This is a genomic window from Algoriphagus aquaeductus (assembly GCF_003253485.1).
Taxonomy (GTDB): Bacteria; Bacteroidota; Bacteroidia; order Cytophagales; family Cyclobacteriaceae; genus Algoriphagus; species Algoriphagus aquaeductus.
The window spans coordinates 173015-229991 of record NZ_QKTX01000007.1; the positions used below are offsets into that span (position 1 = coordinate 173015).

Consider the following 56977-nt stretch of genomic DNA (forward strand, 5'->3'; position numbering starts at 1 on the left):
TCGTAAGTCCGAGGATTCCATTACCGTGTGGTTGTCCATCAAGCCCAATCAAAATAAAACCCAAAACGATAAGCCCCAGGCCGATAAGCATGAGTCGATAGTTTTTCTTGGTAAAAGGAAAAGAGGTGTTGCTCATGGTTTAGTAAAGTTCGTCCAAGGACATGTTCAAATATTTGTTTACCGCACGCAAAGTACTCAATACGGAAAGAATTCCTCCGATTAAAACCAGTCCTCCAAACAGAATTAACATTAATTCAAAGTTTTGTAGCATGGCAAAACCTTCAATATTGGCTTGGGTATATTGGATCAATCCAAATAAAATCCCTGAAGCAACCAATCCCGCTAGCATGCCAAAAAAGAAGGCTCTGAACAAAAACGGCTTTCGGATAAATCCACGGGTTGCACCGACTAATTGCATCGAACGGATCAAGAATCGCTGGGAAAATAAGGCCAGGCGAATCGTATTATTGATCAGCATTACGACTGTAATAATCAAAATCAATATAAAGCCACCCATAACCAAACTCACTTTCAGTAAATTTTTATTGATTGAGTCAACTAAGTCAGTCATGTAGGAAACCTCAAAAACTCCGGGAAGTGCCTCCAGTTCTGTCGCGATCTCGTTGATTTGTTCGGAACTTTGAAATTCCTCCGCCACTGAAAACACAAAGCTGTCTCTGAGCGGATTGTCTTCCAAAAACTTGGTGAAATCTTCGCCTGTACTTTGGATAAATGTAGCTGCTGCCTCCTCATCGGAGATAAATCTAAGGCTGGAGGTATCGGCTTTGATCAGGATAAACGGTCGGGTAGAGATATTTTTCTGAAGATCTTTCAATTGATCCTCGGAAAGATTTTTGTCCAAAAACACCTGGATTTCCACATTTTCGCGAATCATTTTCGTGAGCGATTTGGCCTGTATCAATATGATCCCAAATAATCCCACGATGAAAAGAGAAAGAGTAGTGCTAAAGAGCACACTTCCGAATTTGAAATAGCCTAGTGTTTTTTTTGTTCGGGAAGGACCTGCCATGGATTAGAAAATTCAGTTCAAAAATAGAAAAGCCTTTGGGATTTAACCAATCGATGTGCCAGAAAGGATCGGAATGACTTTTTCTCCTGAAATTCCCCAAACTTTGTCTTTCTCTTTTGGACTGATCAAAGCCAAGCCCGTGAAATTCCCAAAACTTGGTAATATCAACGTATGACTCGACCAATAAAAACAAGGAATACGAACCGATTGCCTGGCTTTGCCCCTTAAAAAAATGCCCGGATGGATATGTCCACACACATTTAGATGTCCGCCTTCACTATTTTCAATAGGCTCATGAGACAGCGCAAAGGACTCGATAATCAAAGGCTCCTGATGGACTTTCATCACAGATTGGCCATATAAAAAGGTGGGGAGGATGTCATGATTTCCTTTGACCAAATGAAATCGGGTTTGATCAAAAACCTTCAGAAAAGTATTCAACTGTTCCCATTGTTCATTCCAGTCACTGTGAAAAAGATCACCAAGAAAATAGGTATCGGAAGGCTTGAGCTCGTTGTGCAGTTTTTCGAGTTTTTGAAAATCAGCTCGATGAATAGGTTCGGGGATCGGAATTCCGGACTTTCTAAAATGTGCGGCTTTTCCGAAGTGCAAATCTGCAATCAACAGGATATTCAACTCTTTGATCCAAAGGGCTTTTTCCGGTAAAAGAAGAAGAGAAAACCCTTTAAAATCAATCCAGCATCCCTTCGCCTTGGTTTTATTTTTTTGCAACTCACTCATAACAATTCCAAAAGTATCCGTATTTAGAGATATCAAAACATCGTATTTATGAAAATCCGACAATTTATTTCAGCCTTTGTTTTGCTCTCACTTTTCTCCTTTGGAAAAACGATTGCGCAAACTGAAAGCTCTATTCTAGGAGTCTGGTATAACACCGAGAAAACTGCCCAGGTAGAAATTTTGAAGAAAGGAAATGAGTTTCTGGGGAAAATTATCTGGCTAAAGGATCCAAACCCGGATGGGAAGCCTGCTACTGATAAAGAAAATTCCGATCCCAAACTCAAAACCAGGCCCTTGATGGGGCTCCCTATTTTAGAGGGATTAAAATACTCCAGTGGCGTATGGAAAGGAGGCCAAATCTACGACCCTAAATCAGGCAAAACCTATTCCTGTGAAATCAAATTAAAATCGCCCGAAGTCTTGGAAGTCAAGGGGTACATTGGTTTTTCATTTGTGGGTCGAACAGTGGAATGGACTAAAGCGAAGAAATAAAGAAGGCCTGCATGGATATCCCTGCAGGCCTCTTTTTACATGGAAATTTGATTAATTCTCCAGATAAAATGATTTGAGTATATAAGTCAATTGCTCAAACTCGATCAAAAAGGCATCGTGACCTGCGGTGGACTGGATTTCTTTGTAGGTACCTCTTCGCACTTTTTGACTGATGAATTGGGATTCTTCGGGTAAAAACAACAAATCCGAATTGACCCCAACCGTCAACACTCTGGCTTCGATCTGTGCCAGACTTGCCTCGACTCCACCTCGATTTCTACCCAAATCATGACTGTCCATAGCCTTGCTGAGTGCCCAATAGGAGAGCGCATTGAACCGCTTGGCCAGTTTTTGACCTTGGTAGCGTAAATACGAAGAGGCCTTAAATCCATCTAATTTTTCATCGTTTTCGCTTTGCTTGATGCGAAGATCAGCTGGATGTCGATAGCTCAGCATGGCAATCGCTCGGGCAGTTTCAAGTCCCTTGAGTCCGGCATCCTCCCGTTTTTCTCCCCAAGTACAATCTGACTCGATCGCCATTCGCTGGGTTTCGTTGAAGCCGATGACCCAAGGGGAAGATTTGGCAGTAGAGGCCAGAATTACCGCATTTTTCAATCGTTGACCCAGGGTCACAGACCACTCCAAGGCTACTTGACCTCCCAAAGAACCTCCGATCAAGGTGTGAATTTGATCCAATTGCAGGTAATTCCGCAACCTCTCCAAGCTAAGCGCCAAGTCTCTTGGGGTCAGTTGTGGAAAATCATAGTAGTAAGGTTTACCGCTTTCAGGATTAATACTAAGAGGGTTGGTAGATCCATAATTGCTTCCCAGCAAGTTGGCGCAGATGATGAAGTGATTGGCCGGATCGAAAAATTTGTCTTCTCCAATCAGGCCATTCCACCATTCAGCAGCCTTAGAATCTCCCGTGAGGGCATGAACTACCCAGATGACATTGGAGCGATCCGAATTGAGTTGACCATAGGTGGTGTAGGCGATTTGAAACTGTTTAATAACTTCGCCTGATTCCAAGTGTAAAGGGTCAACTGATTCGAAAATCTCCGTAGTCATAGTCAAATCTGCAAATGCGCTAATCAAATTCATTGAGGTAATTAAAGTTTATCGAATGCCTGCTGAAGATCAGCCTTAATATCATCGATGTGCTCGATACCAAGGGATAGTCGCAGAAGGGTAGGAGTCACACCTGCGGCTTTTTGTTCTTCATCAGAAAGTTGCTGATGGGTGGTGGCCGAAGGTTGGATAATCAGAGTTTTGGCATCACCCACATTGGCTAAGTGAGACACCAATTCCAGATTATTGATAAACTGCGAAGTGGATGACTTGTCACCTTTTAGTTCAAAGCTCAGAACTCCACCAAATCCATGTTTAAGATATTTTTTGGCCACAGCATGATAAGGAGAGGAGGCCAGACCGGGGTAATTTACCTTAGAGACTTTAGGATGAGCTTCCAACCATTTTGCTATCTCCAGTGCATTGTCAACAGTTCGTTGCACGCGAAGCGAGAGTGTCTCGATTCCCTGAAGCAACAAGAACGAATTGAAAGGGCTGATAGCTGGTCCCAGATCGCGTAGACCTTCCACACGGGTTCGGATGGCAAAAGCGATGTTAGGAAGCCCCAGCGGATTATTATCACCGAATACTTCCCAGAAATTCAATCCGTGGTATCCTTCTGAAGGCTCAGAAAACTGCGGGAATTTTCCATTGCCCCAGTTGAAATTTCCGCCATCCACGATGATCCCACCGATGGAAGTACCATGTCCGCCAATCCACTTGGTGGCTGATGCTGTCACGATATTTGCTCCATGGGCGATAGGCTGGCAGAGGAACCCTCCTGCTCCGAAAGTATTATCCACAACCAGCGGAATTCCATGCTTCTTGGCCAATGCAGCTACTGATTCAAAATCTGGGATATTAAACTCCGGATTCCCGATCGTTTCCAAATAAATCGCTTTGGTTTTGTCATCAATCAGCTTTTCCAGATCCTCGGCTTTGTCGCTTTTTGCAAATCGCGCATCTATTCCAAGCCGCTTGAATGCAACTTTAAACTGGTTGTAAGTACCCCCATAGAGGAAAGGAGAGGAAACGAAGTTTTCACCTGCTTGTAGAATATTGTGCAAAGCCAAAAGCTGAGCCGCCTGACCGGATGCAGTAGCTACTGCTGCCACACCGCCTTCAAGAGCGGCCAGACGCTTTTCAAATACATCCGTGGTCGGATTCATGATCCGGGTGTAAATATTACCGAATTCCTTCAGGCCAAAGAGATTGGCTCCATGCTCTGCACTGTTGAAAGTGTAAGATGTGGTCTGGTAGATCGGCACAGCACGGGAGTTAGTAGCAGAATCTGGTGTTTGTCCAGCATGGAGCTGGAGGGTTTCGAAACGATAGTTTGCTGACATAAAATTGAGGTTAAAGGGTTAAGAGAATAATAAAAAGGGATTGCTCCCAGAGAAATTCTAGAGAATATTCGGATCAAAATAAATGGCACATGCAAGAAATTGCACAGCCAAAATTGAAGATGTTGGAGAAAATTTGCTCGAAGCCGAGGGAAAGGGAGAAGGTAAATTGCCTGTTCATCATACGAGGAATTTATAGTTCCAAATGAGACCTTCTCATTTGGCAGGAATTGGCACCTTTCCGCCGCGGCGGAAGGTTGCCAGAGGGTCATCGAGCCTGTCTCTCGCCTCTTCTTTATAAATCCTCACACGGAAAAAGTGAAAGGACAGTGCAAAGAAAAGCCCCTATTTTTGAAAATCAAACACTAGGGGCTTAAATTCCTTTAAGATTTTACAAAATCTGATCGTCAGAGTACCTGAAGACAGGATGAATATTGTCAAAATCAGGGAGAATAGTGGTCAATTCCTTGACCAATCCATTATCCAGCCCATAAACCCATCCATGGATCTCTGGGGATTTACGCTCCTTCCAAGCTTTTTGAATGATGGAAGTTTTGAGCAAATCCTGGCACTGTTCCAATACATTGAGCTCAACTAGGCGGTTTACCCGGTCTTTATGTTCGGAGATCGAATCAATCTCCGATTCGTAGTTTTTATACACCTCCTTGATATTTCTCAGCCACTTATTGATCAATCCGAAGCTTTGATGCCCAAGTGCTGCTTCTACACCTCCACACCCATAGTGTCCACAAACTATGACATGTTCTACTTTCAGGACTTCTACGGCATATTGGAGTACCGAGAGCATATTGAGATCTGTGTGCACCACCATATTCGCAATGTTTCGATGAACAAATACTTCTCCCGGATCTGTGCCTGTGATTTCATTGGCAGGCACACGACTGTCTGAGCACCCGATCCATAGAAATTTAGGTTTTTGTTGCTTTGCCAAGCGTTGAAAAAAGTCCTTGTCTCCCTGAAGTTTTTCTTCAGACCAGGCCTTGTTTTGTAATAGTAGTTTTTCGTAAGGGTTCATAGTGCTTCTCTTAAATGATAGGAATAACCTTCAATAGTGATTGAAATATCTTTGGTATGGGCTGAAGAAATAAAATCATTGAGTACCTCCTGAATATCATGGTCTATAAATCTTGCCTTGGAACCATTCAGAATCACATTACTGCCAGGAGGAATTTGGGCGAGTTCTCTCATCAAAGGGGCTTTGTTCAAGAAAGAAACATCTTTTTGAAGCTTGACTAGGTAGTTACCATTCAACTCAGTGACCAAAATAGCTTTTTGGAAATTAGTCTTGATCACGAAAAATAAACCTACTATCATACCGATCCCAATACCGACCAGTAAATCGGTAAACAAAATGGCAATCACGGTGAATATGAATGGTAAAAACTGGTTTATCCCTTTTTCATATTCATGAACAAATATGGATGGCTTGGCCAACTTGTATCCTACCAGAAAAAGAACTGCTGCCAGGCAGCTCAATGGAATTTGATTCAGGAGCTCCGGAATGCTCAGCACCAAAACCATTAATAAAATTCCATGAAAAATAGCTGAAAGTTTGGTTCGGGCACCCGAGGCAATGTTGGCGGAGGTTCTGACGATGACTGCTGTGATGGGTAATCCTCCGATCAATCCCGATAAGGTATTTCCCACCCCTTGGGCAACGAGCTCCTTACTTGCGGGAGTAATTCGTTTATAGGGATCCATTTTGTCTCCGGCTTCTATAGACAGAAGGGTCTCAATACTCCCAATTACAGCCAAGGTCACGGCTACGATCCAAAAAGCAGGATCAGCTATCAATCCAAAATCCGGAAACGTCAATAAAGAAGGCAGTTCACTAAAGCTGTCGAGATCCGGTATGGTTACCAAATGCTCATCTACAAGCTCCCACTCTGGTTTGATCTTACTATACAAGGCATTAATTACTATCCCGGAAACTACCGCCCACAATGCACCGGGTACGACACCCAAAATCCTATGGCTTTTGATCCGTGGGCGCTCAAAAAAAATCAGGATTCCCAAGGCCACCAATACCACAGGAATTGCACCTGGATTATTATAAAGAAAGGCGTTGTAAATTTCTGTAAACGTGTTTTGATCATCCATTTGCTTGAAGGCCAAATCACCCAAATAGTCTTTATCATAGCCTAGAGCATGGGGTATTTGCTTTAGAATCAAAATCAACCCGATAGCAGTAAGCATCCCTTTAATCACAGAATGGGGAAAATAATAGCCTAAAATTCCTGCTTTGGCTAATCCTAAGGAGAACTGAATCAATCCTGCCACTACCAGTGCACCTAAAAACAATTCAAAAGTTCCAAGACTTGAGATCGAATCTAGAACAATCACTGTCAAGCCAGCCGCTGGACCGCTTACCGATACATGGGATTTTGAAAATGAACCGATTACAATCCCTCCAACAATTCCTGCAATCAATCCGGAAATTGGTGGGGCACCACTTGCAATTGCAATCCCCAAACACAGCGGGAGTGCGACCAAAAAAACCACTAAACTGGCCTTAAGATCGTATCGGAGGTTTTCACCAAATAGGCTTTTCATAGTTGATTTACTTCAAAAGTGCAGTTGGGTAATAAAACTGACTTAAGATAAAAGTAAAATTTTCAAATGAAAATCTTGCCTGCTTAGGATTTGATGAAAGGTAGTTTTACCCTAATAAATGCTGAATGGCCTGATCCATCTTTTCAAATCGGAAATCACCAATTTGAAGGGTCATTTTGGATTTAATTTCATCCAAACAAAGATTCCCAATGCTTCCTTCATGCGTGTGGTTGACTTTGCTTTGATCCGGAGCAAATTGATTTGCCTCGATGTCCAAGCCTACCTTTTTGTAAGCATCGCGGAAAGGCATTCCCTGTAATACCAGATCATTGACTACTTCAACTGAAAAAAGATGCTTGTAAAACGAATCTTGAAGGATGTTTTGCTTCACCTTGATCTCCTTGAACATAAACGTACTCATGCTGAGACAGGACTTAAGGCTCTCGAAAGCCGGGAAAATCTCTTCTTTCAGTAACTGCATATCCCGATGGTAGCCTGTACTCATATTCGTCAGAAGAAAGCTTACTGAAGTCGGGACCGCTTGGATCTGATTCGTTTTGGCTCGGATCAATTCAAATACGTCTGGATTTTTCTTATGCGGCATGATGCTGCTTCCCGTAGTCAAATTGTCCGGGAAGGTGAGGAATGCAAAATGCTGATTCATAAACAGGCAGACATCCGTAGCCAGTTTGTTGAGCGTTCCCGCTATCCCTGCCAAAGCAAAAGCCAAGGTTCGTTCGGTTTTTCCACGGCTGTTTTGGGCATTGATCACGTTGTGATGCAGATCGGCAAAGCCTAAAAGCTCGGTAGTCATGGTCCGATCCAATGGAAAACTTGATCCATAGCCAGCAGCAGAACCCAATGGATTTTTATTGCTCAGGTCAAAGGCAGACTTCAGCATTCCCAAATCTTCGGTCAAACCTTCCGCAAATGATCCAAACCAAAGTCCAAAGGAGGAAGGCATGGCCAATTGGGTATGGGTGTAACCCGGCATCAAGTCGTTTTTGTGCTTTTCTGCCAGGGAAATCAGTAAATCAAAAAGGGTCTGAGTTTCTTCAATGATCTCCCGAATGGCTGCCCGGTAATACAGCTTCAGATCCACTAAAACCTGGTCATTTCGACTTCTGCCGCTGTGCAGCTTTTTCCCTACTTCACCATAGCGCTCCGTAAGCAAAAACTCCACCTGAGAGTGCACATCTTCCACGCCCGGTGCAATCTGAAACTGGCCTTTTTCGATTTCAAAATAGATTTCTTTCAATCCTTTCTGGAGAATCTGATTGTCCTCTTGAGTCAACAGACCGATTTTGGCCAGCATGTGGGCATGTGCCATCGAGCCCAGCACATCAAAAGGTGCGAGAAGAATATCAAATTCCGGATCACGACCGATGGTAAACTGTTCGACTTCCTTTTTGCTATCGGTAGCTTTTTGCCAGATTTTCATGATTCAAGAGTTAGCTGAGTGCTGCGTAGTGATTGATAATGGAGATGTAGCCTTGGATACCGGCTTTGATCTCTTCCAGGTAAATGTATTCGTCTGCGGTATGCGAACGGGCGGAGTCTCCGGGGCCGATTTTAACCGAAGGGTAGGGAATCAGTGCCTGATCGGAAAGGGTGGGACTCCCAAAAGTCTCCAAATCCAATTCATCTGCCACTCGATACATCAGGTGATCGTTGGGCAAATGAGAAGACTGAAGACGAAGCGATCGAGGTGTCAGTTCTGCTTTAAGGATATCCTGAAGCTCTTCCAATGCTCCTTCCAGCGTGTATGCGTCTGTCACTCTCACGTCCAACACATATTCGCAAAGGTCAGGAACTACATTGTGCTGCTGCCCGGCTTTGATGACAGTACAAGTGACTTTGGTACGACCTAGAAAAGGTGAGGTTTTGCTGAATTGGAAGTTTCGGATTTCTTCCAAATCCTCCATGGCCAGATAGATGGCGTTGATTCCTTCTTCCCGAGCGGCATGCCCTGCTTTTCCGTGGATTTTGGCATCAATCACCAAGAGGCCTTTTTCTGCCACTGCCATTCGCATTTGAGTGGGTTCGCCAACAATAGCCAATTCTGCCTCTGGAAGTTGAGATAGAAGAGAAGAAATGCCGTTCTGACCTGAGATTTCTTCCTCAGCCGAAGCAATCATCAACAAGTTGAAGGGCAACTCTTTGCCGATAAAATGGCAAAAGGTGGCCAAAAGTGCGACCAAAGGTCCTCCTGCATCATTTGACCCGAGGCCAAAAAGCTTTCCATCAGCTACAATCGGGGTAAATGGATCTCTGGTATAGCCTGAGTTGGGTTTGACCGTGTCGTGGTGGGAGTTAAGCCAAACGGTGGGTAAAACGGGATTGTACTCTGTGGCAAAAGCCCAAATATTGTTTCCGGCGCGATGGGTCTCTACTCCCTTTTCCTTTAAAAATTGCTCGATCAGGTCTCCGGTGTTTTTTTCTTCTTTGGAAAAGGAAGGAGTGGAAATCAGCTTTTCCAGCAAATCAACCGCATCGTCAAACAATTTTTTGAAATCCTCCATCAGTACAGATCGTATCGTTGACGCTCAATGGTGGTGCCGGAGGTTTTTCCTTTGGCAGCCAAAAGGAGGTTTTCCGCTTTCCCGATCCAGACATGCTGTACACCTTTTTTCAAAGCATCAAAGGCGTTGTCCAGTTTTGGAATCATGCCGGAGTGGATCACATTTTCTTTACGCAATTCCGCGTAAATATCCTCATTGATCAGAGGGATGATGGAATTTTCATTTTTCTCATCAATCAAAACACCCGCCTTATTGAAGCAAAAGTAAAGATTCACATGATGGTCCTTTGCCAGGCCGGTAGCCAAAGCAGATGAAATAGAATCCGCATTGGTATTGAGCAATTGGCCTTTTTTGTCGTGGGTGATGGCGTTGATCACTGGTTGCAGTCCAGCACTAAGTAAAGTGTCCAATAATTCGGTGTTGATCTCTTGAATATCTCCCACAAACCCATAATCAATCCCTTTCACCGGACGCTTGATCGATCGGATCAGATTGCCGTCTGCACCCGTCATCCCGATGGCATTTACTTTTAAAGCCTGAAGTTTGGCGACGATGTTTTTGTTGATCAGTCCGGCATAGACCATGGTCACGATGTCGAGGGTATCTTTGTCTGTGATTCGACGGCCATCGACCATTTCCGGCATCACGCCCATGCTTTCTCCAAATCGGGAAGCCAGGACTCCACCTCCGTGAACGAGTATTTTATGTCCGGGAAACTTGGCGAAAAGGGTCAAAAACTCATCCAACTTCTCCGGGAAGTCGATGACGTTTCCGCCGATTTTGATAATTGAAATCTTCATAGGTTTGAGAGCTAAAAAAAGAGTTAACCGAGTATTTTGCTGAGTACTGCCTGGGCAGCGTAAATTCTGTTTTCAGCTTGCTTTTGTACCAAAGAGCGTGAACCGTCCAAGATTTCATCGGAGAGCTCAAGGTTTCTTCTTACCGGCAAGCAATGCATTACTTTTCCCTGAGGTGCATTGTTGAAATGATCCTCGGTGAGCATCCAACGGGAGTCGGTGCATAGTATTTTTCCATAATCATTAAAGGCTGACCAATTTTTAACATACACAAAATCAGCATCTTCAAGGGCTTTACTTTGATCATATTCGATGGTAGCACCTTTGGTAAATGACTGATGTAGTTCGTAGCCTTCGGGATGAGTAATTGTGAGGTCATGTCCCATTCCGAGTGACCATTCGGCAAAGCTGTTAGCTACCGCGTGCGGGATCGCCTTGATATGAGGTCCCCAAGTCAGTACCACTTTTGGCTTCTTTTTTCCTACCAAATGCTCCTGAATGGTGATCTGATCGGCTAAACTCTGCAAAGGATGACGGGTAGCTGATTCCAAACTTACTACCGGGATGCCGCTGTATTTGATAAACTGACCAAAGATAAAGTCTGTCATATCTTCCTCCTTGTTGGTCAGGGAGGGAAAAGCGCGAATCGCCAAAATGTCGAAATAGGAACCCAAGACTCCGGCTGCATCTTTGATGTGCTCCACTGTTCCTTTGTTCATGATGGCACCTTCATGCATCTCTAGGGCCCAACCTTCCTTGTCCATGTTGAGCACCATGGCTTCCATGCCCAGATTTTGAGCAGCAATTTGGGTAGAAACTCGTGTTCTAAGCGATGGATTGAGGAAAATGCAACCCACTCGCTTGCCCTGACCTTTGGCTTGGTCGAGAAGTGGATTGGCTTTGTAGGCAATCGCTAAATCGATCAATTCCTGACCTAGCTCTTTGGATTCAAATTGGGTAAAATACTTCATGGTTTATGGTTAAAAGAACCTTAAAAAACTCAATTGCTTAGGATTTCTTTCAAAGCGGTCAAGAACGAATTTAACTGATTCCATTCGACAGACAAAGGAGGTAGAAGTCGGATCGTCTGTTTTCCGGCAGCCGAACCGGTGAACATGTGGTATTTTTTCACCAGTTCATTTCGGACTGGGCCAGCATCTCGATCTAAGTCAATCCCGATCATCAGACCCTTTCCTCGAACATCGATGATTCCCGGAATGATCTTCAACTCCTCAATCAACCGATCTCCGAGCTCCAATGCTTTTGCCTGCAGATTTTCCTGTTCCAAAACCTCCAACACCGCCAATCCCGCAGCGCATGCTAAGTGATTGCCTCCAAAGGTGGTTCCCAACAAGCCATAGCTCGCTTTGAATTCCGGAGAAATCAATAAGCCACCGATTGGAAATCCATTGCCCATGCCTTTGGCCATCGTGATCAGGTCAGGCATTATGCCATCGACCCACTGATGCGCGAAGAATCGACCGGTTCGGCCATAGCCCGACTGCACCTCATCGAGGATTAATTTAGCTTCGTATTTCTTAGCCAAAGAAGAAATACCACGAAGAAAATCAGGTTCGGGAACCTGAATTCCGCCCACTCCTTGGATTCCTTCAATGATAATGCCGGCAATGGTATTGGATTTCAGGGCTTCCTCTACGGAGTCCAAATCACCCCAAGGAAGGATATGAAAATCCTCTCGGGCATTGCAAGGAGCTATGATTTTCGGGTTGTCTGTCAAAGCCACAGCACCGGAAGTTCGGCCATGGAAAGCACCTGAAAAAGCAATGAAACCGGATTTCCCTGTGGCAAAAGAGGCCATTTTGATGGCATTTTCATTGGCTTCTGCTCCTGAGTTGACCAAGAAAAGCTGATAGTCATGCAGACAGGAGAGGTGGCCAAGTTTTTTGGCCAATTCCTGCTGGATTGGAATCTCCACTGAATTGGAATAGAAGGCGATTTTGTCCAATTGGTCTTTGATACGCTTCACATAATGCGGATGCGTATGACCGATGGAGATCACTGCATGACCTCCGTAAAGGTCTAAATATTCTTGCCCCTGATCGTCCCAAAGCCGACAGCCTTCGGCGCGGTCAATGGTGACTGGAATGAGGGGATATACGTCGAAAAGATTCATTGGGAATTACGATTTACGATTTTTGAATTATGAGATCTTTAGGAACTATAACCGTTTTATAAGATCTTAAAATTTACTCTGCTACCTGATATTAGTTGACACCTTAATATCCATTCACTCTTAATTCTTACTCTCAACAAGTGCCTTCTGACCCTGAATTTAGAACTTTTCCAAAGTTTAGAACTTTGGAAAAGTTGTAGAGTGCGAACGTTTTGAGTCTAATTTCTTTTTTCTAGCCTCTTGAATCTAATGTCTTAGGTCTAATGTCTCAGAATGCAATTGATTTAAGATTGAGTCCCAACTTCTCTTCCAGTCCAAATGCCAAATTGAAGTTTTGCACGGCCTGACCGGAAGCACCTTTCAGTAGGTTGTCAATCGCTGAATAAATGACCAATTGTCCGGCTTCTTTTTGGACATAAAGGATGCACTTGTTCGTATTGACTGCTTGCTTGAGGTCGATATCCTGAGTGGACACGAAGGTAAAAGCTGCATCCTTGTAGAATTCCTGGTAAGTTGCCACTGCCTCGACTTCGGATCCTTCAAAAGGAAAATAAACTGTCACCCAAATTCCACGGGAGAAATTGCCTCGGTAAGGCACAAACAAGATTTCTGACCCAAAGTCAGGATTTAGTTGCCTGAATGTCTGCTTGATTTCTTTGAGGTGCTGATGGGTGAAAAGCTTGTAAACCGACATATTGCCGGTTCGGTAGCTGAAATGAGAAGTCTCGGCAAGCTTTTTTCCTGCTCCGGTCGAACCCGTAATGCCGCTGATATGAACTTGATCTTTGATCCAACCCTTGGCTATCGCCGGTGCCAAAGCCAATTGAATTCCCGTCGCAAAGCAACCCGGGTTGGCAATGCGCTTGGCGGTTTTGATTTTTGCCGAGTTTACTTCAGGAAGGCCATAAATGAACCCATTGGACTCGTCTCTGAAATCCGTGGAGAGATCAATGATGACCGTCTCCGGAGAAAAGGAGTGAGCTTCCAAAAAGCCTTTGGTCTCTCCATGGGGAAGGCCCAAAAACACGGCATCCACTTCCGAAGGCACTTCGTCGGTAAACACCAATTCACAATCTCCAATCAAATCCGGATGTGATTCAATGACTTTTTTTCCGTTTTGGCTATTGGAGTGGACACATACCAGTTCGACCGCAGGGTGGTGAACCAAAATCCGAAGGAGTTCACCTCCGGTGTAGCCTGCCGCTCCAATGACCGCTGTTTTGATCTTAGTCATTTCCGCTGTTGACTTTGTGGAAAATGGCAGTTTGGTTACCCAAGATTCGGGTGAATCCTTTCACATCTTCACCGGTGTAGCCTTTGTTCATCTCCCCGTAGCTTCCAAACTTGGAAGACATCAAATCATGTTCAGAGTGGATTCCCAACAAAGTGAATCGGTATGGTTGTAGCAATACTCTGACATCGCCAGAAACAAACTCTTGCGTACTTGCCAAGAAAGATTCAAGATTTCTCATCACCGGATCGAGGTAATGTCCTTCATGCAAGTGATTTCCGTAAAACTCAGCCTGCTGATTTTTCCAGAACATCTGCCACTTGGTCAAGGTATGCTTTTCCAAAAGCTGATGCGCTTTGATGATAATAATAGGTGCAGCAGCCTCAAAACCCACTCGACCTTTGATGCCGATAATGGTATCACCCACGTGTATGTCGCGACCGATTCCATAAGGTGCGGCCAATTCCTGAACTTTCAGAATGGCATCCACAGGATTTCCATAAGTAACTCCGTTAACACCTTTCAATTCCCCTTGATCAAAAGTCAATTTGATTTCTTTTGGCTCGTGTTCAGATACTTGCGTAGGCCATGCTTCCTCAGGAAGATATTCGGAAGAGGTCAAAGTTTCTTTTCCTCCTACCGAAGTTCCCCAGATTCCTTTATTGATGGAGTAGGCTGCTTTCTCAAAATTCATGGAAACCCCATGCTTTTTGAGGTATTCGATTTCTTCCTGACGGGAAAGCTTCAAGTCTCGGATCGGCGTGATGATTTCGATATCCGGCACGATGGTTTGAAAAATCATATCGAATCGAACCTGGTCATTTCCGGCACCGGTAGAACCATGAGCTACGGCTTTGGCGCCAATGGATTTGGCATATTCAGCCAAAGATTTTGCCTGAACGATTCGCTCTGCAGATACCGAAAGGGGATAAGTAGCGTTTTTCAGCACATTGCCGAAAACCAAATATTTGATCACGGACTCGTAGTAATAATCTACCACGTCCAATATGGTGAAGGAAGCTACTCCGAGGGTTTTTGCTCTGGCTTCAATTGCTTTTAATTCCTCAGAAGAAAATCCTCCTGTATTTACAATAGCTGCATGGACTTCATAGCCCAAGTCTTTGGTCAGATGCAAAGCACAAAAGGTAGTGTCAAGTCCTCCACTGTACGCTAATACGACTTTTTTCATAATGTCTAGAAGTTTTGTCCCATCACGGGATGAACGATTTATAGGAAAATACTTTTTACCGTGTCCTTGGATTTGGTGAGTTTGAGCATGACAAACTTTTTCAATCTGACCCATCGGTCAAATAATTTGAGTTCTTTTTTGAAATCATCTCTCAAGGCTAGTTCTTCAGTATGATTTTTCTTGGCGTGAGGATCATAAAGCATAGCGGTACAGAGACAGTTCTGACGGTTTTTCGACATCAAAATCTCATAATTCACGCAACTTTGGCATCCTTTCCAGAATTCCTGATCATCAGTCAGATCTGAATAGGAGACAGGAATGTATCCGAGCTCGGAGTTGATCTTCATTACAGCAGCACCGGTTGTCAAACCGAAAATTTTGGAATCAGGGTATTTTTTACGGCTGAGCTTAAAGATTTCCTGTTTGATTTTTCGTGCCAGTCCATACTTACGGAATTGAGGAGCGACGATCAGGCCGGAATTGGCCACAAACTTTCCGTGGCCCCAAGCTTCAATATAGCAGAAACCTGCCCAAACTCCATCTGAAGTCAAAGCAATTACCGCTTTTCCTTCGTCCATTTTGGTCTCGATGTAGGCTGGGCTTCGCTTGGCAATTCCGGTACCTCGGGCTTTAGCGGAATTTTCCATCTCATCAGTAATCTGCTCAGAGTACTTCTTGTGAGAGGAATCGGCTACTATGATTTTGAAAGAGATTTCTTCCATGGAAATTGCATGAATTGTACTGTTTCTGAAGAAAACAGGGCTTGTGAAGTAAGATTTAAGGAAACTATGAGTCGGAGGGTGTTTTCCACGTAGGAAAACAAACTAGCATATAGGGTCAAACCCTAAAAGTCTGCCTAAATCTCAAAACAGGGGAAAAATTAACCATAGCACCCATTCCCAACGAGATGTTGGATGACTGGGCAGAAGGATTCGCTATGGGGTTAGACTTGATCATGCGTTTGAGGGTGCAAATGTTGTACCTCAATCAATGAATTGCAAGTATTTATTTGTAAAAATTTGTTTGATTCGTTGAAATAATGGAAATAAAACAAAAAATGGCCTTTAATTTTGATACAAAGGCCATGATTTGATTTTGATTTTTATAATTCTCAGGAAGCCATCTCCTTCAATGCTTTTACCAATTGATCGCATTCAGCGGTTGTGGTATAAATATTTGGACTGACGCGCACGCCTTTGACTCCAGAACCATCAATGGGAGCAGTGAAAATTTTATATTTCTCCAGGAGGATTTTCCCCATATCTGCCGGAGTATATTTTTCGACCCATACGTTTCCGATTCCACAGCAACGGGTAGGATCCTCCGGTGTATTTACTTTGATTCCGGGATAATTTCGGACTTGATCCGACCAGTATTTTTGGATAAACCTCAATCGCTCTTCTTTTCTTTTGGAGCCGATTCGATTTTGGAATTCGATCGAATCTATCACGGTCAAATCCGTGGCGACAGGATGAGTTCCGATATGATTGAGGTAAGCGATCGTCTTTAAATTGAGATCAAAAGGAGCCAAAAGAGGCTGTATTTTGCTGATTTTATCTTTTTTGACATACAGCATGCCTGCCCCTAATGGCACACTCAGCCATTTGTGTAGGCTGGAGCCATAGTAATCACAGTCCAGCTCATGCATATTAAAGGTGAAATGACCGACTGCATGAGCCCCATCGAGCATGACCTCTACTCCATAGGAATGGGCCATATCGGCAATTTTCCTGACGGGTAAAATATGCCCGGTGATATTGACGATATGGGGCACCATCATCAATTTGGTTTTTGGAGTGATGGCTTTACGGTAGACTTCGACAACTTCTTCGTCATTTTTCGGGTCCATGGGAATGTCGATTTTCACGGTCTTGATTCCCCATCGCTTCGAGGCCATTTCAAACATGGTCTGCATGCTTCCATAATCCTGATTGGAGAAAACTGCTTCGTCTCCGGGCTTCCAAGGATAGCCGGATATAATCAAGTCCAGGGATTCAGTGGTATTTCTAGTCAATACCACTTCTTCAGGATCTGCGCCTACCAATTCAGCTAACGCAGCTGCCGATTTGGCTTTATTTTCAAACTGGACTCCACGCATGTAATGGGAAGCCTGAAAATTCACCTCTCGAATGTGAGCAATTTGCTTTTCTAATAGTTCCTCAGGAAGAAAGCAGTAATACCCGTTTTCGAAGTTGATGTAATCTCTTTTGATTCGATAGCCGGCACGGATTTGATCCCAGATATCCTCGGCGTTCCAATCAAGTTGATCAAATGAAAAAGGTTTTGCTGCAGCTGGAAGGACACTTCCTCCAACGCCGAAAGCTGCCAAATACTTCAGGAAAGAGCGTTTATTCATAGCTGAGGGTGGTTTTAAATGATGTAGGAAAGTAGCCAAATGATCACCAAGAAGATAGCCATCCATGTAATCCAAGAGGAGCGCTTGGGGAATTCAAATTGACAAATGGGGCAGACTTTTGCGTTAGCATCAACTTCCATGGCGCAGGAAGGGCATTCTTTGGTTTTCACAGATTTGGTTGAACTCTTTAAGGTGATTTCCGATTTGTCCTTTAAGTAAAGTAAAAATCCTCTCAAATGCCATGAAAAGACGCTCAGTCAACAGTTCTACATGAGCAGGATGAGAAAAATATGTTAGCTAAAAAAAATATCCTATGAAAATCGAGATTTGGTCAGACGTCGTGTGTCCTTTTTGTTACATCGGGAAAAGAAAGATGGAAAAAGCCCTTCAGAAGTTCCCATTCAAAGATAAAGTGGAAATCGAATGGAAAAGCTTTCAGTTGAATCCGGACCAAAAAACAAAACCCGGTGTCAGCACCTTGGAAGATCTCTCCAAATCAAAAGGTTGGTCCATGGAGCAAACCCGTCAAATCACTGCCAATGTCGTCGAGATGGCTAAATCAGAGGGCTTGACTTTTGACTTCGACAAAGCGGTCGTAGCCAACACCAAAAACGCCCACCGTCTGATTCACCTTGCCAATGAGTTTGGGGTTCAGGATGCAATGAAGGAACGATTGCTGAAGGCTTACTTCACCGACGGGCTCAACGTGGATGATGGAGAAACTCTGCTGAAGCTTGGAAAAGAAGTGGGTGTCCCTGAGGGGGAAATTAAAGCTATGCTTGAATCCAACCAGTTTGAAGAAGCTGTAGATCAAGATATTTATGAATCCAGACAAATCGGAGTGAGGGGAGTGCCCTTTTTCGTATTGGATCGAAAATTCGGCATTTCGGGAGCCCAACCGGATGATGTTTTTGATCAGACCTTGGAAAAGGCTTGGACCGAATACACTAAAAACAATCCTGTATTGGACATCGCTTCAGGCACAGATGGAGAAAGCTGTGATGTGGACGGGAATTGTTGGTAGAAGCGGGAAGACCGAAGACGGAAGAAAACTTCGGTCTTCGGTCTTCCGCCTCCTGTCTTCCAACTTTTTCACCAAACTCCTCTGAATTTCATTTTTAGGGTATACACTGATCCCATAGCCGTAATAAACAGCGTATTTCGGGTCAAAGAACCGAAGGCGACGTTGGCAGTCCAATTTTCAGGAACCGGGATATGGGCGATTTGCTCCCCGTTTCGGTCAAATACGGTAACGCCTTTTCCGGTCAGATACACATTGCCACGCTCATCAATGGTCATTCCATCGGATCCCATTTCACAGAAAAGCGTTTTGTTGGTCAAATACCCGTCTTCTTGGATCTCGTATTTCCAGGTTTTTTTATCTCCGATATCGGCCACGTACAAGTACTTTCCGTCAGGAGTGCCGACGATTCCATTAGGCTGCTTCAGGTCTTCTGCTACTCGGAAAAGTTCGGTTCGGTCGGCCGAAAGAAAATAGACATGTTGCCCGTCTTGCTCCATTTCTTTTCCGCGGATTCCTTCCCAATAAGGTCTTGGATAAAGCGGGTCTGTAAAATACAAACCTCCTTTAGGTCTTACCCAGATGTCATTTGGGCCATTTAGCTTTTTTCCCCGAAAAGAAGGAACCAGAACTGTTTCCTTTCCAGTCTGGGGATCAATTTCCCATAGCTCATTGTTGAGATCTGCCGCTGCAATCAGTTTTCCATCCAATTGGAAATATAAGCCATTGGATCTGCCGGCACCTTCCCTGAAAAGGGTAATCTGATTGCTATTGGGGTTCCAGCGGTATATTTTATCATTGGGCTGATCGGTAAAGAAAATGTCTCCTTGACGATTGACCGCCGGGCCTTCGGTAAAGCTGAATCCGTCTTTTACTTTTTCCAATTGAGCACCTTTGGCTACGATTCCCCGCTTGTCTTCGATTTGTGCCAAAAGTGAATTTCCCAGTAAAAGGAGGGTTGATAAGAAAAAGGCAGATTTCATGGATTTGATCATAGGTTTCTTGGGTATTAGTTTCGGTTCATGACAAAGACGAGCTTGTTCAACTCGGGACTGTAAGCCATACGGCTGATATTCTGATGGGTTGAAGATTCGATTTTTCCTAGAGAAAGCCAATCTGAATCTTTAACATTTTTGATGAAAATCTCATTTCCCTTGGCCATCAGCAGGTGATTCTTATCTATCCATATCAAATCCTGGGATCCGGGCAGCGAGTGTCCCAAGGATCGGAAAGTATTGGTTTTTAGATTAAAGGACTTGATAGCGACCTTTTCTCTGCCCTCAGTGGATTCGAGGTCATTTCGATCGAGAAAGCTAATTTCAGGGGTATTGGGGCGGTTTTTCACCGACCGTCCAATGTTTTTTGAAATCTCCTGAAGATCACCTTTTCCTCTGGCATAGACCAACCTATTAGGTTCACCCAAAACGAACATGGCGGCTTTATTATCATACCAATCGTAGTAACCTACCGGGGCAATGTCATCATACAACAGCTCAGGCGCTTCGCCTATGATCGGATAAAGCCACAGGCGCTGTTTACCGTCGGGTTCTACGACTACCGCCGAAATGTACTGCTTGCAGTCAGTGAGATTGGGAGAATATTCACTTCGATCGGGAGATTTGGAAAGATTGGTGAAATTTCCAGTCCGAAAGCTATATAGAATAATGTCGTGATTTCCCTTTTGATCTGCGGCGGAAAAAACCATCTCCGAGTCATTGATGAAATTGGGCTGATTGTCGTATTCGGGGCGGTTGGTCAGAGGATTTGCGGTTTGGGTCAGGAGTTTGAATTTTCCGCCTTTGCCTTCGGTATCGACCACCCACAGATCTGAAGCTCCCTGAGCATGAAGGCTTTGAATAAAACCTAAAGAAAGAAATGCGAGAAGTGAAATATTTTTAAGCATGAAATCAGTTTCTGAGCCAACCAAATTACAAAATGCAGGTTAGAATGGCGTGGAGAAATTACAGTTTTACACCAATTCGGTTTTTGACCTACTGAGGCAAAGGCAGGATCCTTTGGCCGATCAGGCAGTTACGGCACTAGTCCAAGATCCGAGTTTGATTACAGAGATCAACAATTGGAAAGTGATTCCTGAGGTGATGCCTTTTAATTACCCTATTGAATTAAAGTCATTTTTTGAGTTTTATTTAGAAAAACAGAGGGATTATTCGGAAACTCACCTTCGACCCGCTCAGGATTTTTTTGAGGAAAAAGGTGATCTCTACCTGGCCATGTTGGGTTTTTATTCCTTGCCCTATTGCTATGCTTTTGCAGACGGTGCACAGGTTTTGGTCAGATCCAACCGGATTTTGGAGCAGATCGGAGAAAGGCTGGGGGAGACGGCTTCTTTTGTTTTGGAGATATTTCGTCCCGGAGCCTTTTCCACACAGGACAAAGCCTATTTGGTTTGTGCCAAGGTCCGATTGATCCATGCGTTTAGCAGGTATTTCATTCTCCATTATGCCAAAGACTGGAATTTGGCTTTCGGTCAACCTGTGAATCAGGAAGATATGCTAGGAACCAATCTGGCCTTTAGCCATATCGTCCTGAGGGGATTGGCGAAAATGGGTGCAACTCCTTCGGAAAAACAGTACGAATCGGTCTTGATCTATTGGAAATGGATAGGAGAACTGATGGGAATCGAGACTCAATTTTGGCCCACCACGACCAAAGAGGCCTTCGAACTGGATAAGCTGATCCGAAAAAGACATTTGAAATCCTCAGAAGCGGGGCAGCGATTAGTGAATGGCTTGCTACATTTTTACCAAAAAACAATTCCAGATCCGGTACTCAATTCGCAAGCAGAGGGAATTCTTTCCTTTTTCTTGGGTCAAGAGGCCTCCCAAGCCCTAAACCTGAAACCCGGAATCAAGGTCCCCGGCGAGATTTTGGGATTGGTCTTCGATTATTCGGGAAGGAAAAATTTCGGAGGAAGGAAAAATTATAAGGCACTGAAGAAATCCCTTCAATCCCAACAGCGGGACCAGTTTGGGAAAGTTCTTGAAATTCGACTCCCTGAATTAAAGCGTACATAATCGGACACTTTTTTGTACGTTAATCATCCAGGATTTTTACACCAACGCGGAAATCAGGGCATTTGAGCCACATTTGCCAGATGGCACCTTTTTCGTACTTTGTCGCTCATGAAGGAAATCACCAAATGGATTAGATATGTTCCTCTGGAATTGATTTTTTGGATCGGCAGTCTACTAGCCATCCTCACAATCAATCCGGATGGAGGACATCATTTCAGCCTTTGCCCGCTGGATAGCTTGGGCTTTAGTTGGTGTCCGGGATGTGGATTAGGCCGCTCGATGAATCTCCTCGCGAGGGGAGAGATTCAGGCTTCCTGGTCCATGCATCCTCTGGCAATGCTAGCCTTTGGCGTGATCCTTCACCGAATTTGGACTTTAATCAAAAACCTAAAAACAACACACAATTATGGCTAATGTATTGAGGCATCTCCCTGAACTGGAAGGTATGGAACTGGGCTACATTCAGGGATTGATGAAAAATATGGACGAAGATCAGGCTTCTCTGTTTGCTCAGGTATACCGCGCACGGAGAAAGGATTCTCAGATGATCCTGATCCTGACTTTACTTGGTTTCTTTGGATTTGCCGGATTACACCGATTTATCTTGGGACAGGTAGGCTTAGGGATCCTTTACATCTTGACGCTCGGGTTGTGTTTCATCGGTACCATCGTGGACTTGGTCAATTACAAGAGCCTAGCTTATGAGTACAACATCAAAATGGCTCATGAGACGTTGGCAATGATTTCCAATCATTTTCCAACTAATGGAAGTACCACTGCTTAATTAAAACTTACACACTTACCACTAACCTGACCTTTGGTTTCGCTTGTCGAGGCCAAAGGTTTTTTTTATTACCAATTTTCAGAGTCAATTTCTTCTTCTTTTTCCGGGTAAAGATTAATGCATTCTTTCCCTTTTTCGGAAAGAATAAGATGAAAACTGCCTAGAAGTTCTCCTGCTTTTTCCAGTTCTTCAAAAGAGGCCTGTGCGATATGGAAAGGCAATTCGATGAGATTGGAATCTTTGGAAGAAAAGGGCGGTGTCACCTCAGAAGAAAAGAGATAGGGCCACATCGTTTTGGCACAACTGATCCCCCAAAAATCCATGGGAAACTGCGCAGAGTAGGATTGAAGCCGTTCGTTGATTTCTTCAAAAAAACGTGCTGTCTCAGCTAATCTGATTCGTGAACCTGCACGGGATTTTCCTTTGGTTTTCAGATGCTTGATTTGGGATTTCCCCTGCTTTTGTCTCACCATGTAGGCTCGGAATACTTTATGATCCAACAGTTTTCCTTGATGAAAATAGCCCACTGCAGCTTGTCCTGCCCGAATCAAAGTCAAGGAAAAGTGTGGATCTTCCAAGGGAAAAAGCCCTTTTTGACTGTTCCAATTCCAAGTCCAGGGAAGGTAAATCTTGGCTATCCAATCCGGACCATTTTCGATTACCAATTGATGTTTTTCTCCTGAGTAGCCAACTATCCATTTGGCTTCCCTCGCAGTCAAAAGAACTTGCTCTGCTTGGCTTGGACTTAATAAAATGGATTGAGGAATCGTCATGATGGGGAAGCCATTTAGGCTATCTTTGTGCAAAGAAACCGAAAAATCATGCAGGAAGAAATCCAAAAAGTTCTTAATCGGATGTGCGACCCCAAGGAAGACGAAGCTTATCACTTTGCCGATAAATTGGGAATGATGGCTGATGAAGAGACCAAAGACCACCTCATCTCCTTGGTAAAGGGAGACAATTGGGAAATTGCCTACTTAGCCTGTCGGGCGCTTTCCAAAACCCAGTGGAATGAGGAGTCATTGGATGCGGTTTTTGAGGCGATATTTGATAAAAAAAATAAGTCAATACAGGGGGCATTCACACAGATTTTAGAGGAATTTGATTTGGCCGAACGCTTTGTGGATATTTTTAGGGTGTACCTGTTTGGCAGTTTTAAGGCTTCCACCTTGGCCAAGGATTACCTGGACAGCGTCGAATTTGAAATTACTCCCAGAACGATCCGGAAAGCGGAAAAGCACTGGAATCACTACCTGCACAATCCGGAAGACGAGGGAAGTTTGGCACTGAAAAAATCTGAAGTAGAACCTATGTTTCAGGAATTGAAAGAATTATTCTCCTAGTCCAACACAACATTTGCTCTTTTACTCAGTTTAAAAAGTATGAGGAAAGAGGAGGTCATCGATTTACATTATGGTTTTTTTAAGGATTTTGGGTTTGAGTTTCATCCCCAAAATTTCCTGTTTGAAAAATCCTTTCCTCAGGGAAATCAGGTAATTTTTGTCCATTACACCGAATATCCAGATGCAACTTATCTGGAATATAAGCTGGGAGTAAGGATTCATGCCGTAGAATCTATCATCCACAAGTTTCTTCCTACGCTAAGCGATTATGCCAGTCGATCGATAACCTTAATTCAATCTCCGGATTTAATCAGTTCCGAATATCCCAGACGATATGTACTCAAAGATTCTGAGCCAATATCAGATTGTATTTTGTCAGCTGAAAACTTTTTCATCAAGCATGGCTTCCCTTGGATGGATGAAATGATTGAACCTAAAAATCTCGAATTAGCCTTCGCTTCGCATGGAGAATTCCCATTCCAAACCCAAAATTTTGTATACCATGCCTTCAGAGGAGTAACCCTCGCTCGGTTGTATAATTCCCCGGATTACTTAAATCTGCGACAGCTCTATCTCGAGCAAATCAAGAGAAAAGAAATGACTCCTTTTACTATTGCTTCGTTTCTTCAGCTTTTGGATTATTTGGACCATTTGGAGATCAAAATCGCTTCTTAACTCCTCTCACCGCCTCAGCGCTGATGGGATCTTCGGGCCACTCATGCTTGGGATAAAGTCTTTTCAGCTCTTTTTTCACTTCGAAATACCCATTGGCCCAAAAGCTTTTCAAATCCTGAGTGAGCTGGACAGGCTTGTATCCGGGTGAAAGCATTTCGATCAAAACAGACACTTTACCCTGATTGACTTTGGGCGTATCCAAAAGTCCGAACAACTCCTGAAGTCGAACAGAAAGAAGGGGAGTAGCACCGTCCTCTTTGTACTCCAGTTTGATCTGACTGCCTGAGGGCACGGAGATTTTAGCTGGAGCCAAAGATTCCAAAAGTTGTTGCTGCTCAAATGAAAGGTGATGAAGGAGAATTTGACTCAGGTCCAATTTTTTGAAATCCTCGTTTTTGGAAATATTCTCCAAATAAGGTTCCAACCATTCAGGGGATGTTTGGCAAAGGATTTCAACCGACCATTCTGGCCAATCTTGATCTGGATTCCATTTTTTGAGGCATTGCACTCGAAAAATCAATTGCATGACCTCTTCATTCCATTCAAGCAGGAATTGGCCTTCTTCTTGGGTTGCTTCCAGAATGGCCTGTTTTGCCAGTGACTTGTCGAATTTCTGCAGAGGTCTAGTGCCCAAAATGATAGCACCAATCCGGATTTCGGAGTGAGCAATCAATCCCCCTTTTTTTCGATCCCATTCCAAGACTTCCTTGGTTTTTAGCATAGGTGCTAAGTCTTTTGGGTTGAGCGGAGCCGCCATCCAGATTTTCCCCATTCCTTCTCTCGCATCCACATGGGCCACAGCCAGCCAGGATTCGTGCGCCAAATCATCCCGGTGACCGATTTGGGCGATTTTCCCATTGGAAAGCTGAAACTGAGCATTATTTCCAGGCCGAGCCGCTGCGATCCGTTCCGGATAGGCATAGGCCAAAAGTAGCCCTGTGGCCCAAGGATCAGCCGGTTTATTCTCGGGCTGAATGTTGAATAGACGGCGATACTGAGCGGCTACTTTTTCGATTTTTTTGATTCGGGAAATGCTTACACCCCGATCTCGGAATTTTCTCAAGGCATCGATCCTCAAATTCAAATCCACGCCAGCTTCAGCCGGAAGCGGATCTCTTTCCTCCAACACAGCAGCGATATCCGTAGCCAAAGCTAATTGATTCATCCGCTTGGCAAAGATCAACATGTGAGCGATTCGGGGGTGAACAGGCAATTGATGGATTTCCTTACCATGCACTGTGAGCTTTCCATCTTCCACGGCATCGATGGCCTCCAATACTTTTTCGGAAAGTGCCAAGGTACCGGCAGGAGGGGGAGTCAGCCAAGTCATGGATCGAATATCGTCTTTACCCCAGGCCTTCATGTCCAGTACCAACGAAGTTAAATCAGCTTCCAAAAGCTCCGGAGTACGGTATTCTGCCAACTGAGCTTGAATGGCTTTGGTCCACAGACGGTAGGAATGACCGGCAGTCAATCTACCTGCCCGTCCACTTCGTTGGTCAGCGGAATCCTTGCTGATACGATGCAGAACCAAGCGCGAAAGTCCGGATCGAGGATCAAATCGGTTGGATTTGGCAAAACCGGAATCTACCACCACTCGAACGCCTTCTATGGTGAGTGAGGTCTCGGCAATGTCGGTGGACAGGACGATTTTCCTCTTACAGGAAGGATGGGGAAGAATGGCCCGGTTTTGCTCCGATGGAGAAAGCTGCCCATAGAGTGGAACGATGATATCTTCAGGAAGCGCTCTTTTGAGAATTTCTTCGGTTTTTTTGATTTCACCCTGTCCCGGCAAAAAGACCAGAAAATCGCCTTCATGCTTTTTGGTCAAGGGAATGATCTGTCGGGCTGTGTCCTCACCGATGGCATATTCGTCGACTTCACTGAGGTAATTGACTTCAACAGGGTATTGTCTGCCTTGGCTTTGAATGACTTTGGAACCCAAGAGCTGGGAAAGCTGCTCTGCGTCAATGGTGGCAGACATCAGCAGAATTCTCAAATCCGGCCTGAGCACTTGTTGAACCTCTCTAGCCAAAGCCAAGGCAACCTCAGAAAAAAGATTCCGCTCATGGAATTCGTCAAAAATCACCAATCCTACCTCTTCCAAGGCATTGTCTTGATGCATCATTCGGGTGAGAATCCCCTCGGTAATCACTTCCAGTCTGGTTTGATTGGAAATGGCCGACTCAAATCGAATTCTATAGCCCACTGTTTTTCCGACTTCTTCCCCAAGCATGTCGGCCATTCGCTGGGCAATGCTTTTGGTAGCCAATCGGCGAGGCTCCAACATGATGATTTTCTTTCCTTTTAGCCATGATTCATCCAAAAGTGCCAAAGGAAGAAGTGTACTTTTCCCTGCCCCTGGAGGAGCTTGAATAATCAGGGAATTGGAAGAGGAGAGATGGTTTTTGACCTCAGGAATGATCTCCGAAACGGGCAGGTCAAATAAAAAAGGATTGAATTTAGACATGTGGCGCAAATTTACGTCTTGGAAATTGCCAACCCAGATTCAAGATCAAAAAGGCACAAAAAAACCACCGAATTTTCATCCGGTGGCATTTTCAATTCCTGGAAAGAAAATCAAGAGCCGATTTTTGCAGCAGCTTTTCCGTATTCCCAGCGGATCTCAAATGAATCAGGCTTCACTTCATACACCAGTCTTTCTTCCATGGTGGAAGTTTGCTGTGAAGGTACGTTTACGCGAAGTTGATCTTCTTTGGCATCGTAGTTATAGGCTCCCCATTGCTTGGCTACTTTATTGAAAATCAGGGTCGACTGGCTTTCACCAGGAATAATAAAGAAGCTGTAGGTGCCTGCAGGAAGTTTTTGGCCTTCCACAGTGATGTCCTTAGAAGTGGTGAATGTGGTAGCTTCATCAGCACCTGCTCTCCACACTTGTCCGAGTGGAACCAAATCTCCCCAAATGGTTCTGCCCTTGACAGCAGGGGAGGAGTATTTGATGGTGATCTTGCTTCCTGCCGCAGTACCTTCTGCAGTTCTGGCTGGACTTGCTTTTTCCTGGGCAAAAGCCAAAGCTGAAAATACCATCAAGGCAAGAGTTAAAATTGAATTTTTGAAGTTCATAAAGAATTAGGTTTAGTTATGTGTCAGAAGATATTTGATGCAAATTGAGATAAAGAAAAAGCCTTTTCAAGTGGCATTGAAAAGGCTTAACAATTTTTAATTAAATCTTCACCCAAGCTTGTTTTTTGTTGCTTTCCACAATACGCTCTCCGATGATCAATTCTCTCAGACCATCTGCAAAGGTCGGGAAGCTTGGATTTTCCGGCTGTTTGCCTGTAGCAATCGCGGCATAAACTTCCTTAAACATCTGCTTGGAAGTATCCGGGAAGCCTTCATTGTGTCCGCCTGGGAAGCTGATCAGGGAAGAGGCTTCTCTGTGGAAGAGGGAAGGATCTTTCATCAGCTGCTCATTTGCTTTTTCACGCTTACCGATCCAGAGTTCGTTTGGTCGCTCTGAATTGAATTCAAAATTGGACTTGGAGCCTGCGATCTCGATATTCAATCTGTTTTTGCGTCCCGCATTTACCTGAGATACCGTGATGGAACCTTTGGAGCCGTTGTCGAAGCGGAGCATTACCGTGGCGTGGTCTTCGGTATTGATGGGTACCTCTTGGTAATCATCCATGGTCAGCATTTTACCGGAATAGGTCTCAATGGGCTTAAGTGGCTTCAATCGGGTCTTATGTACGGTTGAGAAATCAGACATTACTTCGGTGATTTTCAATCCGGTCACATACTCGGTGATGTCTAGCAAATGGGAACCGATATCAGCGATAGCTCGTGAATCCCCGGATTTGTCCGGCTCCAATCTCCAGTTGTAGTCCGTCTGAAGGAAGAGCCAATCCTGAAGGTAAGAACCCATGATCGAGTAAACTTCTCCTAGCTCACCTTTTTCACGCATCACTTTCATCTGACGGACCATGGGGTAGTACCGGAGATTAAAGTGAACCGCATTGACTAGACCTGTGGCACTGGCTATTTTGACAAGTTCCTCTGCTTCATGAATTTTTACTGCCAGAGGTTTTTCGCAGATGACATGCTTTTCTGCCTCCATGACCGCTTTGGCCTGGGAGTAGTGGAGAAAGTTGGGCGTACAGATGTGAACCACATCGATATCGGCCTGCTTTAGCATTTCATCAAAGGTGTACGCTCTTGGTATTCCAAGCATTTTGGCTTTTTCATTGGCCAATTCTTGATTGACTTCAACCAAGGCAACTACTTCGACATTGGGAATTCTTCTCAGGGCTTCGAGGTGCGCCGGACCTATAAATCCGGTACCTACGATGGCCGCTTTGATGGTCTGAGACATAGGTTTAGGGTTTTGTTAAAAAAACAGAAGGATCGAAGATAAATAAATATTTATCAAGAAACAGTGCTGAAAAAATGAGTTTTTGGCTAAAAAACATGGAAATTGGTTTCAATTGGAAGTTTTCTCTATGAATTGCCTTAGTAAACTCTATCAAATCAAGTATTTAGACGAAGCGATTCTCCTGATTCGGATTTGGCTTGGAATGATCATGCTTAAGCATAGTGGCAGTTACCTATTTTATGGAAAAGTACCAGAGCTTGCCAATTTTTTAGAAAGTTTGAATTGGCCTCAACCTTTGGTATTAGCCTATGCCTCTCAAATTTCAGAGTTTGCTGCTGCGATATTGATCCTGCTGGGTTTTCGTTTTGGGGCATGGATGATGACTTTTACTATGGGAATAGCAGTGCTTTTTGCCCATTCAGCAGCCATTTACTCAGAGGCAGAATTGCCCTTCAACTATTTTCTGTTTTCTCTGATTCTTTATTTGACAGGCTGCGGTAAGCTTTCTTTAGATTATTTCATTTTGAATAATTTGAGAAGAAATTCATGAGTTTCTTCAGCCAAAATCATCCTAATCCTCTCTGGTGGATCTTATTTGCAACTCATCATATTATCAGTCAATTCCAATGAATTTCCCTGTGATCAACAGATTATTTGTCTAAATTGAAATTCAGAAATAACTCTAAAACCATGGCAAACTATAACCTCAAAATCAACGGCAAATCCCAAACGGTGGACGTCGAAGATGATACCCCGCTTTTGTGGGTGCTTCGCGACAACTTGGGATTGGTCGGTACCAAATTTTCATGCGGTATTGCCCAATGTGGCGCCTGCACCGTACATGTGGACGGGAAAGCCACTTTCTCTTGCGTGACTCCGATTTCCAGTGTAGGCAATTCTGAAGTGACCACCATAGAGGGCTTGTCGGAAGAGGGTAATCATCCCGTACAAAAAGCTTGGGAAGAAGTAGATGTCGCCCAATGTGGCTATTGCCAGGCTGGCCAAATCATGAATGCCGCAGCATTCTTGAAACAAAATCCCAATCCAAGCATGGAAGAGATCGACAACGCGATGAACAGAAATATCTGCCGTTGTGGCACTTATCATAAAATCAGAGAAGCTGTAGCCTTAGCCGCCAAAACCAAATAAGCCATGAAAACAGTTACTAAAGCAAGCAGAAGAGACTTTCTCAAGATAGCCGGTACGACCGCTGGAGGCTTATTTATCGGGTTCAACTGGTTTAGCTGTGATTCTCCCAAGGTGGAAGTATTGAGTACGGAGGAGATCCTTTCTCAAGCGAAATCCTTCAACAGCTACCTGTCCATTTCTCCTACCGGGGATGTGGTAATCTATTCGCCCAACCCAGAACTGGGACAAAACATCAAGACTTCCTTCCCAATGGTGGTTGCCGAGGAATTGGAAGCAGATTGGGAAAAAGTCAGGGTAGTCCAGGCAAATCTGGATGCTGAAAAATATGATCGTCAGTTGACCGGTGGGTCGGGTGCTATGCCTCACAGCTGGGAAAGATTGAGAAAAGCTGGTGCTACTGCAAAATTCGTATTGGTGGCTGCAGCCGCCAAAACCTGGAACGTTCCTGCTGAAGAAATTACTGTAGAGAAGGGAATCATCTCTCATAAAGGATCAGGGAAAAAAGGCCATTTCGGAGAGTTTGTTGCCGAAGCAGCTATAATGACTGCACCTGAAGAGGTGACCCTGAAAGACAAGAAGGATTTCAAAATTATTGGTACTCCGGTGAAAAACGTGGATGCCAAGGATATCTATACCGGAAAGCCGCTTTATGGAATTGACTTCCAAAGAGAAGGAATGAAGCATGCCATGGTTCAGCGTGCTCCTTTCGGAATGAAAATCAAATCGGTAGACGACTCAGCGGCTCGTTCTGTTTCTGGCGTTACCGATGTGGTGCAATTTGGAACAAGCGTAGCTGTGGTTGGAAATACCACTTGGCCCCTTTTGAAGGCCAAAAAATTGCTAAAAGTAGAATACGAAGCAGATGGCGCAGTGGAAAGTACAGCAGATCACGATCGCCTTTTTGCAGAATTGATGGCCAAAGGAAAAGCTGAAGTCAAGCGTAAGGATGGAAATGTGGATGCTGCCTTCAAATCAGCTGCAAAAGTGGTCACCGCAGAATATCAGTGCCCATTCTTGGCGCATTCGCCGATGGAGCCAGAAAACTTTTTCGCCCATGTACAAGGTGACAAAGTAGAATTGGTCGGACCTACTCAAACCCCTGACCGGGCAAGACAAGAGACGGCTCAACTGTTGGGGATTCCACCGGAAAATATTACCGTAGAAATCACCCGTTTGGGTGGTGGCTTTGGTCGAAGACTGAGAGCAGATTATGTCATTGAAGCGGTAGAAGTTTCCCGTGCCATCAATGCTCCCGTGAAAGTTACTTGGAGTAGAGAAGATGAATTGACCGGTGGTGCTTATCGTCCGGCTGTTCGTTATCGTTTCGAGGCGGCTTTGGATGCCAATAATACCCTAATCGGATACAAACTCCGTGGAGTAGGGATGAATGCAGGAAATACCACTCGCGAGAATAACTTCCCGTCCGGTGCGGTGGACAACTTGCTAATCGAAAGCATCGAACACAAATCTACCATCACCACCAATGCCTGGAGAGCTCCAATTACCAACTTCCTGGCCTATGCCGAGCAAAGCTTCCTGGACGAAGTTGCTTTGGCAGCCGGCAAAGATCCGGTGGATCTCCGAATGGAGTTGCTCAATCGTGCCAAAACCAATCCGGTAGGAGAGTTGGGTTACGATGTGGACCGAATGATCGGAGTGGTAAAAACTGCCGCGGAGAAATCCAACTGGGGTAAAAATCCTAATGTAAAGCAGGGCTTCAGCGTGTATTTCTCACATCGATCCTATGTGGCTCAAGTGGCCGATATCGAGGTTCAGGGAGGTTCTCCGGTTCTGAAAAAAGTCACAGCCGTAACAGACTGCGGTATGGTGGTCAACCCAACCGGAGCTAACCACCAAGTTCGCGGCGGAATCGTGGACGGTATGGGCCATGCGATGTACACCAATTTGACGTTTGAAAACGGAGTTCCGAAGCAGCGAAACTTTGATTCTTATCGACTGATCCGAATGAAAGAAGTACCGGAAATCGACACTCATTTCGTGGATTCCGGATTTGATCCAACAGGATTGGGAGAGCCAGCTTTGCCTCCGACAGGTGGTGCAATTGCCAATGCGATCTTTGCAGCAACGGGTAGAAGGCTAAGAAGTCAGCCCTTCATTGAGCAAAAGGAATTTTCGGATATCAAATTGGAAATAAAAAGAGCCTAGAATTGGAAAATTTGAGGTTTGAAATTTGATGCTTCGACTTAATTCGACAAGCTCAGTACAAATCGCTCAGCACAAGTATTTGAAATGCTGCTCCTTCGGAGGCAGCATTTTTTTGATTTTACCATTAATTAAATTTAGGAGTTGGTGTTATGCTGCTTTTCCAAAAGCAGCATTGGCCTGAGCTAAGTCCTGTTTCTGTTGATTAAGGATTAAACCAGTTTTACCACATAGGCACATAGTGTCACATAGATTTTGAGATCAATAGCAATGCTTCTATATTTTCTATTGTGTCTATGTGGTTAAATTTTTTTGAATTTTGACTTTTAGTAAAATAGTCTTCCCAAGTTGATGTCTTAGTGGTAAAGTGCATTTCTCAGCTGGAAAATGAAAGAGCCTCTAAAATCAATTAGAGGCTCTTTTATTAAATTAATATGCTATGTTTGGTAACTTTTAACAAAGATTTTTGATCAATTTTTCGATTTTCAAATCTGTTAATCTATCAACTTAATTTCTCAGATTCAGCTCTCAGAATCTCATTTTCATCGGCTTTTCCAGATTCGATGAAATCCAAGATTGCCTGATTTTTAGCCTGACCTTTGTTCAACAAGACTCCTAAAGCCAGCATAGTAGCGATTCGAGTTCCGGTTTTCTTGGCAGCCGTTCCAAATAAGGGCTCTAATTCCTCATAAGTCACTTCTTCTGCAAATTCCCGGATGGAATTCATTGCCGTTTCCAGCTTTTCACCAGATAGATTGGTCAGCTTTTTTCCAATCTGCTGAATTTCATTCAAGGCCTTTTTCTGTGTTTGAGGCTGAGCCTGAACCTGTGGTTTTGCCTGATTTTGTGTCGGAGCTTGGGTGTTTTGTTTTGCCCAAGTATCTTTTAAGCCAACGGTTTTGTTGAATACCAACTTACCGTCATTGGAATCCGGATCTAATGTAAAATAGCCCAAACGCTGGAATTGAAACTTGTCATCCAAGGTAGCATTGGCCAAAAATGGCTCACAATAGGCTTCCTTGATGACATTCAAAGAATTGGGATTGATGAATTCCAAGAACCCCTTCTCTTCATGAGCATCCGGTGCTTCATCCAAAAACAAACGATCGTATTCTCTTACCTCTGCTTTGATTGCATGAGCAATCGAAACCCAGTGAAGTGTACCCTTTACTTTTCGCTCACTGGCTTCGGTTCCGCTACCGGAACGCGTTTCCGGATCGTAGGTGCAGTGGATTTCCAGGATATTTCCGGCATCGTCTTTTATTACTGATTCACCTTTGATGATGTAGGCACTTTTCAGACGAACCTCATTGCCAAGAGAAAGTCGGAAGAAGTTTTTTCCTCCGTCTTCTTTGAAATCTTCCCGCTCGATATATAACTCTCTGGAGAAAGGCACTTCATGTGTACCCGAGTTTGCTTCCTCAGGATTGTTTTCCAGTTGAAGGATTTCGGATTGACCTTCCGGATAGTTGCTGATCACCAGTTTCACCGGATTGAGGACTGCCATTACTCGAGTGGCAGTTTTATTCAAATCCTCACGGATACAGAATTCGAGCAAAGAGACGTCGGTCACGTTATCCCGCTTGGCAATTCCTGCCAAGTCACTGAATTTGCGGATAGAAGTGGGCGTATAGCCTCTTCTTCTTAAGCCCGAAATAGTAGGCATTCGTGGATCATCCCATCCGGAAACAATATTCTTTTGCACCAATTCAAGCAGCTTTCGCTTGCTCATCACCGTATAGCTCAGATTTCTGCGTGCAAATTCCCGCTGCTTGGGTCTGAGTAGATTGGAGTCATAAATCTGATCCAAATACCAGTCATAAAGCTCTCGATGAGCCTTGAATTCCAATGTACACAGCGAGTGCGAAACCTGCTCCACATAGTCAGATTCCCCATGGGCCCAATCGTACATCGGATAAATGCACCAGTCGTTTCCTGTTCTATGGTGATGCGCATTGATGATTCGGTACATGATTGGATCACGCATGTGCATATTGGGAGAAGCCATGTCAATTTTTGCTCTCAGCACATAGGAACCAGCTGGAAACTCGCCATTTTTCATCCGTTGAAAAAGATCCAAGCTCTCTTCAACCGGACGATTTCTGTAAGGGCTGTCTACTCCCGGAGTTGTAGGTGTACCTTTTTGCGAAGCGATCTGCTCGGAAGTCTGCTGATCGACATAGGCTTTGTCTTCCTTAATAAGTTTCACCGCCCAGTCATGAAGCTGCTGGAAGTAGTCAGAAGCATAGCATTCATTGGCCCAACGGAAACCCAACCAAGCGATATCCCGCTTGATGGCATCGACATATTCTTGCTCTTCCTTGGAAGGATTGGTATCGTCAAATCTCAGATTTACAGGAGCTTGGTATTTTTCACCCAAACCAAAATTTAAACAGATGGAAGCCGCGTGGCCGATATGGAGGTAACCGTTTGGCTCGGGAGGAAAACGAAAGCGGAGTTTTTCCTGCGGAAAGCCATTGGCCAAGTCTTCCTCAATGATATGTTCAATAAAATTCAGAGATTCTGCAGATTCTTTCATAAAGCTAATTAGAGGCTCAAAAATACTTTAATTGAAAGGAAATGCAACCAAAAAGCAACTTAGAGACGAGAAGCAAGAGACAAGAAGCGAGAATTTAGACATGAGACATTAGACGCAAGATTTTAGAGTGTCCAACCTCAAACCGTTACGAAGTTTGGTCCTATGGAAAAGTCTCATAGGTACGCAAAGATTTAGGGATCTACCTTATTGCTTCCTGGGACTGAAGGCTAGTCAATTTAAATCTTGTGTCTTGGATCTTGTGTCTTATGTCTAAAGTCTAAATCTCGTCCATGCCTCGTTCCGGCCAATAGGGCCCGGTTAAAATCAATTTTTGACTGTGCCCATCGATCTCAAACTTGATTTTCATTTCTTCTCTTGCCTGTTCATGGATAGCCAGACAGGCATTAAAGTGCACTAATTCAAAATCTAAAACCATGGAGCCAGTAGTAATTGACTCAAATTCAGGATCGGATTTGAGCTTCACTTTTTCGGTGACCGCTCCTTCTTTTTTGTAATAATAGGAGAGGAAAATCCCCAGTTCCTGCTCTTTTTCTGCTAAAAGTTCTTCCAATTCCTCTTTGGTATTGGAGGTTGGGGAAAAATCAAAAGTCCAGGTTTCTTGCATGATGAAATAAATCTCGTGACTTCAAATCTACCGCTTTAGCAACTTAAACCCAATCTCCCTTCCCTGTCCTTGCACCATAGCCAGATTGATCCAAAACCAGGCAAATTGCTCCATGAGTTCAAACTTGTCATTTCCACCCACATCGTAACATTCCGCAAAACCGGCGTCTTTGGCCAATTGCTTGGCTATTTCCTTTCCATTTTTGCTATCTCCGGCAACAAACAAATCCAATGCTTGATTCTCATACTTCGGGTTTTGCATATTGTTGAACCCTGTCGTATTGAAGCATTTGACTACGTCTCGGGTTTGGGTATGGGCTAAGATGGCTTCTGCGGTGGTTTTGAAGCCGGCAGGTCCACGGCCCATAACAATATTCATGGAGTCGATAATGATTTTGCCGGTGGTTTCACCCAGACTTTTGGCAACTTCCACCGCAGCAGGGGCTGGAGTAGCAATAAGAATGACTTCGGATTTTTTGACGGCTTCTGTTACCGAAAAAACCTGGGTGTTGGGATTATTCAGAAGTTCTTTGCCTTTGAAATTGGAAAGATCCTGAACTCCGAGGTTGATTTCATGTCCGGCTTTGGCCCACTGAGTGGCCAAAGCTCCACCTACGTTACCGGTGCCGATGATTGCTATTTTCATAATTGAATGATTACAAATTGGTTAGAATAAATATCCTTCTTTTACTTCAGTTTTTTGAGGCAATTCTTTTTCTCCAAGCATCTCTCTCAAATCCCGCTCTATCGTGTTGCAAAGGGCGGAAAGAGGAACATCGGTGATCCGGTTTTCAAAAGGGTCTTCGTTGACTTCACCGACCTTGGCCTGAATGGAAAAAACAAAGGAAATCAGGATTGAAACCGGAATCATTAAGCCGGACATTTCCATTCGGTTGAAATCAGCGATCAAAGCAAATGGTAGCAAAAAGATAAAAACATACAAAAAGAGCCTCGTAAAGAAATCATATTGACGCAAAAGCGGAGTGTTCTTGATGCGTTCGCAACTTCCTTGGTAATTTGCCAAAGCGAGGAGTTGCCCTTCCATCTGAAACGAATCAAAGCCTCCCAAAATACCGTTTGCCATCCCCTGATAGATCTTTTGGCCCATCAGTAGCTGGATAAAATTGGGTTTATTTTGGCTTTGGATCAATAGGCTGTAGTCTTCCGAGGTAAGAAATGGCTTGAGTTCTGACCAAGTTTCCTGATTCCGAAGGTGTATTCTCAGCGCATGAACCCAAGCGATACAGGAATAAATCAATTGTTTTTTAAATGCCTCACTACGTTCCTTTTCATAATTGGCTTGGTGGGCATGGCTATCGGTAAAAGTGATAATCAACCGGGCCAAAACCCGACTGGAATTCACTATTCCACCCCAAACTGTTCGCGCTTCCCACCATCGTCCATAGGCACTGTTGTTCCGAAATGCAATAAAAATTGCCAAGGCACTGCCCAAAATGGCCGCGATGGAAAAAGGTAAAGAAACTTGGGCGATTCCAATTTCATACATCCACCAAATCCCAACCGAAACGACCGTCGAAAAGAGCAATTCCATTTTGACGTAGTAGACAACCTTGATGGGATTAAAATTCCGTTTGATGATCATAGAAGATTGTTCATTTTTTGAGTTGATAACTGAGGCCAAACGTCAAAATCCGATCTTTCTGAAGCACAGTGGTCGTGACCACTTGCTCCCGGCTAAAACTGTATTGCACTGTTGCATTCAGTCCTTTCCAAAGCGGGACATCTATACCCAAATCAAGTTGAAATCGGTTGTTTGGTGTACCATCAAGTCCAGGCTGCCAATACCCACTGTAAAACAACCTCAGCTTGGAATCGGCCAACCTGTGCCATCCTGCTAAAAACAAAGTCGCCCGGGGAAGTGAAATCTCAGTACTTCCGTTGTATTCGGTTTCATTGAATTGATCACTTCGAAATCGGGTAGATTCATAGACCAAGCTTCCGGAAATCTTGAGAATCGTCTTTGGCTTTTGGACCACTTGCCAGGTGTATCCCAGCCCTCCAAACCATCTGGAATCGATCTCCCTTCGGTAGTTGGTTTGGACATACAGCATAGAGAAAGGGTAGAATTTTCGGAAAGGTTTGTAATAGAGGTAATTCCTGCTGTTGACGTCGTTGTCCGCTTTAAATCCGCTGAATTCCTGGTAGAGACTGTTGTTTTGGGATTTAAAAACAAAGGGTTTTTGAGAATTGGTGACAATTTCCAGCCTTCCACGAATCACCAGCAAATCCACATTTCCTCTTTGCAAAGCGCCGGTGAGTCCACCTCTAAATTGAAATTTGGCGGTGTCACTTTCATTCAGTTGAGCCAGTGAGGAAAGAGAAAAAATGTGGAGCAGAAAAAGGGTGATGCATGCTTTTAGGCAGATATCCTTTCCTTTTTTCTTGCTCCACTTTTTCATTTTGAAATTCGACTACTTGTTCAATGCTTCTACCACCAGCTCTGCCGCTGCGGCACCAGAATTTTGTTGTTGACCTGTGATCAAGTTTCCATCCTGAATGGCATAAGAAGAGAATGGGGCGGCAACTTTAAAAATGGTTCCGGAAATTTTTCGAGCCTCTTCTTCGATTCGATGGGGTTGGATTTTCATTCCAACAGCCTGATCTGCAAACTCTTCCTCCGCATCGGCAAAGCCTGTCCAGGTTTTTCCTGACACAAGCAGTTCTCCGTTTGATTTTTTGGCTTCCAAAAGGAGGGTAGTCGAATGGCAAACCGCCGCACTGGGTTTTCCGGCTTCGTAAAAAGCCACAAAAAGCTTCTCCAAATCTTGATTTCCCCGGAAGGTATACATGGGGCCTTGACCGCCAACCAAGAAAATAGCATTGTACTCGGCAGGATTGATCTCCGTTAGTTTTTTGGTGTTTTCCAGCATGGCGTTGAATTCAGGCTTTTGCAAATAGCCCAAGGAAATCACATCGTGTGCAGAGTACCCGCTCGGATCGGTGGGATTGGAATAGGCATCCATTTCCAGTTTTCCTCCCTCCGTAGACACCAATTCTACTTCATAGCCTGCCTCCTGAAATACGCGAAGCGGATGAGTCAATTCGGCGATCCAAAAGCCGATAGGCCAACCTGTTTGCTTAGAGACGGTAGGTGAACTAGCTACCATCAAGATCTTCCCTTTGCTGGGAGCGCCGTGAAAATGTACGTAGGCGTTTTTCTCTAAAATTTGATTCATGATTGTTTTGAACAGTTGATTGAATCAAAGATTGAAATGAATGCTATCTTTGAAAATATACTTACTAAAGATTATGATATGCACCTTTTGGTAAGAAATGGAAAATTGAAGCACTATGCCTGATTTCATATTTAACAATAAAGTTTATTACAATCCGGTCGAGTTTGCCATGGACCGAATCGGAGGGACTTGGAAGATGCCCATTCTTTGGAGATTGAAAAATCGGGTGATGCGCTACGGGGAGTTGAAAAAAGACATCCCGCACATCACCCATAAAATGCTGACCAGTCAACTTCGAGAGTTGGAAGAGGAGGGATTTATCATCCGAAAAGTTTATCCGGTCGTCCCTCCTAAAGTGGAATATTCGATCACTGAACGTGGTCTTTCGGCGATTCCGATCATTGAAACTATCCGAAACTACGGATTGCAGTTGATGGATGAGTTTGGAGTAGGGGAGAAAAAATAAAGATCTTTAGTGCCATGAACTACCCGATTTACCTCGATTATAATGCTACCACTCCCTGTGCTTCTGAAGTGATCGAAGCCATGCTGCCTTACTTCGGAACACATTTCGGAAATGCCGCAAGTAAGAGCCATCCCTATGGTTGGATGGCTGAAAACGCCGTGGAAGAAGCCCGGGAAAAAATAGCCCATCTGATCGGCGCCAAAGCCAAGGAAATCATTTTTACTTCTGGAGCAACCGAGTCCATCAATCTGGGAATAAAAGGAACCTTTGAAGCGTATCAGGGAGAAAAACAGCATTACATCACCGCATGGACTGAGCACAAAGCCGTTTTGGATACGTTTGCCGAAATCCAGAAAAAAGGTGCAGAAGTCACTTATCTGCCCGTCGATTCCATGGGAAATATCAGTATGGAGGAACTGGAAAATTCCATTCTGCCTCATACTAAACTAATCTGCCTGATGTGGGCCAATAATGAAACAGGAGTCATTCATCCTGTTGAAAAAATTGCCGATTTGGCCGAATCAAAAAATATTATCTTTTTCACGGATGCGGTTCAGGCTGCAGGTAAAATTCCTGTTTTCACAAAAGGAATTCACCTGATGGCCATTTCAGCCCATAAACTATACGGTCCCAAAGGTGTTGGAGCGCTTTATGTAAGACACAATCATGACCTGCCCAAACCTTTGGCACAAATCCACGGAGGGGGTCATGAAAAGGGAATGCGAAGCGGTACGCTCAATGTCCCCGCTATTGTAGGTTTTGGCAAGGCATCGGAGCTTCGATTAGCTGAAATGAATGCGGAGGCCCTGCGGTTAGAATTCCTTCGAAATCGACTTGAAAAGGGTGTTTTGGAAATTCCTGACACATTTCTGAACGGGAGTCAGGAATTCCGTTTGCCCCATGTAACCAACATTTCTTATGGAGAAGTTGAAGGGGAGGAGTTGCTCAAAAAAGTGAATCAAAAGGTGGCCGTGAGCTCCGGTTCAGCATGTACTTCGATTTCCCCAAAACCCAGCCATGTGCTTCAGGCAATGGGCTTAAGTTCGGATTTGGGAAGGGCTTCGATCCGGTTTAGTTTGGGAAAAAACACATCTGAAACCGATATTGATCTGACCATCGATTGGGTGAAAAAAGTAGTCCTAGAATTGAGAAAGTAAAGTCAATGCAGGATTGATATTAAGGAAATCAAAACTTAAGCAGTTTAGGATCAGTATATTTAAGCTATGGAAACGAATAAGCCGGATACTGTCAACGAACCCCAAGCTGATTATGGCATGTATTCCTATGCTGATTATTTGACTTGGCAGTTTGAGGAAGTGGTCGAACTGATAAGGGGAAAGATTTTTAAAAAAGCAGCTGCTGCGCCAAAAAGGCTACATCAAAAGGTTTCAGGCGAGTTGAATTATAGATTGACAGGATTTTTAAAAGGACAAAAATGTCAGGTTTACGCTGCCCCATTTGATGTAAGATTTCCAAAAGGCTCCAAAGAGGATCACAAAATTCACGATGTGGTCCAACCGGATATCTGTGTGATTTGCGATCCAGAAAAACTCGACGATAGGGGTTGTATCGGTGCCCCCGATCTAATTGTGGAAATTCTTTCTCAGGGTAATAGTAAAACCGAACTTCAATATAAGTTTAAGCTCTACGAATCTCATGGAGTCAGGGAATATTGGATAATCCATCCCGAACATCAGGATTTGTTGATCTATACTTTGGTGGATGGAAAATACGTTCCCTCGAGATTACTGACTTCTGGAGATGTGGTGGAATCTACCGTTCTTGAAGGGTTTACATTGGATCTGGAGGAGTTTTTTAAGGATATCGAATAATAAAAATGGAAGAAAACAAATTAGATACGGTCAACGAACCCCAAGCTGAATACGGCATGTATTCCTATGCCGATTACTTGACTTGGCAGTTTGAGGAAGTCGTCGAACTGATCCGTGGGAAGATTTTTAAAAAAGCAGCTGCTGCACCAAAACGAATCCATCAACGGGTTTCTGTCAAGCTAGTGAGCAAATTTTATCATTTTTTGGAAGGCCAAAAATGTCAAGTTTACGATGCCCCATTTGATGTGCGATTCCCGAAGGGATCCAAAGAAGACCACAAAATCCACGATGTGGTCCAGCCGGATATCTGTGTGATTTGTAATCCAGAGAAGTTGGATGATCGGGGTTGCCTTGGCGCTCCAGATCTAATTGTGGAGATCCTTTCTCCTGGAAACAGTAAGACGGAACTCAAACACAAATACAGCCTCTATAAATCCCAGGGAGTCAGAGAATATTGGATTATCCATCCCGAAAATCAGGATTTGTTGATTTATACCCTCGTGGATGGAAAGTATGTAACCACAGGTTTGCTGACCTCAGGCGATGTGGTGGAATCGACTGCAGTGGAAGGGTTTAGGCTGGATCTGGAGGAGTTTTTTAAGGATATTGAGTAGAAGTTTTTCAACCTACCACAGGGTCAAGTCTTCAAATCTCCCAATTTTTCAATCGTTCCAAATCCCCCTCAGTATCCAAATCCACTGCTCCAAGAGGAAAATCTACGGCAAATACTTCGGCTCTATTTTTCATAATTACCTTTTTCGCTCCTTCAGAACCCTTGAGGCTTAGCATCTCCTCAAAATAGGCTCGATCAAAAATCGCCGGAACTCCAAATGTCTCTGAATAGCTACTGGCTACAATTCCTTTACCCGATTTATCTTTCTCCAAAATCAATCGGTTCAAAAGATCTGCATCAACAAAAGGCTGATCCACCAGCATCAAAATGACCTGGTCGGGATGTCCTTTTTCCATCAAAAAACGAAGTCCAGCCTGCATGCTGGAAGCCATTCCTTCTTCCCAATTTTCATTGGTCACAAAAGGAATTTTTTCAGAATCAAAACCAGATTTGATCAATTCCGGATTCCATCCCAGCACCACCACCAAAGAATCAGACTTGCTTTTTTGAGCTTCCTCAATGGCTTTTTGAATCAATTTTTTCCCCTGAAATTCAACCAGTTGCTTGGGTCTTCCTAAACGGGAAGATAAGCCTGCTGCTAAAAGGATTATCGCGGTTTTCATCCCACCTTTTCATGAATAGGACCTTGCTTGTCCCGAAGGAAAATCGGCTGCTTTCTGTTCAACACAGCCTTGATTTCAGCCAAAATTGAAAGGGCGATTTCTTCGGAAGTTTCCGCTCCGATCTCCAATCCAATTGGCGCATATAGATTTTCGGTCGAAACCTGAATTCGGTTGGATTCCAGTCTTTGGATCAGCTTTTCGGTTTTCCGCTTGGGTCCCAAAATACCGATGTAGGGAATCATGCAATGCAGCAGTTTTTCCAGGACCACGACCTCATATTCGAAATTATGGGTCATCAGCAAAGCCACAGTATTCAGATCCGTTTCGAATTGATCAATGACTTCTTCAGCGGGTCCCTGAATAATCTGTTTTGCCTGTGGAAATCGGGCTGCTGTCGCAAGGTTTTTTCTTCCATCAATCAAAATCAGCTCAAAACCCAATATTTCAGACATTTTAGCTACGGGAATGGTATCATTTCCAGCTCCAAAAAGGAGAATCCGAGTCACAGGTTTGATCACCTCGAAGAAAACGGAGAGCTGTTGATATTCGGAAAATGATTGAATCAGATTTTGGGGAGCATCAAAATCTGCTATTTCCTTCTCCAAAACCTGTCTGAAATCCGCATGAACTTTGGAAAGGCTTCCGAAATCCTGACTTCCTTTTTTCAAATAGATCGTGCCGATCTGTTCTGATTTTGAATTTGGAATGGAGAAAAGCGTCAGCAGGAGTGAAGTCTCCCGATTGGAAAGTGCCTTTTTGATCAATTCAATAGGATTTTCCAGATTCTCGAAGTCAATTGGTTCGATCAGGACATGGATTATTCCGTTGCAGCCCAAACCTACACCGAATTTCTGATCATCCTCATCCGTGGTGTCATAGGTGACCAACATGGATTTTTGCTGGAAAATAACTGCCTGAGCTTTGCGAAGCGCATCACCTTCCAGGCAACCTCCACTGATTGCTCCGGTCAGATTTCCTTCCTGAGTGACCAACATTCTGGCTCCCGGACGACGGTAAGCCGAACCATCCACCTGAACAACTGTGGCCAAAGCGACGGATTGACTTTCGGATTTACAAACTTCGTAAGCTTGGATAATCTGCTGAAGTTCTTTCATTTAAGAGGGATTGATGGATTACCAAATTGAAGATTTTCCTTTCGGAGGGAAAACCAAACCGAAAATAGCGCGGATACCACCAGGTACCCTACGAAAATGTAAACCGAACCAGGCAAAAACTTATTCAATCCAAACCAATCTCCTGAAGTTACCACGAAATACATGGCATAAACCATTTTCAATGCTTCCCAAGCCCAGGCATTTGGATTGCGATCCATCAACTCGGTGTAGGCATAAACGGTCAGGAACACAAAGCCTCCGTAATAGAAAATTCCCGGTGCTCCGATAGCCGCCAAGTTGCCAAAGAGGTAACTTAATAGAAGCAACAAGGTAATCAGCTGCGCAAAGCTCCAAATCAGCATTCCTTTGGTGAGAAATGGATTGTACTTATCGAAGTGATATACATCCTCGATTTTGGAGACAGGATATTTTTTGGCCACATCAGCCGGTCTCCAGCCAAGGGGCATAAACCATATTTTAAGTTTATCTGACCACTTTTCAGCTCTCCAGGCATCCTTTATCAGCAGCCAAAGATGCATGAAATTAATCTTAATCGGATTCCAAGTTTGAACAGGTCTTGTCACCCCATAAACTGCTGGTATTTCATCCTTTTCCTCCTGATAGGTACCAAACCACTTGTCCCAAAAGATGAAAATCTGACCGTAGTTTTTGTCCAAATACTCCGGATTGATCGCATGATGCACTCGGTGATGGGAGGGGGTGACGATGATTTTTTCCAAGAAACCCATCTTGCCGATATGTCTGGTGTGATACCAGAATTGTGCGAACAAATGGAGTGGAGCTACCACAGCGATTACTTGAGGAGGAACCCCCAAAATGGCCGCAGGAATCAGGAAAATCGCGAATATCTTCACAATGGAAGAAATGCTTTGCCGAAGTGCACAGGCTAGGTTAAACTCCTCAGAGCTGTGATGCACAATATGATTGTTCCAAAAAATATTGTACTCGTGCGCAATCCGATGGGTCCAATACCCTGCAAAATCTAAAGCGAAAAAGGCAATCACGTAAACCAGCCAAGTTGCTTCGATCTGGAGAAAGGAGAATTTCTCAAACAACCAACCGTAGGAAATCACAGCAATACTTAGTCCCAAGACATCTTTGGTCACATTGGTGATCCCCGAACTCAAGGATGCTATCATGTCATTGAGCGGGACGGTATCATTGCCTTTCCAGATTCCCCAGAATTTCTCAAATAAAACCAGCACGAAAAAGGCTGGCATGGCGATTAATAAGATTTGTCCGTAAGCTTCCATCGGGTTTATCGTTCTGGATTTAAACTTATTGATTAACTCGCTTTCATTCAAGATTTCTTTGATATCAGCCAGATTTTTGATGAAAATCAAACGAAGTGGTTTAAGTGGAAAATCGCCTCAATCGGAAACTTCTTACTTTTAGCCATGGAAATTCCATCTTTAGCAGATCTTAAAAAAGATCTCAGTTACCTCTCTGAAAAGGAATTAATTGCCCTGATTACTGATTTGGCCAAATTCAGCAGGGATAATAAGGCTTTCCTTTACTTCAAACTGAATGAACGGGATCAGCCCAACTTGTTTGTGGATTCGGTCAAAGAGGAGCTGGACGAAGCCTTTCAAACCGCCAATACCCGAAATTATCATGTGGCCAAAAAAGCTGCTCAAGCCATTCGCCGCAAACTCAACAAGGCGCTTAAACTCAGTAAAAACAAAGCAGACCAAGCGGAATTGATTTTGTATTTCTGCGAAATGATGAAGAAATACGGTTATCTGAGTTTCCGTCACCCTGTTATAAACAACCTGTATGAAGTTCAAATCGGAAAGGCAAAAAAGCTGATTTCCACTCTTCACGAGGATCTGCAAAGCGATTTTGACTACCGTCTCGAAGAACTCGAATAAACCTCAAGCTATGACCATTTCCATTTCCCCAAACCCTGTTGAATTGGGCCAAAAGGCCGGAAAAATCGGTGCTGAACTGATTCGAAAAGCCATTCAAAACTTAGGATTTGCCAACATCATCCTGGCTACCGGTACCAGTCAGTTTGAAACACTGAAGCAGCTGTTGGCTGAAAAAGACATCGATTGGAGTAAGGTAACAGTGTTTCACCTGGATGAATACATCGGGTTGCCCATCACGCATCCTGCGAGTTTTCGGAAATACCTGCTTGAAAGATTCTTCAATCATGTTCCAAAGCTAAAAGCCTATCACTTGATTGACGGAGAAAATGACCCGGAAAAAGAATGCGAACGACTTTCGACTTTGATTCAAAACCACCCGATTGATGTGGCATTTGTGGGAATCGGGGAAAATGGACACTTGGCGTTCAATGATCCCCCTGCAGATTTTGAAACGGAAAAGCCTTATTTGGTCGTCAATTTGGATCATGCCTGTCGCATGCAGCAGCTGGGAGAAGGCTGGTTTCCAAACTTGGATGCAGTACCGACCCAAGCCATCAGCATGTCAATCCGTCAAATCATGAAATCAAAATCCATCATTTGTTCGGTTCCTGATTTGAGAAAAGCACAGGCCGTCAAGGACTGTTTGAAAGGAGAAATCACCAATCTTCATCCCGCTTCTATTCTGCAAAGTCATCCGGATTGTAGGATTTTTCTGGACGAATCCGCTTCATCCTTACTAGCTTGATTGTGCATTTCTTTCACTTAATTCCAGGTTTTTTTTTACAAATAAAAAATAAGGTGGACTTGAAACATTGATAATTAAAAGGAATTAAGAGGATTCATCACTTTAATGCGATAATCTTCAGAATAGGCTATTACCGCTTTCTCTCCTTAATTTTCTAAACTTTCTTAATGGTTAAAAAGAAAATAGATCCAAAAGTGATCTTCAACAAGCATATCATTTCTCCCTAAAAAGAAGATTGAATCCGCTTCATCCTTTCTTTCCAACCATTGATCGGAAAATTGTTGGATGGGTGACATAAAATTTGGTATATAAGGCAAATGAAAAAGAGAATTTAAAAGGATAATCCGTGAGTGAGGACACTCACGGTGGCGAAAATACCGCCGATGTGAGCGCCTGTCTGCCTCAGGCAGGTCTTCACTCACATCAATAATTCTTAAATTATCTTTTTAAATTATCTTTTTTTCTTATAACCCAAAACCAGCCTATGTCAAAAACCACCGCTGCGGTTCGTGCCGATCAGCTTAGCCAACGGGATACCTGGATATCCATTGGCATCATCGGGATGCTTTTCTTCATTTTCGGTTTTGTATCCTGGGTCAATGCGATCCTGATTCCCTATTTCAAGATCGCCTTTACGCTCAGCAACTTCGACTCCTACCTTGTTGCTTTTGCTTTTTACATTTCCTATTTAGTCATGTCGGTACCTTCTTCCTATCTGCTCAAAGCGGTAGGATTTAAGAAAGGAATGATGGTCGGATTCTTTGCCATGGCAGTTGGAGCTTTCATTTTCGTGCCAGCCGCAATGAGCCGAACCTATGAGATTTTCCTATTGGGTTTGTTCACGCTGGGAACCGGATTGGCGGTTCTTCAGACTGCTGCAAATCCATACGTGACAGTATTAGGTCCCAAAGAAAATGCAGCCCAACGCATCAGTGTAATGGGGATTTTCAACAAAGGAGCTGGGATTTTGGCGCCGATTCTCTTTGCAGCGGTTATTCTCAGAGTGGGGGACAACGAACTCTTCCAGCAGTTGGACACCATGACTCCGGAGGCGAAAGACGATGCCTTGGATGAATTGATCCGGCGAGTCATTTTGCCTTATTCTGTGGTCGGAACCGTGCTTTTTGGCTTGGGAATCTTTGTAAGGTTTTCCCCACTTCCTGAGATCGACACGGAACATGAGACCGCAGCAGTAGCAGAGGCTAATTCAGGTAAAAACTCAATTTTCCAGTTTCCTCACCTGATTCTAGGAGCGGTGGCAATTTTCCTGCATGTGGGTACTCAGGTCATTGCGATTGATACGGTTATTCCCTATGCTAATTCATTTGGAATTGGGTTGATGGAAGCCAAAGTCTTCCCTTCCTACACGCTTGCATTTACGATTTTGGGATATCTGATCGGTATTTCTTTGATTCCCAAGGTGATTTCTCAGGTGAATGTGCTTCGGATTTGTACGCTGCTGGGCACGGTATTCACCCTGCTGATCATTTTCACCTCGGGTCAAGTGACGATTTTGGGTATTACATCGGATGTGTCGATTTGGTTTGTAGTTCTGCTGGGCTTGGCCAATTCTCTGGTTTGGGCGGGAATTTGGCCTTTGGCTTTAGACGGATTGGGTCGATTTACCAAACTCGGAGCTTCCATCATGATCATGGGACTTTGCGGAAATGCGATCATGCCGCTTGCTTATGGTGCCGTGGCAGACGCGGTCAATGTGCAGCAGGCCTATTGGGTGCTATTTCCTTGCTACCTCTATTTGGTGTTTTATGCAGTACATGGTCATAAAATCAGAAGATGGAAACTCGCCTGATCGGAAAGTCTTTTTTGGATGGAAAGCCACTGGAAATCTTTATTTCCGAAGGAAAAATCAAATCCGTCCTACCATCTGCATCAAGCCCGAAAAATTTCTGGATCGGACCCGGATTCACTGATATTCAAGTGAATGGGTATGGTGGCTTGGATTACAATTCGATTCAAAGTGATTTTTTGGCTTTGGGTCAAATTTCCAAAAAACTGCTACAATGCGGAGTTACCAGCCATTTTCCCACCATCATCACCAATTCACCGGAGAAGATTTCAGCTTTGATTCAGCAGGTGGTTCAGCTTCGCAAAATGGATTCTTTAGCTCACTCTTGTATCTCAGGGGTTCATATCGAAGGACCTTTTATTTCTCCTGAAGACGGACCAAGAGGCGCGCATTTCAGAGAATTTGTACAGGCTCCGAACTGGAATTTGTTTCAAAAATGGATCGAGCAAAGCGAAGGCCTGATCAGGATGATTACATTATCACCGGAAAGGGAGGGAAGCGCCTCTTTTATTGAAAAATGTGTGGAATCCGGGATTTTGGTTTCCATTGGTCATACCAATGCGACACATTCCCAAATTCTGGAGGCTGTGAAAGCAGGAGCGAGGCTTTCCACCCACTTGGGAAATGGAATGCACAGCATCATTGCCCGTCATCCCAACTACCTATGGTCTCAACTGGGTGCCGAAAATCTTTCTGCAACTATCATCGCGGACGGATTTCATCTTCCGGCTGAAGTGATTCAGGTCTTTAAGAAAGTGAAAGCTGAAAAACTGATGATCGTCAGTGACTCCGTGGCTTTGGCAGGCATGCCGCCGGGAGATTATAATGCTGCAGTTGGGGGAAAAGTGACCTTGACAGCAGAAGGAAAACTTCATCTTTTCGGAAATCCAAATACGCTTGCCGGTTCGGCTATGAATATACTTCAGGGAATCAGTTTTCTGCTAAAAAACGAGCTGACCAATCTTTCAGAAACTTGGCAAATGGCCTCCATACGACCTCAAAGGCTCTTTGATACTTCTTTTGAGCCTTTCCAAATCGGTCAAAATGCAGACTTGATTTTAGCAGAACAAGCTCCAGATCAAACTTTAAAAATTCTCAAAGTCCTAAAAAACGGAGTAGAAATACCGCTCGATTAACCCAAACTCAAAACCACAGCATCATGAAAAATAACCTCAACCGCCGAAATTTCATTAAAACTGCCGCAACCGGAGCCTTGGGTCTCAGTGCGGCTACTTCCGCTTTTTCATTCAATTTCCTTTCCCAATACCCACTCAAAGAAAAATACCGAGTTGCCGTGATCGGGGTAAACAGTCGGGGTTCACAACATATACAGGCTTTCGCTAAAATCCCGAATGTGGAAATTGCCTACATCTGCGACGTGGATTCCCGTGCTCGGGAAAACGGGATTGCCTTGGCCTTGAAAGAAGGAGTAAAAACAGCTCCAACAGGTTTGGTGGATTTCAGAAAGGCCTTGGAGGACAAAACTTTGGATGCGGTTTCGATTGCTATGCCTGATTTTTGGCATACTCCAGCCTCCATTATGGCGCTTCAGGCAGGAAAACATGTATATCTGGAAAAGCCTGGTTCGCACAATCCAGCAGAATCGGAACTCCTTGTGGAAGCCACCAAAAAGTATGGGAAAATCGTTCAGATGGGCAATCAGCGCCGATCTTGGCCGAGAGTGCAGGAGGCGATGAAGGAACTCCATTCCGGAGCAATCGGAAAAGCGTATTATGCTCGAGCTTGGTACACGAATACCCGAAAATCCATCGGATACGGGAAGCCCGTAGCTGTACCGGAATGGCTGGATTTTGAGCTTTGGCAGGGGCCTGTTCCGCGAAAGGAATTCAAGGACAACCTGATTCATTACAATTGGCACTGGTTCTGGCACTGGGGAACAGGAGAAATCGTCAATAATGGCGTGCACTTTTTGGATTTGGCCAGATGGGGATTGCAGGAAAATTACCCAGTCAAAGCTTACTCCAGCGGTGGTAGGTACCACTACCAAGATGACTGGGAAACTCCGGATACTCAAATCGCCTCCTTCGACTTTGCCAACGGAAAATCCATCCTCTGGGAAGGACGCAGTTGCAATGCACGCGACATTAACGCCATGGGTTCAGGGGTTTCATTTCATGGGGAAAACGGTACGCTCGAACTCCTGAACAACTCCTACAAAATCTACGATAACGCCAATAAGCTGGTGAAATCTGCCGAGCCAACGACCAATACCGTGGTCGATCAGCGAGGGGCAGGATTTGACATGGACATCGCTCACTTCACCAATTTTATTAATGCCATCGATAAGGGAGAAAGTCAGATTTCCCCTTACCCTGAAATTCAAAAAAGCGTGTTGCTGTGCCATTTGGGCAATATTTCTTACCGAACAGGCAGGGCTTTGGAAATTGACCAAAATTCAGGAAAGATCCTTGGTGACAAGGAGGCCATGAAACTTTGGGGCAGAGAATACCAAAAAGGCTGGGAACCTAAACTCTGATCGTATGGATAAGGAGTCTTTTTTCCAACCCTCCAAGGGTTCTGAAACCCTTGGAGAGTTAAAAACCAATCGCTTGATCAGCATCGACGCACTCCGTGGCTTTGACATGCTGATGATCTGTGGGGCGGATGCTTTTTTCCGAAGTTTGGAAGGCAAAACTTCCATGACTTGGTTGGATAGTCTGGCTCATCAATTCGAGCACCCGGAGTGGATCGGATTTACCTTTTACGATTTCATTTTTCCGCTTTTCCTGTTCGTGGCAGGGGTTTCCATTCCTTTTTCCTTGTGGAAATTGAAAGAAGCCAATGCTCCCAAAAGCCAAATCTATCGAAAGGCATTTTGGAGAATGATGATCCTGATTGGCTTGGGTATTTTGGACAAAAATGCTCCTTTTCCCTTTTTCGATTGGGAGCAAATACGCTTGGGAAGCGTCTTAGGAAGAATTGGAATCGCAGGCTTTGTGACGGTGGTGCTTTTCCTGAATTTCAATGCGACTAAGCGTTTACTGATCGCGGCGGGAATTTTGGTTTTGTATTATGGTGCAGTTTTTCTGGTTCCCGTTCCGGGATTTGGAGCAGGAGATTTGAGTTTCGAGGGAAATTTGGTGGGTTGGTTTGACCGAACTTTTCTACCAGGAAGGCTGCTTCAGGGACAATTCGATGAATTGGGAATTCTGACCACTTTTCCTGCGATCTGTTTGACAATCTTTGGAGCGCATGCAGGAGAAATTCTACGGAAAATCAATAGTTCAGAAAATCAGAAGCTTAAAGAACTCCTGATCACCGGTTTGATTTTCATCGGGATAGCGCTCGTTTGGAACCTTCATTTCCCGATTTTCAAACGCATGTGGACGAGTTCCTTTATCATGCTTACTTCGGGTTTGGCATTTCTTTCAATGGGTCTCTTTTTCCTGATCATCGACTTCCTGAAATTTCAAAAATGGGCGTTCTTCTTTGTCGTGGTAGGAATGAACAGTTTGACGATCTACATGATCTATCGGTTTGTCAATTTTAGGTATACGTCGAGGCTTTTGTTTGAGGGACTTTACAAACCTTTAGGAGAAAATTGGATGCCGGTAATGGAAAGTTTGGGGGCCTTGCTGTTGGTTTGGCTGTTCTTGTATTTTCTTTACCGGAAGAAGATTTTCTTTAAGGTGTAAGGGATCTCCAAATTTGACACAGATCGCACCTTTGGTGCTCTTGAGATTGGATTAAATTCATAGCCCGAAATTGAATTTGATGCTATTACAAATTGCCCCTTAAGGGCATGTGCTATAAATTGAAATCAGTGAAAAGCGCTGAAAGTGCGTACTATACTAGCCCAGAATTCAATTCTGGGCATAAAATAGCAAGTAGGTTTTCCAAGAGTGCCAAAGGCACGACCTGTATTTAAAATACATTTCCAAAAAATTGACATTAATAAAACCATATAAAATTCATTATTTCAATTTGTTATGAAATCATCCCGTCGATCATTTATAAAGAAAACCACCGCTCTCGGTGCCGCAGCAAGCTTAAGCTCTTTGCCTTTTTCCCTCCTTGGAAATACCCAGGTAAACCCGATCAAGATCGGAATTATTGGTTTGGACACCTCTCATGCACCTGCCTTTACCAAGCTTTTTAATGCCGAGAATCCCAAGCCTGAACTGGCCGGATTTCGCGTCGTGGCCGCCTATCCTTACGGCAGCCGAGACATCAAATCCAGTATGGACCGAATTCCGGGCTATATCGATCAGGTGAAAGAACAAGGAGTGGAAATCGTGGATTCCATCGAAGCTTTACTTCAAAAAGTAGATGTGGTGCTTCTGGAGACCAATGACGGCAAACCTCACTTGGAACAGGCAAGGGCCGTATTTAAGGCTAAAAAGCCGGTATTTATCGACAAGCCGGTTGCGGGTTCTTTTGCAGATGCCGTAAAAATCTACCAAGAAGCAGAAGCAGCGGGCGTTCCAATGTTTTCCTGTTCCTCGCTGCGCTATCAAACGAATGTCCATGCCGTCCGCCATGAAAACAAAATCGGAAAAGTATTGGCCTGTGATGCATTCAGTCCTGCGACACTCGAACCCAGTCATCCGGATCTGTTTTGGTACGGGATTCATGGCGTAGAAATCCTGTTTACTGCGATGGGACCGGGATGTGAATCAGTGACACGCTTTTCAACTCCCGATGCTGAAGTCGTAGTGGGAACCTGGAAAGACGGTCGGATCGGAACTTTTCGGGGTATGCGATCCGGAAAGCACGATTATGGCGGAACCGCTTTTGGGACAGAAGGAAATCTATTCTTTGGACCATTTGAAGGCTATGAACCTTTGGTAGTACAGATTGCTGAGTTTTTCCGAACCAAAAAATCACCCATCGATTCCAGAGAAACACTTGAAATCTATGCCTTTATGGAAGCGGCGGATGAAAGTAAAAGACGGGGAGGGGATAGTGTTAGATTGGATACCATCCTAAAAAATTGATTTCAAATTTCTAAAATTCTTTTTTGAGAAATTTTTTAAAAATGAAATCAATTACAAAGCAATTTGTTATAACTTTATTATAACCCTCACTTACATCATTATGGTTAAGTCTCTCACGTCTGTTGGAAATAGCAAAGCATTAATTATTCCAGCGGAACTCATTAAGAAATATGGGCTTGAAAAAGTCATCATTGAAGAAACGACGAATGGTATCTTGATTAGATCAGCTAATGAAGAAAGTAACTTTCAGAAAAAACTCAATAACCTTAGAAAATATAAATCTGAGATTTACTCCAAAATGGAATTGGAAGCTAGAGAACCTGAAGTGATAAACTATTATTCAGACCCAAAAAACAATCTCTCTGACGTTGATTTAGAAATATTATGATCTTATCCAAAGAAGTTTGGTTGGTTGATTTTGCACCACAAGTTGGACAGGAGATTGCCAAAATCAGACCTGCTGTAGTGGTAAATCATGATTCCATTGGAAGTTTGAAATTGAAAGTTGTTGTTCCGATTACCGATGCATTGAAAACCCCAAAACAATGGTTAATAGGACTTTCCCCATCTGGGTCAAATGGATTGACCAAGGAAAGTATGGCTGACTGCTTTCAAATAAAATCAATTTCTGAAGAACGATTTATCAGAAAAATCGGAGAATTATCCTCCGAGGAATTTGATGCCGTTAAGTTGGGATTAATCCTCGTATTAGACCTCTTTTAAAATAAAACCATAGCAAAAATCCTATTCATGATTCGCTTTACCTCTTTAGCTATCCTTGTTTTTTTTCTAGCCATAAAACCAAGCTACTCCCAAAAATCCTTCACCCGTGCCGACACTTTACGAGGAAGTATCACACCCGAACGAGCTTGGTGGGATCTGAATCATTACCACTTGGCAGTGGAAATTTTCCCTGAAACCAAATCTATAAAAGGCTCAAATACAATAAGATATCGAGTGGTATCGGAACATCAGGTTTTACAGCTTGACTTGCAGGAACCATTGAAAATCACCTCTATAGTTCAAGCAGGAGAGAAGCTGGATTTTAAAAGGGAAGAAGCGGCTCACTTTGTTACGCTAAAGAAGAAGCAGGTTCCGGGTACCTTTGAAGAACTTGTTGTGAGCTACGAAGGCCAACCCAAAGAAGCCATCCGACCGCCTTGGGATGGGGGAATTACCTGGACCAAAGACAGCAACGGAAAATCTTTTATAGCATCCTCCAATCAAGGAATTGGATCCAGCATCTGGTGGCCACTTAAAGATCATCCGGCCGATGAAGTGGATAGCCTAATGATCAGTGTGACAGTTCCGGATGGGTTGATGGATGTTTCGAATGGTCGCTTGGTAGGAATCGATATGGGGAATGGCAAAAACACCTATCACTGGTCTGTGGTCAATCCGATCAATGATTATGGGGTAAATATCAACATCGGGGATTATGTCCATTTTGGGGAGAAGTATGCCGGAGAAAAAGGCACCTTGGATATGGATTACTTTGTGCTCAGAGAAAACCTGGAAAAAGCCAAAGTCCATTTTCAGGATGCAGCACGGATGATGAAGGCCTTTGAACACTGGTTTGGCCCATACCCTTTTTATGAAGACGGCTTTAAGCTCGTGGATGCACCCTATCTCGGCATGGAGCACCAAAGCTCAGTCACTTATGGCAATGGCTACCAAATGGGCTATCGGGGCCGGGATCTAAGTGGCACAGGTTGGGGTTTGAAGTTTGACTTTATCATAATCCACGAGGCCGGACACGAGTGGTTTGCCAATAACATTACCTACAAGGATGTCGCCGATATGTGGATCCATGAGAGCTTCACCAACTATTCGGAAAGCCTCTTTTTGGATTATCACTACGGAAAAGAAGCCGGGCAGGAATACGTGAGAGGAACTCGAATGAATATCGCCAATGACCGACCCATCATCGGAACCTATGGAGTCAATCAGCGGGGTTCGGGAGATATGTATTACAAAGGCGGAAACCTACTCAACATGCTCCGCGAAATTCTGAATGATGATGAGAAATGGAGACAAATTCTCAGAGGTTTGAATCAGGAATTTTACCATCAGACCGTGAACACCCAGCAGATTGAAAGTTATATTTCTCAGGCTTTTGGCATGGATCTCACACCGATTTTTGACCAATATTTAAGAGACGAGCGGATACCGGTTTTGGAATATTATTACTCAGATAATCAAACGCTTCAATACCGTTGGATTTCCTCAATTCCTTCGTTTACCATGCCGGTGGATGTAGAAATCGGTGGGGAAAAAGTTCGAATTCAGCCTAAAACAGCATGGTCAGAACTGAAGGTGACAACCAACGCCGAGGTAAAAGTCGATCCGGATTACTATATAGGCATAAGTCGAATGCGATAGACTCCTAAACAATTACACGGATGGGTGGAATGCCCGGTCTTTTTACTTTAATTTCCTGATCAATCCAAGCACCTATGAAACATAAAATACTCGTTGCCTTACTTGCCATTGCTGCCTGTACCTCCCAATCTCCTCAGCAAAACGAAGAACCACGACAGTTTGTAGACTTGGAGGGCTTGGATTCTACCATCCGTCCCGGCGACGATTTTTTTATGCATGTCAATGGCAAATGGTACAATTCCGTTCAAATTGATGAAGACCAAGTCGGGGTGGGTTCCTACTCATACTTGAATATTCCACAGCGAAAGCTTCTGGAAACTATTTTGGAAGAAGTTTCAGGTGGACAACATTCCAAAGGATCCATCGAGCAAAAAGTTGGCGATTTCTATGCATCAGGCATGGATACCACAACCATCAATTCAAGAGGAATAGCACCGATTCAACCCATTTTGGCTCAAATCGACCAAATCAGCAATCTGAAAGAATTGGAAAACTTTCTGGTTTCGGAGATGAAGGTTAACAACCAATCCCTGATCGGATTGAGAATTTCTCCGGATGACCAAAATAGCACCATCAACATCATCCATTTAAGCCAAACCGGCTTAGGATTGCCTGACCGGGATTACTATTTCAAGACTGATTCGTCCACATTGGGAATCCAAAAAGCCTATCAGAAGTATTTGGCAACCTTGTTGGTTATGGCTGGTGAAAATGAATCCAATGCCCAAACAGCTGCCCAAACGGTCTATGCTTTAGAAAAGCAACTGGCAGAGTCCCACAAAACCCGAATCGAGCGCAGAGTAGTAAAAGAAAACTACCACAAAGTGGCCGTGGCAGATTTGGACAAAAAACACACAAATATTTCCTGGAAATCCATTTTTGACAACTTAGGCCTGAAAGCAGATTCGGTGGATATCCGTCAGCCCGCTTACTATGACAAGCTCAATACTTTGCTTCAAACTCAAGGTCTGGAAGATTGGAAGGCCTACCTTAAAGCTCAAACACTGGTTGCCAATGCCAATTATTTGAGTACTCCATTTAGAAAAGCTGCTTTTGAATACAATAAAGTGGTTTCCGGCCAATCCAAACAATTGACTCGGGCCCAACAAATGGTGCAGCAAGTGGATCAGAATTTAGGCTTTGACTTGGGACAACTTTATGTAAAAAGATATTTCAATGAGGCTGCCAAACAGCGTGTGCTGGACTTGGTCAATAACCTGCAAAAAGCCTTCGAACAGCGCATTAATCAACTCGATTGGATGAGTGACAGCACCAAAACCCAAGCGAAGGAGAAATTGTATGCCATCACCAAAAAAATCGGGTATCCCGACAAATGGCGAGAATACCCTGTAGAAATCAACCGGGAAACCTATTTCGAAAATGTCCTGGCGCTTCGCAAAAACGAGGCAGATTACCAATTTAAGAAATTAGGTAAAGCTCCGGACAAAACAGAGTGGGGGACTACGCCAAGTACCGTGACTGCTTACTACAACCCTTCATTAAATGAAATTGTCTTTCCGGCAGGCATTCTCCAATACCCGTATTTCGACCAAAACGCAGACGATGCGATCAACTATGGAGGAATCGGAATGGTGATCGGTCATGAATTGACGCATGCCTTTGACGATCAAGGCGCTCAATTTGACAAGGATGGCAACCTGAAAAACTGGTGGTCCAAGGCGGATTATGAAAAGTTTAAAGCCAAAACCCAATTACTGATTGATCGCTATGACACGTTTACCGTTTTGGATTCGGTACCCATTAAAGGTGCGATGACCATCGGTGAAAACACTGCCGACAACGGTGGAATCTACATCGCTTACGATGCTTTCAAACTGACTCCGCAAGGACAAGACACTACAAAGATTGATGGCTTTACTCCGGATCAGCGCTTCAGTTATTCAATAGCCAGAATCTGGAGAGTGAAAGTTCGGGACGAGTATATGCGCACCTATGTGGTGACCAATTCTCATTCCCCGGCCATGTGGCGAGTCAATGGGCCGTTGATGAATTTTGATCCGTTTTATGCTGCTTATGGAGTAAAACCTGGAGATAAAAATTATAAAGCTCCTGAGGAGAGAATTAAGATTTGGTAGGGGAAACTATAAGGATTGAATAGAGAAGAGATCCTTGTCAAAATAAATGAGCTGATCAAAGAAATAAAACGGACTCCTTTCAAAGGAAAAGGAAAGCCTGAACCACTC

At 43.9% G+C, this 56977-nt stretch carries 58 protein-coding genes and 1 riboswitch (2 of these 59 cut by a window edge); of the genes, 26 read left to right on the forward strand and 32 right to left on the reverse strand.

Translation table 11 applies throughout. The features are described from left to right. The 3 genes in view from CLV31_RS11380 to pdeM are tightly spaced (at most 42 nt apart) and all read right to left on the reverse strand, a layout consistent with a single transcriptional unit that may run on beyond the window. On the reverse strand, positions 1–136 hold the 5' portion of the coding sequence (locus CLV31_RS11380; protein ID WP_111393015.1) for a DUF3098 domain-containing protein. Its footprint begins 74 nt before the window's first position; the window shows 136 of its 210 coding nt (coding positions 1–136); its start codon is at positions 134–136; its stop codon lies off the left edge, out of view. Between the two features lie 3 nt (positions 137–139). Further along, on the reverse strand, positions 140–1030 hold the full coding sequence (locus tag CLV31_RS11385) for a cell division protein FtsX (RefSeq protein WP_111393016.1): 891 nt from the start codon (positions 1028–1030) through the stop codon (positions 140–142). Positions 1031–1072: 42 nt separating this feature from the next. Further along, positions 1073–1771, reverse strand: a complete 699-nt coding sequence (gene pdeM / locus CLV31_RS11390; RefSeq protein ID WP_111393017.1) for a ligase-associated DNA damage response endonuclease PdeM — start codon at positions 1769–1771, stop codon at positions 1073–1075. A 48-nt stretch (positions 1772–1819) separates the two neighbouring features. Here pdeM and CLV31_RS11395 point away from each other — a divergent pair, with 48 nt between their 5' ends. After that, a complete protein-coding gene (locus tag CLV31_RS11395) occupies positions 1820–2263 on the forward strand; it encodes a DUF2147 domain-containing protein (protein WP_111393018.1) in 444 nt (147 codons plus the stop codon). A gap of 51 nt (positions 2264–2314) precedes the next feature. Here the strand turns inward: CLV31_RS11395 and CLV31_RS11400 are convergent, their stop codons facing one another. The 14 genes from CLV31_RS11400 to CLV31_RS11465 all read right to left on the reverse strand — a co-directional run bounded on the left by CLV31_RS11400 (position 2315) and on the right by CLV31_RS11465 (position 17647). After that, positions 2315–3364 carry a homoserine O-acetyltransferase family protein gene (locus CLV31_RS11400; protein WP_111393019.1) on the reverse strand — a complete coding sequence of 350 codons (1050 nt, stop codon included), beginning with the start codon at positions 3362–3364 and terminating at the stop codon, positions 2315–2317. Between the two features lie 8 nt (positions 3365–3372). Beyond that, positions 3373–4677, reverse strand: coding sequence for an O-acetylhomoserine aminocarboxypropyltransferase/cysteine synthase family protein (locus tag CLV31_RS11405; protein WP_111393020.1), 1305 nt, complete (start codon positions 4675–4677; stop codon positions 3373–3375). A 187-nt stretch (positions 4678–4864) separates the two neighbouring features. Then, positions 4865–4978: riboswitch (SAM riboswitch) on the reverse strand. An 87-nt stretch (positions 4979–5065) separates the two neighbouring features. After that, a complete protein-coding gene (gene can / locus CLV31_RS11410) occupies positions 5066–5710 on the reverse strand; it encodes a carbonate dehydratase (RefSeq protein WP_111393021.1) in 645 nt (214 codons plus the stop codon). Continuing rightward, positions 5707–7248 carry a SulP family inorganic anion transporter gene (locus CLV31_RS11415; RefSeq protein ID WP_111393022.1) on the reverse strand — a complete coding sequence of 514 codons (1542 nt, stop codon included), beginning with the start codon at positions 7246–7248 and terminating at the stop codon, positions 5707–5709. The genes can and CLV31_RS11415 overlap by 4 nt, the downstream gene beginning before the upstream one ends. A gap of 106 nt (positions 7249–7354) precedes the next feature. Then, a complete protein-coding gene (gene argH / locus CLV31_RS11420; protein WP_111393023.1) occupies positions 7355–8689 on the reverse strand; it encodes an argininosuccinate lyase in 1335 nt (444 codons plus the stop codon). A 10-nt stretch (positions 8690–8699) separates the two neighbouring features. Further along, positions 8700–9770 (reverse strand): M20 family metallo-hydrolase, encoded by a 1071-nt coding sequence (locus tag CLV31_RS11425; protein ID WP_111393024.1) that lies wholly within the window; start codon positions 9768–9770, stop codon positions 8700–8702. Continuing rightward, on the reverse strand, positions 9770–10570 hold the full coding sequence (gene argB / locus CLV31_RS11430) for an acetylglutamate kinase (RefSeq protein WP_111393025.1): 801 nt from the start codon (positions 10568–10570) through the stop codon (positions 9770–9772). The genes CLV31_RS11425 and argB overlap by 1 nt, the downstream gene beginning before the upstream one ends. Before the next feature lie 23 nt (positions 10571–10593). Next, entirely contained in the window at positions 10594–11538 is a 945-nt protein-coding gene (locus CLV31_RS11435) for a Rossmann-fold NAD(P)-binding domain-containing protein (RefSeq protein ID WP_111393026.1), read from the reverse strand. 29 nt (positions 11539–11567) lie between these two features. Further along, entirely contained in the window at positions 11568–12701 is a 1134-nt protein-coding gene (locus CLV31_RS11440) for an aspartate aminotransferase family protein (protein WP_111393027.1), read from the reverse strand. A 268-nt stretch (positions 12702–12969) separates the two neighbouring features. Further along, positions 12970–13935 (reverse strand): N-acetyl-gamma-glutamyl-phosphate reductase, encoded by a 966-nt coding sequence (gene argC / locus CLV31_RS11445; RefSeq protein ID WP_111393028.1) that lies wholly within the window; start codon positions 13933–13935, stop codon positions 12970–12972. Continuing rightward, on the reverse strand, positions 13928–15121 hold the full coding sequence (locus tag CLV31_RS11450) for an argininosuccinate synthase (protein WP_111393029.1): 1194 nt from the start codon (positions 15119–15121) through the stop codon (positions 13928–13930). Before CLV31_RS11450 ends, argC begins: the two co-directional genes overlap by 8 nt. A gap of 38 nt (positions 15122–15159) precedes the next feature. Then, positions 15160–15843: a GNAT family N-acetyltransferase gene (locus CLV31_RS11455; RefSeq protein ID WP_111393030.1), complete on the reverse strand. Its 684-nt coding sequence runs from the start codon at positions 15841–15843 to the stop codon at positions 15160–15162. Positions 15844–16232: 389 nt separating this feature from the next. Next, entirely contained in the window at positions 16233–17477 is a 1245-nt protein-coding gene (locus CLV31_RS11460) for an aminotransferase class V-fold PLP-dependent enzyme (RefSeq protein WP_111393031.1), read from the reverse strand. A gap of 14 nt (positions 17478–17491) precedes the next feature. Beyond that, on the reverse strand, positions 17492–17647 hold the full coding sequence (locus CLV31_RS11465; RefSeq protein WP_111393088.1) for a zinc ribbon domain-containing protein: 156 nt from the start codon (positions 17645–17647) through the stop codon (positions 17492–17494). Between the two features lie 143 nt (positions 17648–17790). On the opposite strand from CLV31_RS11465, the gene CLV31_RS11470 reads away from it, so the two are divergent. Then, the gene (locus CLV31_RS11470) at positions 17791–18501 is read left to right on the forward strand and encodes a DsbA family oxidoreductase (protein WP_111393032.1); all 711 of its coding nucleotides are present in this window, start codon (positions 17791–17793) and stop codon (positions 18499–18501) included. Between the two features lie 68 nt (positions 18502–18569). Here CLV31_RS11470 and CLV31_RS11475 read toward each other — a convergent pair whose 3' ends face one another. Beyond that, the gene (locus CLV31_RS11475; protein ID WP_245943383.1) at positions 18570–19481 is read right to left on the reverse strand and encodes an SMP-30/gluconolactonase/LRE family protein; all 912 of its coding nucleotides are present in this window, start codon (positions 19479–19481) and stop codon (positions 18570–18572) included. Positions 19482–19507: 26 nt separating this feature from the next. Then, complete coding sequence (locus CLV31_RS11480; RefSeq protein ID WP_111393034.1) at positions 19508–20401, reverse strand: TolB-like translocation protein; 894 nt, start codon at positions 20399–20401, stop codon at positions 19508–19510. Between the two features lie 49 nt (positions 20402–20450). Here CLV31_RS11480 and CLV31_RS11485 point away from each other — a divergent pair, with 49 nt between their 5' ends. The 3 genes from CLV31_RS11485 to CLV31_RS11495 all read left to right on the forward strand — a co-directional run bounded on the left by CLV31_RS11485 (position 20451) and on the right by CLV31_RS11495 (position 22317). Next, positions 20451–21533 (forward strand): oxygenase MpaB family protein, encoded by a 1083-nt coding sequence (locus CLV31_RS11485; protein WP_111393035.1) that lies wholly within the window; start codon positions 20451–20453, stop codon positions 21531–21533. Positions 21534–21641: 108 nt separating this feature from the next. Further along, on the forward strand, positions 21642–21947 hold the full coding sequence (locus CLV31_RS11490; RefSeq protein WP_111393036.1) for a DUF2752 domain-containing protein: 306 nt from the start codon (positions 21642–21644) through the stop codon (positions 21945–21947). Further along, entirely contained in the window at positions 21940–22317 is a 378-nt protein-coding gene (locus CLV31_RS11495) for a TM2 domain-containing protein (RefSeq protein WP_111393037.1), read from the forward strand. Before CLV31_RS11490 ends, CLV31_RS11495 begins: the two co-directional genes overlap by 8 nt. Positions 22318–22385: 68 nt before the next feature. Here the strand turns inward: CLV31_RS11495 and CLV31_RS11500 are convergent, their stop codons facing one another. Continuing rightward, a complete protein-coding gene (locus CLV31_RS11500; RefSeq protein ID WP_111393038.1) occupies positions 22386–23090 on the reverse strand; it encodes a hypothetical protein in 705 nt (234 codons plus the stop codon). 48 nt (positions 23091–23138) lie between these two features. Here CLV31_RS11500 and CLV31_RS11505 point away from each other — a divergent pair, with 48 nt between their 5' ends. Both CLV31_RS11505 and CLV31_RS11510 read left to right on the forward strand, forming a co-directional pair. Beyond that, on the forward strand, positions 23139–23660 hold the full coding sequence (locus CLV31_RS11505) for a HEAT repeat domain-containing protein (RefSeq protein ID WP_111393039.1): 522 nt from the start codon (positions 23139–23141) through the stop codon (positions 23658–23660). A gap of 39 nt (positions 23661–23699) precedes the next feature. Next, positions 23700–24335 carry a hypothetical protein gene (locus CLV31_RS11510; RefSeq protein ID WP_111393040.1) on the forward strand — a complete coding sequence of 212 codons (636 nt, stop codon included), beginning with the start codon at positions 23700–23702 and terminating at the stop codon, positions 24333–24335. On the opposite strand, the gene hrpB is transcribed toward CLV31_RS11510, so the two are convergent. From hrpB to CLV31_RS11525, 3 genes are all read right to left on the reverse strand, one after another. Then, positions 24319–26805 (reverse strand): ATP-dependent helicase HrpB, encoded by a 2487-nt coding sequence (gene hrpB, locus CLV31_RS11515; RefSeq protein WP_111393041.1) that lies wholly within the window; start codon positions 26803–26805, stop codon positions 24319–24321. The genes CLV31_RS11510 and hrpB overlap by 17 nt on opposite strands. 110 nt (positions 26806–26915) lie before the next feature. Then, complete coding sequence (locus CLV31_RS11520) at positions 26916–27419, reverse strand: DUF2911 domain-containing protein (RefSeq protein ID WP_111393042.1); 504 nt, start codon at positions 27417–27419, stop codon at positions 26916–26918. 100 nt (positions 27420–27519) lie between these two features. After that, positions 27520–28668, reverse strand: a complete 1149-nt coding sequence (locus CLV31_RS11525) for a Gfo/Idh/MocA family protein (protein ID WP_111393043.1) — start codon at positions 28666–28668, stop codon at positions 27520–27522. Positions 28669–28795: 127 nt separating this feature from the next. Here CLV31_RS11525 and CLV31_RS11530 point away from each other — a divergent pair, with 127 nt between their 5' ends. The 3 genes from CLV31_RS11530 to CLV31_RS11540 all read left to right on the forward strand — a co-directional run bounded on the left by CLV31_RS11530 (position 28796) and on the right by CLV31_RS11540 (position 31983). Then, positions 28796–29218, forward strand: coding sequence for a DoxX family protein (locus CLV31_RS11530; protein ID WP_146250894.1), 423 nt, complete (start codon positions 28796–28798; stop codon positions 29216–29218). Between the two features lie 140 nt (positions 29219–29358). Continuing rightward, complete coding sequence (locus tag CLV31_RS11535; RefSeq protein ID WP_111393045.1) at positions 29359–29817, forward strand: (2Fe-2S)-binding protein; 459 nt, start codon at positions 29359–29361, stop codon at positions 29815–29817. A gap of 3 nt (positions 29818–29820) precedes the next feature. Beyond that, on the forward strand, positions 29821–31983 hold the full coding sequence (locus CLV31_RS11540) for a xanthine dehydrogenase family protein molybdopterin-binding subunit (RefSeq protein WP_111393046.1): 2163 nt from the start codon (positions 29821–29823) through the stop codon (positions 31981–31983). Between the two features lie 499 nt (positions 31984–32482). Here CLV31_RS11540 and CLV31_RS11545 read toward each other — a convergent pair whose 3' ends face one another. The 6 genes from CLV31_RS11545 to CLV31_RS11570 form a co-directional block, all read right to left on the reverse strand. Beyond that, positions 32483–34519: a glutamine--tRNA ligase/YqeY domain fusion protein gene (locus CLV31_RS11545; RefSeq protein ID WP_111393047.1), complete on the reverse strand. Its 2037-nt coding sequence runs from the start codon at positions 34517–34519 to the stop codon at positions 32483–32485. Positions 34520–34796: 277 nt separating this feature from the next. After that, positions 34797–35144 (reverse strand): hypothetical protein, encoded by a 348-nt coding sequence (locus tag CLV31_RS11550; protein ID WP_111393048.1) that lies wholly within the window; start codon positions 35142–35144, stop codon positions 34797–34799. A gap of 27 nt (positions 35145–35171) precedes the next feature. Beyond that, entirely contained in the window at positions 35172–35789 is a 618-nt protein-coding gene (locus CLV31_RS11555) for an NADPH-dependent F420 reductase (RefSeq protein WP_111393049.1), read from the reverse strand. 21 nt (positions 35790–35810) lie between these two features. Further along, positions 35811–36746, reverse strand: coding sequence for a bestrophin family protein (locus CLV31_RS11560; protein ID WP_111393050.1), 936 nt, complete (start codon positions 36744–36746; stop codon positions 35811–35813). A 10-nt stretch (positions 36747–36756) separates the two neighbouring features. Beyond that, positions 36757–37563, reverse strand: a complete 807-nt coding sequence (locus CLV31_RS11565) for a DUF481 domain-containing protein (RefSeq protein ID WP_111393051.1) — start codon at positions 37561–37563, stop codon at positions 36757–36759. Between the two features lie 12 nt (positions 37564–37575). Beyond that, positions 37576–38340, reverse strand: coding sequence for a type 1 glutamine amidotransferase domain-containing protein (locus CLV31_RS11570; RefSeq protein ID WP_111393052.1), 765 nt, complete (start codon positions 38338–38340; stop codon positions 37576–37578). A 115-nt stretch (positions 38341–38455) separates the two neighbouring features. Here CLV31_RS11570 and CLV31_RS11575 point away from each other — a divergent pair, with 115 nt between their 5' ends. The 4 genes from CLV31_RS11575 to CLV31_RS11590 all read left to right on the forward strand — a co-directional run bounded on the left by CLV31_RS11575 (position 38456) and on the right by CLV31_RS11590 (position 41252). Further along, positions 38456–38806 (forward strand): winged helix-turn-helix transcriptional regulator, encoded by a 351-nt coding sequence (locus CLV31_RS11575; RefSeq protein WP_111393053.1) that lies wholly within the window; start codon positions 38456–38458, stop codon positions 38804–38806. A gap of 14 nt (positions 38807–38820) precedes the next feature. Next, the gene (locus tag CLV31_RS11580) at positions 38821–39963 is read left to right on the forward strand and encodes a cysteine desulfurase family protein (protein ID WP_111393054.1); all 1143 of its coding nucleotides are present in this window, start codon (positions 38821–38823) and stop codon (positions 39961–39963) included. A gap of 66 nt (positions 39964–40029) precedes the next feature. Next, positions 40030–40638: a Uma2 family endonuclease gene (locus tag CLV31_RS11585; protein WP_111393055.1), complete on the forward strand. Its 609-nt coding sequence runs from the start codon at positions 40030–40032 to the stop codon at positions 40636–40638. Positions 40639–40643: 5 nt separating this feature from the next. Further along, the gene (locus CLV31_RS11590) at positions 40644–41252 is read left to right on the forward strand and encodes a Uma2 family endonuclease (RefSeq protein WP_111393056.1); all 609 of its coding nucleotides are present in this window, start codon (positions 40644–40646) and stop codon (positions 41250–41252) included. Positions 41253–41283: 31 nt separating this feature from the next. On the opposite strand, the gene CLV31_RS11595 is transcribed toward CLV31_RS11590, so the two are convergent. The 3 genes from CLV31_RS11595 to CLV31_RS11605 are packed head-to-tail and all read right to left on the reverse strand — an operon-like array spanning position 41284 to position 44353. After that, entirely contained in the window at positions 41284–41874 is a 591-nt protein-coding gene (locus tag CLV31_RS11595; protein WP_111393057.1) for a nucleotidyltransferase family protein, read from the reverse strand. Next, entirely contained in the window at positions 41871–42989 is a 1119-nt protein-coding gene (locus CLV31_RS11600) for an XdhC family protein (RefSeq protein ID WP_111393058.1), read from the reverse strand. Before CLV31_RS11600 ends, CLV31_RS11595 begins: the two co-directional genes overlap by 4 nt. After that, positions 42986–44353, reverse strand: coding sequence for a sterol desaturase family protein (locus tag CLV31_RS11605; protein WP_245943384.1), 1368 nt, complete (start codon positions 44351–44353; stop codon positions 42986–42988). The genes CLV31_RS11600 and CLV31_RS11605 overlap by 4 nt, the downstream gene beginning before the upstream one ends. A gap of 54 nt (positions 44354–44407) precedes the next feature. Here CLV31_RS11605 and CLV31_RS11610 point away from each other — a divergent pair, with 54 nt between their 5' ends. The 12 genes from CLV31_RS11610 to CLV31_RS11665 all read left to right on the forward strand — a co-directional run. Continuing rightward, positions 44408–44881, forward strand: a complete 474-nt coding sequence (locus CLV31_RS11610) for a hypothetical protein (protein ID WP_111393059.1) — start codon at positions 44408–44410, stop codon at positions 44879–44881. Positions 44882–44891: 10 nt separating this feature from the next. Further along, positions 44892–45626 (forward strand): glucosamine-6-phosphate deaminase, encoded by a 735-nt coding sequence (locus CLV31_RS11615; protein WP_111393060.1) that lies wholly within the window; start codon positions 44892–44894, stop codon positions 45624–45626. Between the two features lie 484 nt (positions 45627–46110). Continuing rightward, positions 46111–47436: a sugar MFS transporter gene (locus tag CLV31_RS11620; RefSeq protein ID WP_111393061.1), complete on the forward strand. Its 1326-nt coding sequence runs from the start codon at positions 46111–46113 to the stop codon at positions 47434–47436. Next, on the forward strand, positions 47421–48569 hold the full coding sequence (locus tag CLV31_RS11625; RefSeq protein ID WP_111393062.1) for an N-acetylglucosamine-6-phosphate deacetylase: 1149 nt from the start codon (positions 47421–47423) through the stop codon (positions 48567–48569). Before CLV31_RS11620 ends, CLV31_RS11625 begins: the two co-directional genes overlap by 16 nt. Positions 48570–48592: 23 nt before the next feature. After that, positions 48593–49930: a Gfo/Idh/MocA family protein gene (locus tag CLV31_RS11630; RefSeq protein WP_111393063.1), complete on the forward strand. Its 1338-nt coding sequence runs from the start codon at positions 48593–48595 to the stop codon at positions 49928–49930. Positions 49931–49934: 4 nt separating this feature from the next. Further along, positions 49935–51089, forward strand: coding sequence for an acyltransferase family protein (locus CLV31_RS11635; protein ID WP_111393064.1), 1155 nt, complete (start codon positions 49935–49937; stop codon positions 51087–51089). Positions 51090–51383: 294 nt separating this feature from the next. Continuing rightward, entirely contained in the window at positions 51384–52391 is a 1008-nt protein-coding gene (locus tag CLV31_RS11640; protein WP_111393065.1) for a Gfo/Idh/MocA family protein, read from the forward strand. 100 nt (positions 52392–52491) lie between these two features. After that, positions 52492–52779: an AbrB/MazE/SpoVT family DNA-binding domain-containing protein gene (locus CLV31_RS11645; RefSeq protein ID WP_111393066.1), complete on the forward strand. Its 288-nt coding sequence runs from the start codon at positions 52492–52494 to the stop codon at positions 52777–52779. Continuing rightward, positions 52776–53114 (forward strand): type II toxin-antitoxin system PemK/MazF family toxin, encoded by a 339-nt coding sequence (locus CLV31_RS11650; RefSeq protein WP_220084334.1) that lies wholly within the window; start codon positions 52776–52778, stop codon positions 53112–53114. Before CLV31_RS11645 ends, CLV31_RS11650 begins: the two co-directional genes overlap by 4 nt. Positions 53115–53141: 27 nt before the next feature. Continuing rightward, positions 53142–54773: a M1 family metallopeptidase gene (locus tag CLV31_RS11655; RefSeq protein WP_111393067.1), complete on the forward strand. Its 1632-nt coding sequence runs from the start codon at positions 53142–53144 to the stop codon at positions 54771–54773. 74 nt (positions 54774–54847) lie between these two features. Continuing rightward, positions 54848–56869, forward strand: a complete 2022-nt coding sequence (locus CLV31_RS11660) for a M13 family metallopeptidase (protein WP_111393068.1) — start codon at positions 54848–54850, stop codon at positions 56867–56869. Between the two features lie 15 nt (positions 56870–56884). Then, a protein-coding gene (locus tag CLV31_RS11665) for a Txe/YoeB family addiction module toxin (RefSeq protein ID WP_111393069.1) crosses the window boundary here: on the forward strand, positions 56885–56977 show its 5' end (the start). 156 nt of this gene lie beyond the right edge of the window; the window shows 93 of its 249 coding nt (coding positions 1–93); the start codon lies at positions 56885–56887; its stop codon lies beyond the right edge, outside the window.

Bases quoted from the DNA above. Each gene is read 5' to 3' on its own strand.
- CLV31_RS11385 (WP_111393016.1), bottom strand. From the start codon at position 1,030: ATGGCAGGTCCTTCCCGAACAAAAAAAACACTAGGCTATTTCAAATTC.
- pdeM (WP_111393017.1), bottom strand. From the start codon at position 1,771: ATGAGTGAGTTGCAAAAAAATAAAACCAAGGCGAAGGGATGCTGGATT.
- CLV31_RS11395 (WP_111393018.1), top strand. From the start codon at position 1,820: ATGAAAATCCGACAATTTATTTCAGCCTTTGTTTTGCTCTCACTTTTC.
- CLV31_RS11400 (WP_111393019.1), bottom strand. From the start codon at position 3,364: ATGAATTTGATTAGCGCATTTGCAGATTTGACTATGACTACGGAGATT.
- CLV31_RS11405 (WP_111393020.1), bottom strand. From the start codon at position 4,677: ATGTCAGCAAACTATCGTTTCGAAACCCTCCAGCTCCATGCTGGACAA.
- can (WP_111393021.1), bottom strand. From the start codon at position 5,710: ATGAACCCTTACGAAAAACTACTATTACAAAACAAGGCCTGGTCTGAA.
- CLV31_RS11415 (WP_111393022.1), bottom strand. From the start codon at position 7,248: ATGAAAAGCCTATTTGGTGAAAACCTCCGATACGATCTTAAGGCCAGT.
- argH (WP_111393023.1), bottom strand. From the start codon at position 8,689: ATGAAAATCTGGCAAAAAGCTACCGATAGCAAAAAGGAAGTCGAACAG.
- CLV31_RS11425 (WP_111393024.1), bottom strand. From the start codon at position 9,770: ATGGAGGATTTCAAAAAATTGTTTGACGATGCGGTTGATTTGCTGGAA.
- argB (WP_111393025.1), bottom strand. From the start codon at position 10,570: ATGAAGATTTCAATTATCAAAATCGGCGGAAACGTCATCGACTTCCCG.
- CLV31_RS11435 (WP_111393026.1), bottom strand. From the start codon at position 11,538: ATGAAGTATTTTACCCAATTTGAATCCAAAGAGCTAGGTCAGGAATTG.
- CLV31_RS11440 (WP_111393027.1), bottom strand. From the start codon at position 12,701: ATGAATCTTTTCGACGTATATCCCCTCATTCCAGTCACCATTGACCGC.
- argC (WP_111393028.1), bottom strand. From the start codon at position 13,935: ATGACTAAGATCAAAACAGCGGTCATTGGAGCGGCAGGCTACACCGGA.
- CLV31_RS11450 (WP_111393029.1), bottom strand. From the start codon at position 15,121: ATGAAAAAAGTCGTATTAGCGTACAGTGGAGGACTTGACACTACCTTT.
- CLV31_RS11455 (WP_111393030.1), bottom strand. From the start codon at position 15,843: ATGGAAGAAATCTCTTTCAAAATCATAGTAGCCGATTCCTCTCACAAG.
- CLV31_RS11460 (WP_111393031.1), bottom strand. From the start codon at position 17,477: ATGAATAAACGCTCTTTCCTGAAGTATTTGGCAGCTTTCGGCGTTGGA.
- CLV31_RS11470 (WP_111393032.1), top strand. From the start codon at position 17,791: ATGAAAATCGAGATTTGGTCAGACGTCGTGTGTCCTTTTTGTTACATC.
- CLV31_RS11475 (WP_245943383.1), bottom strand. From the start codon at position 19,481: ATGAAATCTGCCTTTTTCTTATCAACCCTCCTTTTACTGGGAAATTCA.
- CLV31_RS11480 (WP_111393034.1), bottom strand. From the start codon at position 20,401: ATGCTTAAAAATATTTCACTTCTCGCATTTCTTTCTTTAGGTTTTATT.
- CLV31_RS11490 (WP_111393036.1), top strand. From the start codon at position 21,642: ATGAAGGAAATCACCAAATGGATTAGATATGTTCCTCTGGAATTGATT.
- CLV31_RS11495 (WP_111393037.1), top strand. From the start codon at position 21,940: ATGGCTAATGTATTGAGGCATCTCCCTGAACTGGAAGGTATGGAACTG.
- CLV31_RS11500 (WP_111393038.1), bottom strand. From the start codon at position 23,090: ATGACGATTCCTCAATCCATTTTATTAAGTCCAAGCCAAGCAGAGCAA.
- CLV31_RS11505 (WP_111393039.1), top strand. From the start codon at position 23,139: ATGCAGGAAGAAATCCAAAAAGTTCTTAATCGGATGTGCGACCCCAAG.
- CLV31_RS11510 (WP_111393040.1), top strand. From the start codon at position 23,700: ATGAGGAAAGAGGAGGTCATCGATTTACATTATGGTTTTTTTAAGGAT.
- hrpB (WP_111393041.1), bottom strand. From the start codon at position 26,805: ATGTCTAAATTCAATCCTTTTTTATTTGACCTGCCCGTTTCGGAGATC.
- CLV31_RS11520 (WP_111393042.1), bottom strand. From the start codon at position 27,419: ATGAACTTCAAAAATTCAATTTTAACTCTTGCCTTGATGGTATTTTCA.
- CLV31_RS11525 (WP_111393043.1), bottom strand. From the start codon at position 28,668: ATGTCTCAGACCATCAAAGCGGCCATCGTAGGTACCGGATTTATAGGT.
- CLV31_RS11530 (WP_146250894.1), top strand. From the start codon at position 28,796: ATGAATTGCCTTAGTAAACTCTATCAAATCAAGTATTTAGACGAAGCG.
- CLV31_RS11535 (WP_111393045.1), top strand. From the start codon at position 29,359: ATGGCAAACTATAACCTCAAAATCAACGGCAAATCCCAAACGGTGGAC.
- CLV31_RS11540 (WP_111393046.1), top strand. From the start codon at position 29,821: ATGAAAACAGTTACTAAAGCAAGCAGAAGAGACTTTCTCAAGATAGCC.
- CLV31_RS11545 (WP_111393047.1), bottom strand. From the start codon at position 34,519: ATGAAAGAATCTGCAGAATCTCTGAATTTTATTGAACATATCATTGAG.
- CLV31_RS11550 (WP_111393048.1), bottom strand. From the start codon at position 35,144: ATGCAAGAAACCTGGACTTTTGATTTTTCCCCAACCTCCAATACCAAA.
- CLV31_RS11555 (WP_111393049.1), bottom strand. From the start codon at position 35,789: ATGAAAATAGCAATCATCGGCACCGGTAACGTAGGTGGAGCTTTGGCC.
- CLV31_RS11560 (WP_111393050.1), bottom strand. From the start codon at position 36,746: ATGATCATCAAACGGAATTTTAATCCCATCAAGGTTGTCTACTACGTC.
- CLV31_RS11565 (WP_111393051.1), bottom strand. From the start codon at position 37,563: ATGAAAAAGTGGAGCAAGAAAAAAGGAAAGGATATCTGCCTAAAAGCA.
- CLV31_RS11570 (WP_111393052.1), bottom strand. From the start codon at position 38,340: ATGAATCAAATTTTAGAGAAAAACGCCTACGTACATTTTCACGGCGCT.
- CLV31_RS11575 (WP_111393053.1), top strand. From the start codon at position 38,456: ATGCCTGATTTCATATTTAACAATAAAGTTTATTACAATCCGGTCGAG.
- CLV31_RS11580 (WP_111393054.1), top strand. From the start codon at position 38,821: ATGAACTACCCGATTTACCTCGATTATAATGCTACCACTCCCTGTGCT.
- CLV31_RS11585 (WP_111393055.1), top strand. From the start codon at position 40,030: ATGGAAACGAATAAGCCGGATACTGTCAACGAACCCCAAGCTGATTAT.
- CLV31_RS11590 (WP_111393056.1), top strand. From the start codon at position 40,644: ATGGAAGAAAACAAATTAGATACGGTCAACGAACCCCAAGCTGAATAC.
- CLV31_RS11595 (WP_111393057.1), bottom strand. From the start codon at position 41,874: ATGAAAACCGCGATAATCCTTTTAGCAGCAGGCTTATCTTCCCGTTTA.
- CLV31_RS11600 (WP_111393058.1), bottom strand. From the start codon at position 42,989: ATGAAAGAACTTCAGCAGATTATCCAAGCTTACGAAGTTTGTAAATCC.
- CLV31_RS11610 (WP_111393059.1), top strand. From the start codon at position 44,408: ATGGAAATTCCATCTTTAGCAGATCTTAAAAAAGATCTCAGTTACCTC.
- CLV31_RS11615 (WP_111393060.1), top strand. From the start codon at position 44,892: ATGACCATTTCCATTTCCCCAAACCCTGTTGAATTGGGCCAAAAGGCC.
- CLV31_RS11620 (WP_111393061.1), top strand. From the start codon at position 46,111: ATGTCAAAAACCACCGCTGCGGTTCGTGCCGATCAGCTTAGCCAACGG.
- CLV31_RS11625 (WP_111393062.1), top strand. From the start codon at position 47,421: ATGGAAACTCGCCTGATCGGAAAGTCTTTTTTGGATGGAAAGCCACTG.
- CLV31_RS11630 (WP_111393063.1), top strand. From the start codon at position 48,593: ATGAAAAATAACCTCAACCGCCGAAATTTCATTAAAACTGCCGCAACC.
- CLV31_RS11635 (WP_111393064.1), top strand. From the start codon at position 49,935: ATGGATAAGGAGTCTTTTTTCCAACCCTCCAAGGGTTCTGAAACCCTT.
- CLV31_RS11640 (WP_111393065.1), top strand. From the start codon at position 51,384: ATGAAATCATCCCGTCGATCATTTATAAAGAAAACCACCGCTCTCGGT.
- CLV31_RS11645 (WP_111393066.1), top strand. From the start codon at position 52,492: ATGGTTAAGTCTCTCACGTCTGTTGGAAATAGCAAAGCATTAATTATT.
- CLV31_RS11650 (WP_220084334.1), top strand. From the start codon at position 52,776: ATGATCTTATCCAAAGAAGTTTGGTTGGTTGATTTTGCACCACAAGTT.
- CLV31_RS11655 (WP_111393067.1), top strand. From the start codon at position 53,142: ATGATTCGCTTTACCTCTTTAGCTATCCTTGTTTTTTTTCTAGCCATA.
- CLV31_RS11660 (WP_111393068.1), top strand. From the start codon at position 54,848: ATGAAACATAAAATACTCGTTGCCTTACTTGCCATTGCTGCCTGTACC.